Raw genomic sequence first — 51,663 nt, forward strand, 5'->3', positions numbered from 1 at the left:
AGCGTGCTGCGCACCGCGGCGTCGCCGCTGGCGCCCGCCACGGCAGCGCCCGCGGGCATCGGCACGTCGTGCGGGCGCGATGGCGCCAGCGTGCGCAGGTAGCCCGTCACCCAGGCCGTGCGAATGCCCGTGCCCGCATAGCGCTTGAGGTGGGACAGCGTATCTTCGACCAGCACCGCCCGGTGCGGCGCCACCCGCTGCTGCACCAGCAGCCGGCGCAGCATGCGCCGGTCCGGCTTGGGCCGCAGGTGGCCATGCACCCACATGTCCTCTATGGCGACCACCCGCTCGAAACACCGTTGGATGCCAGCGACTTTCATCACCGCGCGCGCGTATTGCTCCGGCGCGTTGGTCACCAGGATCTTGCGCCCGGGCAGGCGGCGCAGGTGGCCGGCCAGGCCGCGCTGCACCCGCACCATCTCCGCCAGTTCGGGGAAATCATGCGCGGCGCGCAGGAAGTCGGCCGGGTCCACGTTGTGGTGGCGGATCATGCCGAGCAGCGTCGCACCGTAGCGCTGCCAGTACTTCACCCGGACCTCGCTGGCGGTGGCCTCGTCGCTGCCCAGCACGCGCGCGACATACGCCGTCATCAACTGGTTGATAGCGGGAAAGATCGCATGCGACGCGTCGTGCAGCGTGTTGTCGAGATCGAACAACCAGACCGTGCGGCCGGAATTGTCGCCCGCGGGGCGGCGTCGGCGCGCACCGCGCAGGCTGCGGCGCAAGGGCGGGGAAATAGATGGCACGCGGGAAAGAATGAAGGGTGGGGCGGCAGCGCGCGCAATGCGCGCAATGGACGCGCTGCCGGGAGATGCGTTCTAGTGCGAACGGATCATGGTACCGAACGCTTGTTCGGTCAGGATTTCAAGCAGCAGCGAGTGTTCGATGCGGCCATCGATGATGTGCACCGAATTCACGCCGCTCTTGGCCGCGTCCAGCGCCGACGAGATCTTGGGCAGCATGCCGCCGGAGATGGTGCCGTCCGCGAACAGTTCCTCGATCTCGCGCGCGGACAGGTCGGTCAGCAGGTTGCCGGCCTTGTCCATCACGCCCGGGATGTTGGTCATCATGACCAGCTTCTCGGCCTTGAGGATCTCGGCCATCTTGCCCGCCACCACATCGGCGTTGATGTTGTAGGCCTGGCCGTCGTCGGAAAAGCCGATCGGCGAGATCACCGGGATGAAGGCGTCGTCCTGCAGGGCCTTGACCACCGCCGGGTTGATGGCCTCGATATCGCCCACGAAGCCGATGTCGATGAAGGCGCCGGGACTCTCGCGGTCCGGCATCTTGAGGCGCTTGGCGCGGATCAGGCCGCCGTCCTTGCCGGTCAGGCCCACGGCCTGGCCGCCGTACTGGTTGATCAGCATGACGATGTCCTGCTGCACTTCGCCGCCCAGCACCCATTCGACCACTTCCATGGTCTCTTCATCGGTGACGCGCATGCCCTGGATAAAAGTGCCGACCTTGCCGACCTTCTTCAGGGCTTCGTCGATCTGCGGGCCACCGCCGTGAACCACGACCGGGTTCATGCCGACCAGCTTGAGCAGGATCACGTCGCGCGCGAAGCCGTGCTTGAGCTTGTCCTCGGTCATCGCGTTTCCGCCGTACTTGACCACAATGGTCTTGCCGTGAAACTTGCGGATATAGGGCAGCGCCTCGGCAAGGATTTCGGCCTTGAGGGCTGGGGCAATTGCGGCCACCGCGGTAGCGGCAGGCCCAGGGGTGTCGGCGTTCATGGCAAGGGACATCCGTGAGATTCAACAGGTATCATGGCAATTCTGACCGGCGGTGAACAACTGGTTACGGGGGTTTTTACCCCGATTAGGCCACCTCCGGCCGCGGCAGGCGCCGATTTTACAAGAAACCGCGGCGCACGCGTGCAGACGGTGGTGCAGCGGGGGTTCAAAACCGGTGCATGCGTACTGCGGCGCACCATGGCGTTCTATCCACGCAACAGTTGGCCAACAGTCGCATCACCACCGAATAGCGGCAACGCAATGAGCCTGCACCCCGACGATCTTAGCGCCCTGCGCCCCCATTTGCTGCGCTTCGCGCGCCTGCAGCTGCGTGACCAGGCACTGGCCGAGGATACCGTCTCCGACACCCTGGTGGCCGCGCTGGAGCACCCGGAGCGCTTTAGCGGCCAGTCCGCGCTGAAGACCTACCTGATCGGCATCCTCAAGCACAAGATCATCGATACGCTGCGCAGCGGCCGGCGCGAAGTGCGCCTGACGCTGGGCGGCGGCGAGGACGATGACGAGGCCCAGTCGGATATCGACGCCTTCGATGCCCTGTTCGCCAAGAATGGCCATTACCATACGCCGCCATCCGACTGGGGCAACCCGGACCGCGCCCTGGAGCGCCGTGAGTTCTTCGAGATCCTGCAACTGTGCGTGGACAAGCTGCCCGCCAAGATCGGCCGGATTTTCATGATGCGGGAATGGCTGGAGCTGGAAACCGAAGAAATCTGTCAGGAACTGGAGATCACGACGACTAATGCTTGGGTCATGCTGTACCGGGCCCGCATGCGCCTGCGCGAGTGCCTGGAGCTGAACTGGTTCGGGCAGAAGGCGTGAGCGCCAGAACCTTGGCCTGAAGCTGGCCCGACCTTGTAAGCAGGCAGCGACAGCCAGGCAAGCTGCCACGGCCCAAAACCGCCTCTCCAACCAAAGGAAGCCATGCCTGATACGCCACCCCGCCGCCGGCTGCTGCCAAACTGCCGGGAGATCCACCACCTGACCATGGAAGGCATGGACCGGCCGCTGAGCTGGATCGAGCGCGTGCGCATGCGCGGGCACATGGCGATTTGCGACGCCTGCACCAATTTTTCGGGCCAGATGCGGCTGATGCGCGCCGCCATGTCCCGGTTGGGCCAGGAAGACGAGCCACCCCGGGGCACGCCGTGAGCGATCCGGCCACGGTGCTGACGGGGCTACTGCGCCCGGTGGAGCATTGCAGCGCATGCGGCGCCGGCTTTGTGTGCGGCTATGCCGCCGGCCTGCCGCACTGCTGGTGCGCCACCCAGCCGCTGCTGCCCGCCCGCCAGATCGTGCCGGGCCAGCACTGCCTCTGTCCCGCCTGCCTGGCGCGCCGCCGCAAGGATGGCGGCAACGCGCAAGCCGAAGGCTGATCAGTTCGCCGCCTGCGCCGGCACCGTGCTGGCCGCGCCCGCCCCGGCGAAATGCATCACCACCACCCCCAGCACCACCAGCGCAGCGCCGGCCAGGCGCCCCGGCGTCACGGCGCGGGCCGCAAAGCCCGCCAGGCCAAACTGGTCCAGCAGCAGCGCGCCCACCATCTGCCCCGCCACCACCGCCGCGATAAAGCCGCCGGCGCCCAGGCGCGGGGCCAACACCAGCGCCACGGTAATGTAGAACACGCCCGCCACGCCGCCCGCCCACATCCAGGCCGGCCCGCCCGCCGCCAGCGAGGGCAGCGGGACCTTCAGCAGCCACGGCAGCGGCAGCACCACCGCCAGGCTGACCAGCAGCGAAACCACGGTGGCCCACAGCGGATGGCCCAGGCTGCGCCCGAGGGTGGCGTTGGCGCCGGCCTGCAAGGGAATCAGCGCCCCGGAAACAATGGCCACCAGGACGGGAACGAGGCCGGCGAGCGCCGGCGAAATGTTGTTGAGACCGGGCACTTAGGCATCTCCTGCAAAAAAATTTGATGCCTCAGTGTGAAATATTGCGCCGCGAATTACCAATTCTCGTTTCATAGCGTTAATATGCGCCGCATGAATGATCTCCGCGGTATCGACCTCAACCTGCTGGTGGTGCTGGAAGCCCTGCTGGCCGAACGACATATTTCACGCGCCGCGCTGCGCCTGCACCTCAGCCAGCCTGCGGTGAGCCATGCCCTGGGCCGCCTGCGCCAGTTGCTGGATGACCCGCTGCTGGTGCGCGGCCAGGGCGGCCTGGTGCCGAGCGCGCGCGCCCACGAACTGGCGGGCCCGCTGGCCGAGGCGCTGGCGCAGGTGCGCATCCTGCTGGGGCCGTCCGGCTTCCAGCCCGCCACGGCGCGCCGCAGCTTCCGCCTGGCCATGTCCGACTACGGCGCGATGGCGCTGCTGCCCGGGCTGCTGCGCGCGGTGCGCAAGATCGCCCCGGGCATCGACCTGGTGGTCAGCCAGGCCAGCCGCGAAGCCATGACCGCCAAGGTCGCCGATGGCGAGATCGACCTGGCGCTGGGCGTGTTCGGGCAGCCTCCGGAAGGCGTGCGCAGCACGGAGCTGTTCGAGGAAACCTATGCCTGCATGGTGGATGCGGCCACGGTGCGCGGCCTGGGCAAGCTTGACCAGGTGGCGTACCTGGCCCGCTCGCATGTGCTGGTGGCAGCCCACAGCGAGCGCGTGGATGCCATCGATGCCGCCGTGGCCAAGGTTGGCGGGCGGCGCAAGATTGCCTGCGTGCTGCCCCACTGGAGCGTGGCGCCAGCGCTGATCGCCGGCACCAACCTGGTCCTGACCACGGCGCGGCGCAGCCTGGCCGCGTTCGAGGAAGATCCGCGCTTCGCGGTGTTCGATCCGCCCTTCCCGCTGCCGGGCTTTGGCTTCAGCCTGATCTGGCACGACCGTACCGACGCCGATCCCGGCCATAGCTGGCTACGCGAGCGCGTGATCGCGGTGGCGGCCGGCGACGAGCCGGACGACGCGATCAGCCTGCGCAGCTAGGCAGCCTGGCTGCCTGCCTTTAGCGCTTCAGTGCTTGTGGTCGCCGTGCGCGCCGGCGACCGGCGCCGTGGCGGTGAGATCACGCACTTCGGCGTCGACCTTCTGCTCGATCACCTTGCCGCCCTGCTCGATCTTGAGCGTCAGCGGCACGGTGTCGCCCTTCTTCAGCGGCACCTTGAGGCCCATCAGCATCACGTGGTAGCCGCCCGGCTTGAGCTCGACGTCCTGCATGCGGGGCAGGTCGAGCGCGCCGATGGCGCGCATGCGCATCACGTTGCCATCCATCTTCATTTCATGCACTTCGGCCGTGGTTGCCGCTGGCGTGCTGACGCCGAGCAGCTTGGCGGGCTCGTGCGCATGCAGGGTCATGAAGACGCCGGTGGCGGTCTGCGCCGGCACGGTGCCGCGCGCCCAGGCGTTGCTGACGTCGACCTGGGCGAAAGCCGCGTTCGAGCACAGCGCGGCGAGCAGGGCGGCGGGCACCGCGGCGAGGAATCTGGCTTGCATCTGGACTAGCTCCACTGAGATTCAAAAGACTGCACGAAAAGAAACATTAAACCATGACGACCCTGCTGGCGTGAGCCGGGCAGCGCAATTCGGGTAGCCGGCCGGGCCGCTAACCTGCAGCGAACCGTTCAGTCTGGCAGCGCCGCTGGCGCCAACCAATGCGGCACGGTGTCGCACGCGACGGGCCGGGCCCCGGTCGTTGTTAAACTCGCGGCATGGATACCATCGCAGCCGTGCCGCCAGACACGGTCCCCTCGCGCCCCGGCTCCGCCACGAGCATCGCCCCGGTCCGCCACAACCTGATGAGCCTGCGCCGCCTGTTCTGGCTGCGCTGGGCGCTGATGGGCGGGCAGTCGGTGCTGCTGGTGTCGTGCGAGTCCGTGGCCGGCGTGATCCTGCCGTACAGCCCGCTGCTGGCGATCCTCTCGCTGCAGGCGGTGTTCAACCTGCTGACCGGCCTGCGCCTGCGCATGCACGCCAGCCGCGGCAGCATGCCGAGCGACGCCGAGCTGATGGGCCAGCTGATGGTCGACCTGACGGCGCTGTCGGCCAACCTGTTCTTCACCGGCGGCGCGACCAACCCCTTTGTCTCGTTCTACCTGCCGGGCCTGGCGATTGCCGCCGCCATCCTGCCGTGGCGCAATGTGATCGCGCTCGCCGTCTACGCGATGGCCTGCTACAGCCTGATGCTGATCGAGTACGTGCCGCTGAACCTGCACAACCCGGACAATGCCATCAACTATCACCTGGCCGGCATGTGGCTCAACTTTGTCGCCAGCGCAACCATGATCGCGGTATTTGTGGCGCGCCTGTCCGGGGTGCTGCGCCAGCGCGACGCGGAGCTCAACCTGGCGCGCGAACAGTTGCTGCGCGACGCGCGCATTGAAGCGCTGAACGACCAGGCCGCCGCGGTCGCCCATGAGATCGGCACGCCGCTGGCCACGCTGGCGGTCATCGCGGGCGAGCTGCGCGCCGATGCCGCGGACCCGCGCCTGGCGGCCACGCAAGTGTCCGCCTACCTGCCGGACCTGCAGACCATGGAGCAGCAGCTCGAGCTGTGCAAATCGATCCTGGCCCGCCTGCGCGACGACCACGAGACCGCGGCGGCGCAGCGCATCGATGCCTGGCTGGACGCTTATGTGGAGCGCTGGCAATTGCGCCACCCCCATGCCCGGCTGGAAGCCAATGCCATCGGCGAAGCCGCCGCCCTGCCGGTGGAAGCCGCGCGCGTGGGGCAGATCCTGACGATCCTGCTGGACAACGCCGCGCGCAGCCAGCTGGCCGCGGGGCACGAACAGATTCCGCTGCGCCTGGCCATCGCGCTGGAGGACAACGGCGCGCTGCCGACGCTGACGTTTCGCGTCACCGACCGCGGCCTGGGCATCCCCAAGTCTCAGCGCGCGCGCCTGGGCGAAGCACCGATGACCAGCATGCATGGCGGCCAGGGCATCGGCGTGTACCTGGCACAAAGCGCAGCCCTGCAGATGGGCGGCCGGCTGGCCTGGCACGACCACCACGAGGGCGGCACCGTGGCCGAGCTGCGCCTGCCCGCGCCCTCCCCGGCAGCCTTGCCGGCCGCTCCACCGTTTGCCTCACCCCTGACAACGACAACGAGCCCGCATGACCGACGCCCACCATGATCCCGCCGCCGACGGCGCACAGCCCGGCGCCAGCGATGCCGCTCCATTCCTGGTCGTCGACGACGATGCCGTGTTCGCCGGCGCCCTGGCGCGCGCGCTGACGCGCCGCGGCTATGCGGTGCAGGTCGCGCACAACCGCCAGCAGGCGCTTGCGCTCGCCGCGCAAACGCCGTTTGCCTACATCACGCTGGACCTGCACCTGAGCGCGCCCCCGGAAGCGGGCAGCACCGCGCCGGCCGAGTCAGGCCTGCAACTGGTCGCGCCGCTGCGCGCGGCATTGCCGGACGCGCGCATCCTGGTGCTGACAGGCTATGCGAGCATCGCCACCGCGGTGGCCGCGGTCAAGCATGGTGCCGATGAGTACCTGGCCAAGCCGGCCAATGTGGATTCGATCCTGACGGCGCTGATGGCCGGGGTATCGGAAGACGCGGCAGAAGCCGCCATGGAAGAGCCGGTGCCGCTATCGGTGGCACGGCTGGAGTGGGAACACATCCAGCGGGTGCTGTCAGAGCACGAAGGCAATATCTCGGCTACCGCGCGCGCGCTCAATATGCATCGGCGCACGCTGCAGCGCAAACTGGGCAAGCGGCCGGTATCGCGGTAGATGGTCCGTGCCTGAGAAACGCTCAGGCGCACCTTCAGAGGCGCAGTTGCACGTAGTCCCAGTCCAGATCGTTCTCCCGGCCGAGGGCTTGCTCGGCAACGCGCAGGGCGTCACTGGCATGGCGATCGGCGCGCGAGCCAAGATCGCCGGCCTGCACGGCCAGCTCCACCGCGGCTTGCGGCGTGGTGCTGGTCGACACGGCGGGCTTCGCCACAACGGGCGCGCTCGCCTGGCGAAGTACGGGCGCGGCCTCCGGGCGCACGCAGAGAAAGACGGTTGCCGCGGCAAGGCCACACAGCACGCCGAACGAGGACAGTAGCTCGCGTTTCATTTCGGTTCTCCTGCCTGGTTGGTGGTTGAGGGTGCGGGTTCGGAAAGCGGGTGCTAACCGGCCGGCTACGAGCTTTCGATCGTGCCGGCCGCCACTTTGGCATTGCATCGCAACACGTACCAGCGTGCTTACGAATGCTTACCTGTCTTACTCTTCTCTTTACCAGCGTGTCTTAGCCGGTGCTTTACCAGCGGGAATCCCGCTCCCACGCCTTCATTTCCTCTTCCACGCGCTCCTTGGTGTAGCCGTAGCGCTCCTGGATCCGGCCGGCAAGCTGGTCGCGCTTGCCCTGGATCCGGGTAAGGTCATCGTCCGTGAGCTTGCCCCACTTTTCCTTGACCTTACCCTTGGCCTGCTCCCACTTTCCTTCGATCTGATCCCAGTTCATGGGCGTTTCCCCTATCGTGGATGGGTGACGTGCTGAGTCGTGCTGAGTCGTGCTAAGTCAACGTGCTAAGTCAACGTGCTGACTCAACGTATCGAGTCTGCGTACGAAGGCAAGTTACTTGGCGTACTTGGTCTTCACGTCGGCCTGGCACTTGCTCTTGGCATCGCCGGACATGGCATCGCACTTTTCCTTGTCAGCCTTGTAGGCGGCGTCCACGGTGTCCTTCTTGGCATCGGCACGCGCTTCGGCTACGTCGGTGCTGGTGCCGGTAGCGGCAGCCTTCTCGACCTTGGCCGAACCCAGGGCTTGCTCATGGGCAACCTTGGCTTCCTTCACGCACACGTCCTTGTCATTGCCCTTCCTGTCGTCGCACTTTTCCTTGGCCACGCTGTAGTCGGCATCGGCCTTGACCTTGTCCGCCTTGGCGCGCGCCTTGGCCGTGCCATCGCGGGTCGCTTCGGCGTTGGCCTTGGCCACGTCCTCGTCGCGCTTGGCTTCCTTCACGCAAACGTCCTTGGCATTGGCCTTGAGGCTGTCACACTGGGCGCGGGCGGCCTTGTAGTTGGCGTTAGCGGTCTTCACGGCCGCGTCGTAGTCAGCCTTGGAACCTGCGGGTGCGGCATGCGCCAGCGTGAAGGCGGCGGGACCGGCAAACATCATCGAACACACTGCTGCGCTCAGCCATTTCTTCATCATGTCGTGCTCCTTTTTCAGTGGCGGAATACTGTGGAGGGCGGTCTCGCTGTTGGGCTCCTGCCCGGTGCGATCCGCGTTTGCCCACACCGTAGGTACAGAGTACGCATGGGCACCTCCTACAATCAGGCGTCACGCTCCGAAAGCCGCGTAAGACAATTCCGACATGATTTGCGGGGCACACCACGCCGTGGCCCTGCGGCCCTGCGCCGCAGGGCCAGCGACGGCCTTCGGCGCTAGACTGGCGCGCTTCCCAGGAGAATCGACATGACCGCATCCCGCCTGCTGCCCGCAATGACCATCGCGCTGGCCTCGCTTGGCGCAAGCTGGACCCCCGCCGCGTTCGCCCACATCGTGTTCGAGCAGAAGACCGCGACAGCCGGCAGCTACGTCAAAGGCGCGCTGATGGTGGGCCATGGCTGCAACGGCAGCGCTACCCGCGCCATCACCGTGACCATCCCGGAAGGCGTGCAAGGCGCCCATCCGCAGCCCAAGGCGGGCTGGCAACTGGAAGTGAAACGCGCGCCACTGGCCAAGCCCTATGCCTCGCACGGCAAGACCGTGAGCGAGGACGTGCGCACGCTGCGCTGGTTTGCCGGCTCGCTGGCCGACGCGCATTTCGATGAATTCGTGATGCTGATGAAGCTGCCGGAGCAGGCCGGCAAGCTGTATTTCCCGGTGGTGCAGGAGTGCGAGGACGGCCGTGCCGAGTGGACGCAGATCCCCGCCGATGGCCAGAGCCTGCGCGAGCTGAAGACGCCGGCGGCGGAGCTGGAACTCACCGCGCCGATGCCAGCGGGGCATGTGCACGCGCACTGAGCGGGCACATGGCAAAACGACAAAGGGCGCACCGAAGTGCGCCCTTTGTCGTTGGATGCCGCCTGACAGACCTATGGCGGGCTAAGGCTTACACGCTTACAGCACGTAGCGCGACAGGTCTTCGTTGCCGGCGAGGTCGCCCAGGCGTTCGTCAACGTAAGCCGCGTCGATGATGACCCTCTCGCCCGATGACTTGGTGGCGTGGAAGGACAGGTCCTCGAGCAGCCGCTCCATCACCGTGTACAAGCGGCGCGCGCCGATGTTCTCGACCTTCTCGTTGACCGAGAAAGCGATCTCGGCCAGCCGGCGGATGCCGTCCGGCGCGAACACCAGCTCGACCTGCTCGGTGCTCAGCAACGCCTGGTACTGCTTGGTCAGGCTGGCATCGGTCTGGGTCAGGATGGCTTCGAAGTCGGAGACCGACAGCGATTCCAGCTCGACCCGAATCGGGAAGCGGCCCTGCAGCTCCGGGATCAGGTCGCTGGGCTTGGACAGGTGGAACGCACCCGAGGCAATGAACAGGATGTGGTCGGTCTTGATCATGCCGTATTTGGTGTTGACCGTGGTGCCCTCGACCAGCGGCAGCAGATCGCGCTGCACGCCCTGGCGCGACACTTCGCCGCCGCCCAGTTCGCTGCGGCTGGCGATCTTGTCGATCTCGTCCAGGAACACGATGCCGTTCTGCTCGACGTTGGCCACTGCCTTGTGCTTGACCTCCTCGTCATTGAGCAGCTTGGCGGCTTCCTCGTCGATCAGCAGCTTGAAGGCTTCGTGCACCTTCATCTTGCGGCGCGCCTTCTTGCCCTGGCCCAGGCCCGCAAACATTGTGCGGATCTGCTCGGTCATGTCTTCCATGCCCGGGGGACCCATGATGTCCATGTTCGGCGAGCCGGCGGCAACCTCGAGCTCGATTTCCTTGTCGTCGAGCTGGCCTTCGCGCAACTTCTTGCGGAACACCTGGCGCGTGTTGGAATCCTTTTCCTCGGGCTGGTTGAAGCCGATATCGCGCGGCGGCGGCAGCAGCACGTCGAGCAGGCGGTCCTCTGCGGCTTCCTCGGCCTTGGTGCGCACCTTCTTCATCTCGGACTCGCGCGCCTGCTTGACCGCCATCTCGGCAAGGTCGCGCACGATGGTGTCCACATCGCGGCCGACGTAGCCCACCTCGGTGAACTTGGTGGCCTCGATCTTGATGAACGGCGCATCGGCCAGCTTGGCCAGGCGGCGCGCGATCTCGGTCTTGCCGACACCGGTCGGCCCGATCATCAGGATGTTCTTGGGCGTGATTTCCTGGCGCAGGGGTTCTTCCACCTGCTGGCGGCGCCAGCGATTGCGCAGCGCAACCGCTACCGCTTTCTTGGCCTTGTTCTGGCCGATGATGTGCTTGTCGAGTTCGGAAACAATTTCCGACGGGGTCATGGTATGCGACATGGTATCCGTTCAGAGGAAGACGACGGACCGGAGCGGTGCGGCATCCGGGCCCAGGCAGCCGCGCGTCAGGCTTTTGCGCGGCCGGCCGACGCTCATTCCAGCGTCTCGATGACGAAATTGGTGTTGGTGTAGATGCAGAGCTCGCCGGCAATGCCCAGCGACTTCTCGACGATGTCCTTGGGCGAAAGCTCGGTGTTCTCCACCAGCGCCTTGGCGGCCGACTGGGCATAAGCGCCGCCCGAGCCGATCGCGGCCACGCCGCCTTCGGGGTCGAGCACATCGCCGTTGCCGGTGATCACCAGCGTGGTGTCGCGGTCGGCGGTGATCAGCATGGCCTCGAGCCGGCGCAGCGCGCGGTCCGAGCGCCAGTCCTTGGCGAGGTCGACGGCGGCGCGGGTCAGGTTGCCCTGGTACTTCTCCAGCTTGGCCTCGAAGCGGTCGAGCAGCGAGAAGGCATCAGCGGTGCTGCCGGCGAAGCCAACCAGTACCTTGCCGTTATAGATGCGGCGCACCTTGCGGGCGGTGCCCTTCATCACAATATTGCCGAGTGTGACCTGGCCGTCACCGCCGACTGCAACCTGGTTGCCGCGCCGGACGCTGACGATGGTAGTGCCGTGATACTGTTCCATGATGGCTTCGCAAGAATATGTCAGGGAGGTAGGTGGCGACGGGTGCGGTGAATTCAAGGGCCACCGTAAGCGGCCCACCGTGCGCATCCCTGCCGGACCGAAGGCAATCAAACCAATATAGACGAGGTGGCTGCCGCCGCGCGCGGGCACCCCCCCTCAAAAAACAAAAAGGCCACGCATTGCGCGTGGCCTTTTCGCCATCCGCGGGCGGGCGCCCGCGGACGAGCCGTTCTTTTGCGTCCGGTCAGTCGGCGTACACGCCGGCCTTCTTGATCACCGGGGTCCACTTGCCGATTTCCCCGGCCAGGAAGACCTTCAGCGATTCCGGCGTGGCGCGCTGCGCGGGCACGGCTTCGGCGCCCAGCTCAGCCATCTTGGCGCGGAAGTTCGGATCCGTCACTGCCTTTTGCAGCGCTGCCGAGAGCTTGTCCACCACCGGCTTGGGCGTGCCCTTGGGCGCGTACATGGCGTGCCAGATCTTCACTTCGACACCCGGCAGGCCTTGCTCGGCGGCCGTCGGGATGTCCTTGAAGGCTTCCACGCGGCGGTTCTGCATGGCCGCATAGGGCTTGAGAGACCCCGCCTTGAGCTGGCCGGCGATATTGGTGGTCTGGTCGCACATCAGGTTGACCTGGCCGCCCAGGATATCGGTCAGCGCCGGCGCCGTGCCCTTGTAGGGCACCGTGGTCAGCTCGGTCTGGATGGCGCTCTGGAACAGCAGGCCGCACAGGTGCGAGGCCGAGCCGATGCCGGCGTTGGCCAGCGACAGCTTGGCGGCATTGGCCTTGATATAGGGGACCAGGTCCTTGAAGTTGGCGGGCGGCAGGTTCTTGTTGCCAACCATCACCATCGGCACGTCGGCGATCTCGCCCACGGTCTCGAAGTCCTTGAGCGGGTCGAAGCCGAGGTTGCGGTACAGGGCCGGCGCCGTCGACATGCCGATATGGTGGATCAGGATGGTGTAGCCGTCGCCCTTGGACTGCGCGACCTTCTTGGCGCCGATGGTGCCACCAGCGCCGCCCAGGTTCTCGATCACCATCGTGGTACCCAGGTGCTTGGACATGATCATGACCAGCTCGCGCGAGACCTTGTCGGTCGGGCCGCCTGCGGCAAACGGCACCACCACCGATACCGGCTTGCTGCCTGGGAATTCCTGTGCCTGCGCGCCCGCATGCACTCCCATTACGCCGACCGTCAGCGCGGCAGCCACAAACTGTGCAACTCGTTTCATGCTATCTCCTGGATACCCTTCTATTCCCGTCCCGACACTGCCCCGGCCGGAGTGGCGCGCCCTGTCGGGCGCTGCCATTCCTGCGCTGCCGGCCCGATCCGGGCGGCAGCGCCGACCATGACGCGGGCACAGCGCATACGGCCGCCGCGGCTTGGGCCGCGCGATCGGAGCGCAATGCTATCAATGTCGAAAAGTGGCAAATATCCGGAATAACCCGCTAAGACATTTCTTCGCAAAAATCACGCCAAATGTATCGAACTCGCCGCAGCCTGCGGGAATCGGGAGGCAACAGGACAGCAACAAGGCAACAACAGGAGACCAGCAGAAGATCAGCAGAAGAAGTCGAGCATTTCCTCCTGCAGTACCTCGGGCGCCTCCTCCGGGATGTAATGCCCGCAAGGCACCGCGCGGCCGCTGACCTCGCTCGCCACCTCCTGCCACAGCGACAGCGGCTCGAAACAGCGGGCCACCACGCCGTGCTCTCCCCACAGCACGCGTAGCGGGCAATCCAGCCTGCGGCCATCGGCGCGGTCCGCGCGGTCATGGTCCAGGTCGATGGTGGCCGCCGCGCGGTAGTCCTCGCACATCGCGTGCACGTGGGCCGGATCGCGCATGGCGGCGGTATATGCGGCCATCGCGTCGGGGGCGAACGGGCTCAGCCCGGCGTGGCGCAGGCCCATCAGCCTGTTGAGGTAGAACTCGGGTTCCGCATTGATCAGCGTTTCCGGGAACGGCGCCGGCTGGATCAGGAAGAACCAGTGCCAGTAGGCGGCGGCAAACGCCATGCTGGTGCGCTCGTACATGGCCAGCGTGGGCGCAATGTCCAGCAGCATGGCACGCGTGACCCGGCCCGGATGGTCCGCGATCAGCCTGTGCGCCACGCGCGCGCCACGGTCGTGGGCGCATAGCGCGAAGCGGTCGAAACCCAGCTGCGCCATCACCGCCACCTGGTCCTGCGCCATTGCGCGCTTGCTGTAGTTCTCGTGGCCGGCGCTGCCCGGCGGCGCGCTGCTGCCGCCGTAGCCGCGCAGGTCGGTGGCGATCACGGTAAAGCGGTCGGCCAGCGCCGGCGCCACCTTGTGCCAGATCAGGTGGCTCTGCGGATGGCCGTGCAGCAATAACAAGGGCGGCCCGGAGCCGCCGCGCACGCCGGCGATCCCCACGTCGCCGATGTGCAGGCGAAAGGACTCGAAATTGGGGAACAGCAGGGCGCTGGCGTCGTTCTGCATGGGGTGTCTCCTCGCGTCTCGGGGGCCTGCTGGCGATGATAGACGCAAAGCGGGAGCGCGACGGGACGCACGCCGCGCACGGCAGCCAGGGCAACGAGTTGACGCAACTGAATTGCATCACCTGGGGCGCTATGGTTAAATCGGTCCATGAGCAGCAGCCCCTCCCCCACCCAGGCCATGCCTGCATCCGCCATGTCCCCCGCGCCGGCTACCCTGGACGCCGCCCACGAACGCCTGCGCGAACTGGGCGCCCGTGTGACCCAGCCGCGCCTTGGCATCCTGGCCTGCCTGATGGAAAGCCATGAACCGCTGACCCACCAAGCCGTGATCGACCGCATGCCGGCCGATGGCGAAGCAATCGACCGCGTGACCGTGTACCGCGTGCTCGACTGGCTGGTCGAGCAAGGGTTGGCCCAGAAACGGGCCGGCCACGACCGCGTCTTCCGCTTCAGCCTGGTCGAGCACGAGGCAGCGCGCGCCCAGGTGCACCGGCAGCACAGCCACTTCCATTGCAATCGCTGCGACCGCACTTTCTGCCTGGACGGCGTCAGCGCGCCGGCGCAAGCCGCGCCCAAGGTGCCAAGCGGCTTCGCCGTGGAGCATGTGGAGCTGACCGTAAACGGCGTTTGCGCCGAATGCGGCGCACGCACCCATGGCAAGCACGGCTGAGCGACGGCCCCGCCCGCGCGCTACATGAACGAACAAGTTATCCAAACACCACTTACCCCGCGTACGACAGGCCAAAGCGGTATCCCTTCCCGGAGAAAACAATGTCCAAACTGATCCCGGTCACGATCCTGACCGGCTTCCTCGGCAGCGGCAAGACCACCCTGCTCAAGCGCATCCTGAGCGAGCAGCACGGCATGAAGATCGCCGTGATCGAAAACGAGTTCGGCGAAGAGAACATCGACAACGAGATCCTGGTGCAGGATGGCCGCGAGCAGATCGTGCAGATGAGCAACGGCTGCATCTGCTGCACCATCCGCGGCGACCTGGTGGCGGCGCTGTCGCAGCTGATGACCCGGCGCGACGCCGGCGAGATCGATTTCGACCGCGTCGTGATCGAAACCACCGGCGTGGCCAACCCCGGCCCCGTGGCCCAGACCTTCTTCATGGACGACGAGATCGCCCAGCGCTACCTGCTGGACGCCGTGATCACCCTGGTGGACGCCAAGCACGCCAACCGGCAGCTCGACAAGCAGGAAGAAGCGCAGCGCCAGGTTGGCTTTGCCGACGCCATCTTCATCACCAAGGCGGACCTGGTGCCGGAGGGCGGGATCAAAGACCTGCGCCACCGCCTGCTGCACATGAACCCGCGCGCGCCCGTGCGCACGGCGCATTTCGGCGAAGCGCCGATAGACACAATCTTTGACCTTCGGGGCTTCAACCTGAACGAAAAGCTGGAAATCGACCCGGATTTCCTGCGTGCCGAGGCCGAGGAGCACGATCACGACCACGCGCACGAACACGCCCATGGCGACCATTGCGAGGATGACTGCGGCCATGACCGGCACGATCACGGCCATGGTCACAAGCACGACCACCACCATCACCACCACCACACCGACCGCATCGGCTCGTTCGTCTTCCGCAGCGAAAAACCCTTCAATTACGCCAAACTGGAGGAATTCCTGTCCGGCATCCTGTCGGTCTACGGGGAACACCTGCTGCGTTACAAAGGCGTACTCTATATGGACGCGGTGGACCGGAAAGTGGTCTTCCAGGGTGTGCATCAGTTGATGGGCAGCGATATCGGCGCCAAATGGGGCGATGAAACCCCCGGCACCAAGATGGTCTTCATTGGCGTGGACCTGCCCAAGGACGCCATCCTGAAGGGCCTCGCCACCTGCCTGGCCTGAAGCCGACGGGCAGCGCCGCCCACCCTGCCACCCCCCTCGTCGGAGGGGGGCTGGGATATCAGGGAAAACTCCCCGCTTTTCTCCCATATCTCCAAATTTTTTGTTCAAGTACAATAGGCTGGATTTAGTGCGGGTAACGTAGCCTTTTGTCCTTTGGCGACGGCGCCCGCAATGCAGGACGGCGGTCGTCGTCAGCATGAGGCGGGCTGCCGGCAGGTGCGGTCGCAGTGCTTCATGCGGAGACCGCCCTCCGCTTGGGGCACCCGTCACGCGCCGTCATCGATCGACGCGAGAGAGAGGTGTCCCATGGTAGCCGCAACGAAAACGAAAGAAAGCCGCAGCAAAAGCAGCAGCGCTGCGGCCGAGACGCTGAAGGCACAGTCCATGGAGGCTGCGCCTGCTCCCCGCGGCAGTACGGCGCACGCCGGTGCGGGCGAGGCCAAGGGAGGCACGCACAGCAGCAAGTCTGCAGCCAGCCAGAGCGAAACCTCCGCGCCGCGCAAGCGGCCGGACACTGCACCCGAGCGGACCAAGACGCCGCCGGTCGCACCAACAAGAGAATCAGCAGCAACCATGAGCAGCAATAAACTTCTGACTGAAGCTGAAATCCTGAAGATGGGCGACAAGGATTACATGAACGAAGCGCAACTCGGCTTCTTCAAACATCGCCTTGAGCAGCTGCGCGACGATATCCTGAAAAACGCCGACCAGACCACCGAGCACCTGCGCGAAACGGTCATCGTGCCGGATCCCGCCGACCGCGCCACCATCGAGGAAGAGCACGCGCTGGAACTGCGCACGCGCGACCGCGAGCGCAAGCTGCTCAAGAAGGTCGAGCAATCGCTGGCCCGCATCGAGTCCGGCGACTACGGCTGGTGCGAGGAAACCGGCGAGCCGATCGGCGTGCCGCGCCTGCTGGCCCGCCCCACCGCCACGCTGTCGCTGGAAGCCCAGCAACGCCGCGAACTGCGCCAGAAGCTGTTCGGCGACTGATTCCGCGACTGCCCGGGGCCGTCGCCCCGCGCGCCAGACGGCCCGGTTCTCCGGGCCGTTTTGTTTGAGCGGCACGCCCCGCCAGGCATCGCGTCCTTTCGTCTTTCGCCTTTGTGGTGTCACAGGCACGGGCCTATCATTAGGAACGGCTGGATTCGTGCGGCCATCGCGCTCCCCGAATTACCGGCTTTCCCCCCTGCTTTCTGATACAGTCGCAACTTTGTTGCAATAACACGCGCCCAACCCCGGCGCGCCTCGATGCCATGGCCGATCGCCTGCCCGTCACCGTGCTGTCCGGATTCCTCGGTGCCGGCAAGACAACCCTGCTCAATCATGTCCTGGCCAACCGCGAAGGCAAGCGGGTGGCTGTGATCGTCAACGACCTGGCGGACGTCAATATCGACGCCCGCCTGCTTGGCGACGGCATGCTGGCGCAGGCTGGCGAGCGCCTGATCGAGCTGACCAATGGCTGCATCTGCTGCACGCTGCGCGAGGACCTGCTGACCGAGATCGGCAAGCTGGCGCGCGAGGGCCGCTTCGATTACCTGCTGGTCGAGTCGACCGGGGTCGCCGAGCCGCTGCCCATCGCGGAGACCTTCACCTTCGAGGATGAGCAAGGCGTGGCGCTGGACGCCATCGCCCGCCTGGACACCATGGTGACGGTGGTCGATGCCGCGCACTTCCTGCAAGACTTCAACGAAGCCGACTTCCTCCAGCACCGCGGCCAGGCGCGCGACGAGGACGACGACCGCACGGTGGTCGACCTGCTGATCGAGCAGGTCGAGTTCTGCGACGTGATCGTGCTCAACAAGCTCGACCTCGTCAGCGAGGCCGAGCGCGAGCGCCTGAGCGGCATCCTGCATTCGCTCAACCCGCGCGCGGCCATCGTGCCGGCCAGCTTTGGCAAGGTTGCGCTGGAGAGCATTCTCGACACCGGCCGTTTCGACTTCGACGCCGCCGCAGCCGCCCCGGGCTGGCTGGCCGAACTGCGCGGCGAGCATGTGCCGGAGAGCGAGGCCTACGGCATCGGCAGCTTCGTCTACCGCCGCCGCCGCCCCTTCCATCCGCAGCGCTTTGCCGACCTGATCCACACCGAGTGGCTGCGCGAGCATGGCAACGTGCTGCGCTCCAAGGGCTTCTTCTGGCTGGCCACGCGCATGCACGCGGCCGGCACCTGGGGCCAGGCCGGCGGCGTGTGCCGCCACGGCGGCGCCGGCGCCTGGTGGGCCGCGCTGGATTCGTCCGAATGGCCGCACGACGAGGCCGGCCGCGCCGAGCTCGAAGCCGATATGACGGTGGACGGCAAACCCGCTCCCTTTGGCGACCGGCGCCAGGAACTGGTGCTGATCGGCCAGGACCTTGACCGCCCCGCGCTCGAAGCGCTGCTGGACGCCTGCCTGCTGACCGACGCGGAAATGGCTGCCGGCCCGGATGCCTGGGCGCAGTACGCCGACCCGTTCCCGAGCTGGGACGACGGCCTGGACGACCACGACCACGAGCACGGCGACGACTGCGGTTGCGATGACCACGACCACGGCGGGCATGGCCACTGACGCCGTCGTGCCCTGGCAACACCTGCAGCGCAGCCGCGCCCGCGGCCTCGGCCTGTGGCCGGCGCTCTGGCTGGCGCTATGCCTGGTACTGGCCCAGCACGCCGGGCTCACGCACCGCATCCACCACGGCGGGCTGCTCAGCCCGGCGCTGCAGGCTGCCGCCAGTACCGCCAATGACGCCAATGACGCCAACGACGCCAATGACGGCGAGCCCGCCCTCACGGCTTTCGGCGCCGACCCCGACCTTCCCCTCTCGCTCAAGCTGGCGGGACATTTCTGCGTCTTGTTCGATGGCGCCACCGTGGCTGCCAGCCATTGCGGCACGCCAGTCATGCCGGCGCTCACGCACCTGCAATCGCCGGTTCCGTTCAGCGTAGGCTGGCGCCGGCCCGACCTGCAGCATCCCCAGCCTTTCCGCTCGCGCGCCCCACCGGCCGTTCACGCTCTCGCCTGAAGCCCGGGCCGCGGCCGCCAAGTCGCCGCCCGCCGCCTGTCGCATCGCGCCACGCTCCCGAACACCCCTGCCCGCCGCCATCCCGCGCATTTTGCGCCAGGCGGCGCGCTGCCGGCGTTCGGCCACTGGCGCCATGCGCTCGATAGCATCCAAGAACAATGCGAGCCATGTCTTTCCGTTTCCAACAAGAAAAAAACCTGCGGCGCACGCCGCTTGCCGCCATTGCGGCCCTGATCGCTTCCGCCTCCGTTTCCACCGGCGCCTTCGCGCAAAGCAACCCGGCGGCCCCGGCCGCAGCCAGCGCGTCCACCCCTGGCACCCCGGCCACACCCGCGGCCACCCTGCGCGAGGTGGTCATCACCGCCAACCCGCTGGGCAGCGAGCTCACCGACCTGGTGGCGCCAGTCTCCACCCTCAGCGGCGATGCCCTTGCCGTGCGCCAGGGCAGCACGCTGGGCGACACCCTGGACAAGCTGCCGGGCGTGTCCTCCAGCTACTTCGGCCCGAATGCCAGCCGCCCGATCATCCGCGGCCTGGACGGCGACCGCATCAAGGTGCTGCAGAACGGCGGCACCACCGTCGACGCCTCCACCTTGTCCAACGACCACGCCGTGCCGATCGATCCGCTGGTGGCCGAGCGCATTGAAGTGGTGCGCGGCCCGGCCGCGCTGATGTACGGCGGCAACGCCATCGGCGGCGTGGTCAACGTCATCGACAACCGCATCCCGAAGGAGCCGTTCCGGGGCGTCGGCGGCGCGGTGGACGCCAGCGCCACAGCCGGCGGCGACAGCGCGCGCAACGCCAGCGGCCTGCTCGAGGCCGGCAATGGCCAGATCGCCATCCACGCCGACGCCTTCGCCCGCAAGACCAGCAACCTGCGCATCCCCGGCTACGCGCGCAGCGCCAGCCTGCGCAACAGCCAGCCGCTGCCGGAAGGCGAAAGCGAGGCCTACGGCCGCCTGCCCAACAGCAACGCGCAGCAGTCGGGCGGCTCGCTGGGCGGCGCCTACACCTGGGCCGACGGCTTCGTCGGCGCCAACTACAGCGAATACCACAACGAATACGGCACCCCCGCCGAAGACACCGTGCGGCTGCAGATGCGCCAGCAGCGCTTCGCGCTCGAAGGCGAGGCGCGCAACCTGGCCGGCAACACCGGCGGCTTCATCGAGTCGGTCAAGGGCAAGTTCAGCTATACCGACTACGAACACAAGGAGATCGACTCCGGCCAGACCGGCACCATCTTCAAGAACAACGGCTGGGACGCACGCTTCGAGGCCAAGCACGCGCGCATCGGCAACATGACGGGCGTGATCGGCACCCAGTTCGGCTCGACCCGCTTCTCGGCGCTTGGCGAGGAAGCCTTCGTGCCGAGCACCGACACCGACAACGCGGCCCTGTTCATCTTCGAGGAAATGCCGCTGACCGCCAGCGGCGACCTCAAGCTCAACCTGGGCGGGCGCATGGACCACACCAGCGTGAAGGCGCAGGCCAACGGCAACGACCGCTTCTCCGACGCCAGCCGCAGCTTCAACGCCGGCAGCGCCTCGGCCGGCCTGCTCTACAAGCTGGCGCCGGCCTGGTCGCTGACCACCAACCTGGCCTACACGGAGCGCGCCCCGACCTTCTACGAGCTGTACGCCAATGGCCCCCACGTGGCTACCGGCTCGTGGGAGCAGGGCGACCCCAACGCCAACAAGGAACGCGCCACCTCGCTGGACCTGGGCGTGCGCTTCAAGTCAGGCCCGCATAGCGCCGGCCTGTCGGGCTACTACAGCCGCTTCGCGAACTACCTGGCGCTCACCAACACCGGCACCGCGCGCGACGCGGAAGGCGATTTTGTCACGCCCGGCAGCGCCGGCGCACTGCCGGTGATGCAATACATGGGCGTGCCCGCCACCCTGTACGGCTTCGAGGCCGAAGGCAAGGCACGTGTGTGGCAGAAGCTGCTGACCGGCAGCGACACGGTGGATCTGGAGGCCCGCGCGGACTACGTGCGCGGCGAGAACCGCAACACCGGCCAACCGCTGCCGCGCCTGTCCCCGCTGCGCCTGGGCGGCGCGGTGGTGTACGGCGCCGGCCCGTGGGGCGCGCGCGCGGATGTGACCTACGCCGCCCGCCAGACGCGCGTGCCGTCCAACGACACGCCCACCGATGCGTACACCTTGCTTGGCGTGTCCGTCACGTACAAGTTCAAGATTGCGGGCACCCAGACGCTGGTCTACCTGCGCGGCGACAACCTGACCAACCAGGACGCCCGCAGCGCCACCTCGATCCTGCGCGACATCGCGCCGCTGGCAGGGCGCAGCGTCAAGCTGGGCGTGCGCACGACGTTCTAAGCAGCACCGCAAAGGCGGGCCCTGCCCGCCACGCGTGGTAACAAACTGGTACCGGTGCCGGCATGATGGCGCACGGGGGATAGAATCCGCATGGTGCGCGCGCGGCACACGGCCGCGCGCCCCTGGATCTTCCCGAGCCCGCCCATGTCCGGTACCGAACCCGCAAACGCTTCAGCGGGGGCAGCCGCCGCTGCCGCTGCCCCCGCCTTCACCCGCCCGCGCTGGCTGCGCGACCTGCTGCGCTTCCTGCCGCTCAAGAGCCAGTTCGTGCTGTCGGGCAACGTACGCGACCTGCAGGCCTGCGAGGTGGCGCCTGGCGTCATCGCGCCGCAGTCCTTCGCGTTGGCCATGCACGGCGCGCAAGCCCTTCTTCAACAGCATCCCGTGGGTGGTCGACAAGGAAAGCGACCTGTCCGACTGGCTGCTGGTGGGCAACCCGCGCCTGCGCCATATCCCGGTGGCCAAGCCCGATCACCACGCCCGCCGCGCGCTGGCGCCGGCGCTGCTGCGCGGCCTGGCTGGCGCGCAGGACGCCGATGCGCAGGCCACCCAGCAGGCGCAGCAGGCTTTCGTCGATGACACCGAGGGCATGCTGCTGCTCGATCTGAACGCCATCGCGCAGCTGGCGCGGGTAGAAGGCGTGCCGCTGTCCCAGGTGGCCGACGCAGTGCGCCGCTACAAGGTGGGCGTAACCGAGGACCCCTGGCTGAAGATCGATCGCAACCGCATCCGCGGCGCGAGCGAATTCATTAGCCGCCGGGTCAAGGGCCAGGGCCACGCGGCCACGCACATGCTCGATATCGTCAAGCGCGCCATGACCGGCGTGGGCGGCGGGCGGCGCGGCGGACGGCCGCGCGGCGTGGCCTTCCTGGCCGGGCCCACCGGCGTGGGCAAGACCGAGCTGGCCAAGACCATCACCAGCCTGCTGTTCGGCGACGAGAGCGCCTACATCCGCTTTGACATGTCCGAGTTCAGCGCCGAGCACGCCGACCAGCGCCTTATGGCGTGGAACTCGGTGGCGCCGGCGACAGCGCGCGGCTGCAAGTGCGCGCCGTGGCCTTCTCCGAGGCACGCGACACCAGCCGCGACCGCAATATCGAGACCATCTGGTGTGGCGAATTCACGCGTTTGCAGGCACTGGCGGCGCAGCGTGGCGCAGGCATCGAGATCGAGCGCGCGCTGCCGGTAGGCGCCGCGCCATTGCGGGTCGCGACGCTGGAGAACGAGCCCGCGACGGCTGCGCCGCTGCAGCGCACGCTGCCACGCGCGTAGCTCCCCATCAGGGAATGCCGTTGCGGCCGTGGCGCACGAAACCCTCCCGGCCGCCAAGCCGCTCGAAATAGGCGGCTACCGCGGGATAGTCCGGATGCGCCAGCGGCGTGGCGTACCAGCGGTTCACCGACAGGCCGATCGGGATATCCGCCAGCGTGAAGCGATCGCCAGCCACATAGCCACCGGTACCTGACAGTTGCCGCTCCAGGATGCCGATATGCCGAGACCAGTTGCCGATGGACGCAGCGAGCGCCGCGGCATCCTGATGCAAAGGCGATTGCCTGACCAGCGCCATGAACGCGTAGCGCCACGCGTTGTTCAGCTCCGTCGCCTGCCAGTCCATCCATTGGTCCACCCGCGCACGCGCTTGCGGGCCAGCCGGGTAGATGGCTTCGCCACCGTAGCGCGACGCAAGGTAGCGGATGATGGTGTTCGACTCCCAAAGCACGAAGCCGTCGTCGTCGAGCACCGGCACCATCGCGTTCGGATTCAGCGCGAGGAATTCCGCCGTATCGGTGGCGCGGTAGCCGGAGCCCCAGTCCTCGCGCACGAACGGCAAGCCGAGTTCGTCGCAGCACCAGAGCACCTTGCGGACGTTGATGGAGGAGGCCTTTCCAAGGATCTTCAGCATGGGCGGGGAGGCGCGCGTGGCGCAAAGAGAATGGCTTCCAATATAAAGCCGGGCTGTCAGGCCGCACAGGCACAGTTGCGCCGGTTTGCGGCCTGACAGTTGACAGTTGACAGTCGGAAGTTTGTGCCGCGCGGCAGGGCAAACACCCCGCAAAACCGCACGCCCGCTGTGCACGGCCGCCTCGCCCCGGTGCATCCGGCGCTGCGGGTCTGCCCGCCTTGACATGGATGTCTGCATCTCCTGACAATGCCTGCACCGCATCTTGCCTACCGGGGACCCATCGATGACGATCATCCGCCGCGCCCTTGGCGCCGCAGCACTTGCCACAAGCTTAGCCTGCGCCGCACTCTCCCCGACCGCCGTGGCCGCCGGCCTCACCATCGGCATGTCCGGGGACATCACCTCGCTGGACCCGCACTATCACAACGTCACGCCCAACGCGAACGTGGCCGAGCATATGTTCGAGGCCCTGATCGCCAAGGACGAGAAGATGCGCTTCAAGCCCGCGCTGGCGCTCTCGTGGAAGCCGGTCGACGACACCACCTGGGAAATCAAGCTGCGCCCCGGCGTGAAGTTCCACGACGGCAGCGAGTTCACCTCGGCGGACGTGGTCTATTCGCTGAACCGCCCCGCCACGGTCAAGAACAGCCCGTCGCCGTACACCATCTACACCAAGGGCTTCAAGGACATCACCGCGGTCGACAAGCTGACCGTGCGCATCACCACCAACGGCCCTTACCCGCTGGTGCCCAATGACCTCTCCACCATCTACATGCTGTCGAAGAAGGTCGCGGAGAACGCCAGCGGCGACGATTTCAACAGCGGCCGCGCCATGGTCGGCACCGGCCCGTACAAGTTCGTCAGCTTCCGCAAGGGCGACCGCATCGAGCTGACCCGCAACGACGGCTACTGGGGCAACAAGCCCGAGTGGGACACCGTGTCGCTGCGCATCCTCACCAACGACGCGCCGCGCGTGGCGGCGCTGCTCGCCGGCGACGTGCAGGTCATCGAGAACGTGCCCACCTCGGATATCCGCAAGCTCTCAAGCGATCCCGCCGTGAGCGTGTTCAAGGTACCGACCTTCCGCATGATGTACCTGCACCTGGACACCAACCGCGACGTCACGCCTTTCGTCACCGACAAGGCCGGCAAGCCGCTCGCCAAGAATCCGCTCAAGGACCCACGCGTGCGCGCCGCCATCTCGCACGCCATCTCGCGCCAGGCCATCGTCGAGCGCGTGATGGAAGGCGCCGCCGAGCCCACCGGGCAGCTCGTCAACTCCACGCTGTTCGGCCATGTGCCGGGCCTCAAGCCCGACACCTTCGACGCCGCCGGCGCCAAGAAGCTGCTGGCCGACGCCGGCTACCCCGACGGCTTCGCGCTCACGCTGCACGCGCCCAACAACCGCTACGTCAACGACGAACAAGTCGCACAGGCGATTGCCTCCATGCTCGCGCGCATCGGCATCCAGACCCGGGTCGAAGCGATGCCGTCCGCCACCTTCTTCACGCGCGCCAACAAGCTGGAGTTCTCCTTCATGCTGGCCGGCTGGGGCGCGGACACGGGCGAGGCCGGCTCGTCGCTGAAGTCGCTCCTGGCAACCTACGATCCGGCCAAGGGCTGGGGCTCATCCAATCGCGGCCGCTACAGCAATCCTGCGCTGGATGCCAAGCTGGCCACGGCGCTGACCACGATCGACGATCGCGCGCGCGAGAAACTGCTGCAGGAAGCGACCGAGATCGGGATCAAGGATTACGGCGTGATCCCGCTGTATTACCAGATCAACGTGTGGGCGGCGAAGAAGGGGTACAAGGTGGTGCCGCGCCAGGACGAGAGGACTTATGCGTTTGCGATCACCAAGTAGTCATCTGGATCTATCGAATGCCGCTGCAGCCATGCAGCGGCATTTAGCGGGGCGCCACTGAATCCCGGCTCTACCCCGCCAGAGAGGGAACTTCCGGATGCCCAACCACGCCCTCGCCATACGCCGCCCATGGCACTTCATGCGAGCGCCAGATATGGATCTCCGGGCTGCGCCCGGGATCCTCGTCCAACGTAGCCACCCGCAGAATCACTGAAGGCTGCCCTGCGCGCTGCGCCACAAGATGCGTCCCACACTGGCTGCAAAACAAGCGATCCTTGTCGGGTGATGAAGCAAACGCGCGCAGGTGTTGCTCGCCCTTGAGCCAGCGAAAGTGTTCGTGCAACACACGCGCCGTGGCGGGAAACGCCGCGCCGTGCGCCTTGCGGCAAGTCCGGCAGGAGCAATTGACGATCGGCCCGTCGAGCTGGTCGATCTCGTATGCAATGGCCTGGCACAGGCAGCTTCCCTTCATCTCACCTCCCCTTGTCTTTGTCCTTATCCTTATCCTTATCCTTGCCCGCATCCCTGGCCGGCCCGGCATTGCCGTACCACGGCGGCACCAGCGAATACATCGCCGCCGAGCACGGCACGCCGTGCAGCACCAGCCGGTTGCGCGCGATGCATTCGAACTGCGCGCCGATCTTCTCCGCGACAGCGCGGCTGACCATATTGTGCTCGGCCGCCACCACTTCCAGGCGCGTCAGCCCGAGGCGGTGAAAGGCATAGCACGCCATCAGCTCGGCCGCGCGCGCGCCCAGTCCCTGCCGCTGCCGGCTCTGGCGGATCCAGTAGCCGAGGTTGCCGAAGTTGTAGTCGCGGTTGATCTGGTTAATGGAAACGCCGCCATACAGCTCCCTGCCGTCCGGGGCGAACACGCCGATGTCGTAGGCCTCGCCAATGGCCATGCTCTCCGTGCACATGTCGACCCAGTTCTCGGCGTCGCGCACGCTATAGCCCGCACGACACCACGGCAGCCACTTGCCCACGGTCTCGAGCGATTCGTGCACGGCGGCCACGAACTGGGGCACGTCGGGATAGCGAAAGGGGCGAAGGAGGAAGCCTTGGCCGTGGAGGGCTTGCATGGTGCGTCCTTGGGACTCGGTCAGCGCAGGAACTTGCCGGCACGGGCATCGTGCGGCGCGACACGCCCGGCCTGCACGCCAGTGTAGCGAGTGTAGTGGCCGCGCAGCCTCATCTCGGCCTCATGGCTTCGCCAATCAGCAGCCTGGCCCGCACGCGCGCATGCAGCAGCGCCATGTCGGCATGACGCAGGCTCGGGTGGCGGCTTAGCGCGGCCATCACCTTGCCGGATTGCTGGATCGAGCCAACGCCGGCCTCGGCGGCGGCGCGGTCGATCAGCACGTCGATCTCCATCTCGGACAAAGGGCGGGCGATGCGGGCGGCCAGGCTCAGTGCCGTGTCGTCGAAGCGGGCGCCGTCGTCGAAATGAATGCGACCCTCGATCCTCACAGGCAGGCCGTACTGGTCGAGCTTGCCGAAGCGCAACTCGCGGATGTCGACCGCGTGGTGGCGGCCGTCGAAGTAGAGCGTGCCGTCGATGTAGCCGGGCTCCGGGTTGAGCGGGAACACGAGGCGCTTGCCGGCCAGTTGTTCAAGGCTGAAGGTAGGCAGGCTCATGCCATCGAGCCGGATCGCCGTGCGCACCGGCGCGCCGCCGAGGACGAACGGCGCCAGCTCGATCTCGAGATCGGCGCCGTGCGCGTGAATGGTGGAGGCAGAGAGATGCGCGACCAGGGGGTGAAGCAGTGCGACGGGAAAGGCAGGCATGGACGGTTTCCTCGCAAAGGGTCAGGGTCGGGGACAGGCTCCACGGCATGGTGGCGCCCGCGTTACCGGTGTTACCGCTCAATCCCGGTTGTACACCTCGCCGCCTTCCAGCGCCAGCGCGCCGGCGGCTGCCAGCGACGCCAGGACCCGGTCGAGGATGGCCGCCATGTCCTGCGCGGGCATGAAGCGCGCGTGGATGCGCTGCATCAGCGGCGCCTGCGCCATCCACGCCAGCAGCGCGTCGCGTGGCATGCGCTGCTGCTCCAGCAGCTTGAATTTCACCAGCACCTTGATGGCATGCGTGGCGTTGCGCCCGGCATCGGCGCTGAGGTAGGCCAGGCGCCCGCCGGCGACGTCGAGCGCGGCCGCCACGTTGGTGAACGGCCGCCCGTGGCCGGGAATCACCACGCGCACATCCAGCGTGGCGATGCGCGCCAGCACGGCCGCCTGCTCGGCGAAGCCGCTCTCGCCTTCGAGTTCCGGGAAGATCACGCCGAAGCCGTTCTCCCACAGCGCATCGCCCGAGATCAGGATGCCTTCCTGCGGGGCGAACAGCATCACGGCATGGGGATCGTGGCCGGGCGCGCCGACTACCTGCCACTCGATCCCGCCCAGGCGCAAGGTATCGCCGTCCTGCACCACGTCGTCGAAGGTGAAGCGGTCGCACTGCTGACCGGTGGCGCGGTAGCTGAGGGCGTCCACGTCCCACGCGCGCACCGCCTCGGCCTGCGCGGCGGGGATCAGCGTGCGCGGCTGCCAGCGGCGCTGCAGCGTGGCGTTTCCGCCGCAGTGGTCGGAGTGCAGGTGCGTGTTGACCAGGCGCCGCAGCACCCGGCCGCCGAGGCCGGCCTCGACCAGGGCCAGCGTCTGTGGCGCATGCGTGACGTAGCCGGAGTCGACCAGCGCGGTGTCATCGCCGTCGGCAAACAGGATGTTGTTGGCGGATAGCCAGCCGCGCTCGAAGACGCGCATGGTGCCAGGCAGGGTGGGAGGCAGGGTGGAAGACGTGAAGGTAGTTGGCATCGGGGTGTCGGCAAATCAGCTGATCAGCGGCCGGCGGCCGCTGGGTTGCCCGCTGGCGCGTCGGCACGCCCCGCGCCAACCGGCAACGCGGCGGCGGCACGGAATGCCTCGGAGGCAAAGAAGGGATCCTGGCCAAGCCGCGCGGCGAGCATGTCAAGCGCATCCAGGCCCCAGAACAACTGCCCCTCGGCATCCTCCTGCAGCGCAGCGGTAGGTACGCCGAACACGCCGCGCGCCAGCGCTTCGTCCCCGTTCTCCCGCAGGCGCGCCTTGACCGCATCCTGTGCCAGCGCAGCGGTAGGTACGCCCAGCGCGCCGCACAGGGCATCGAATTCGGCCTGTTGCTGGGGCACGTGGCCTTGCTGCCAGACGAAGCGGAAAATAGGCGCCAGCGTGGCATGCGAGAGCCGGCCTTCGAGCTCCAGCGCTACCGCCAGGCGCAACAGGGGCAGCGGATTGAACGGGTGCACGGCGGGCATGGCGAGCGGCGTGCCGTCGCGGTGCGCGATCCAGGCAACGTGCTCGAAGGTAAAGCGGCGCTTGGGCGCGATCTCGGCCGGGCCGACATTGCCCCAATGGCGCAGCAGCCCGGCAAACAGCAGCGGCACGTAGCGCACCGTCACATCGACTGGCAACGCCCGGGGCAAGCGCTCGAATGCCAGGTAGGCGAACGGCGAGATCGGGTCGAAGTACCAGTCGATGGCGGTGGTCATGGCCGGGTCACGCTGTGTTGTGGGTGGGATGCATCATGGCGCTGTCCTTGCGGCAAGCGCCGCGGCGCGCTGCGGCAGCAGCAGCCAGATCCTGCGCCGCCCGGCCTCGTCGCTGCCGGACCACGCGGCGATCTCGTCGATCGTGCGCAGGCAGCCTTCGCACAAGCCGCTCGCGGCGTCCATGCGGCACACATTGCGGCACGGCGACGGCACGGGCTGCGCGCGCTGGGCGGCTTGCGCGCCGCGCGCGAGCTCTGCGGCGAGGCGGGTGGCTTGCGACATCGCCTCAGCCCTCGCCCTTGATGCCGGGTGCAAGCAGCGGCTTCATGCGCAATGGCGCTGCGCCACGTCGGCCACCTCGGCTCCGGTCATGCGCTGCAGCTCTTGGGGCGTGAGGTTGAACACAGCGTGCGGATGGCCGGCGGCGGCCCACAGGCTGTCGTAGCGGAACAGGTCGCTGTCGAGCAGCATCACGGGCGCCACCGCGTGGCCGATTGGGCAGACGCCGCCAATGGCGTAGCCCGTCTTCTCGCGCACGAACCTGGCGTCGGCCTTGCCGAGCGGACCCACCACGGCGGCTACCTTGGCTTCGTCGACGCGGTTGCTGCCGCTGGCGATCACCAGCACCGGCGCGTCGTCGGCCACGCGGCGAAAGATGATGGACTTGGCGATCTCGGCCACCGAGCAGCCCAGGCCGGCCGCGGCCTCGGCCGAGGTCTTGCCGGTGGCGGGCAGCATGACCACGGGCTTGTCGTGGCCAAGGCCGGCCAGCAGGCCGGCCACGCGCTGCGCCGCTTCGGGCAACGCGGCAGTGTCGTTAGCGTTGTCGGGAGAGTGAGTGTTCATGTCGATAGGGTTCGGATGGAAGGCCTTATACGCAGGCAGGCGCAGCGTCGGCAGCGGCGCCCCACTTCGTCAGCAGCGCGCGTCCCACGCGCGAGCTGTTGGCGCGGCCGATCGATTGCGAGATGAAGTCGCCCGCGCGCACTACCTGCTCCAGGTCCACGCCGGTGTGGATGCCCATGCCGTGCAGCATGTACAGCACGTCTTCGGTGGCCACGTTGCCGGTGGCGCCCTTGGCATAAGGACAGCCGCCGAGGCCGGCCACCGAGGCGTGGAAGATCGAGATGCCGACCTGCAGGCTTGCCAGGATATTGGACAGCGCCTGCCCGTAGGTGTCGTGGAAATGGCCGGAGAGCCGGTCGATGGGGAATTCGGCGGCAACCGCGTGCATCACCTCCTGCACCCGGCCAGGTGTGCCCACGCCGATGGTGTCGGCGATGTCGATCTCGTCGCAGCCGAGATCGCGCATGCGGCGCACCACGTCCACCACGGCGTGCACCGGCACCTCGCCCTGGTAGGGGCAGCCCAGCGCGCAGGAGATGCTGGCACGCAGGCGCAGGCCTTTTTCCTTGGCGGCGGCGGCCACGGGCGCAAAGCGCTCGATGGACTCGGCGATGGAGCAGTTGATGTTCTTTTGCGAGAACGCCTCGCTGGCGGCTCCGAAGATCACGACCTCGTCGGCGCTGGCCGCCACCGCGCCTTCGAAGCCCTTCATATTGGGCGTGAGCACCGAGTACAGCGTGCCCGGCCGGCGCTGGATGCGCGCCATCACGTCGGCGCCATCAGCCATCTGCGGCACCCATTTGGGCGAGACGAACGATGCGGCTTCGATATTGACGAAGCCGGCGTCGCTGAGGCGGTTGATGAGGTCGACCTTGACCTCGGTGGGCACCAAGGCCTTCTCGTTTTGCAGGCCGTCGCGCGGGCCGACTTCTACGACTTTTACATAGTGGGGCAGGGTCACGATGTCTCCTCGCTGTCTGGTTGCGGCGCACGCGCTTTGCCGCGCGCGCCATTTAACTAATCTACGGACATTGGGCCCGGGCACCCGGCGCAAACGCTCCGCCCCGGCACCCGGCTTGCTCAATAGCCGCGCTGCAGGTCGACCACGCCGGCGATCGGCTGGCCCGCGCCCAGCGCGCGGATCTTGGCCGCGATCTGGGCGACGCTGTCTTCGCGCAGCGTCAGTGCCGCGATATGCGGCGTGATGGTGATGCGCGGCTCGGCCCAGAAGGGATGCTCGGCGGGCAGCGGCTCGGTACGGAACACGTCGAGCGTGGCGCCGGCGATCTGGCCCGACTGCACGGCGGCCAGCAGGTCTTCCTCGACCAGGTGCGGGCCGCGCGCCACGTTGACCAGGTACGCGCCCTTGGCAAGCTTGCCGAGCAGGCCGGCATCGAGGATGTTCTCGGTCTCCGGCGTGAGCGGCAGCACATTGACCAGCACGCGCAGGCCATCCAGGAACGGCGCCTGGCCGGCCTCGCCGGCAAAGCCCCGCACGCCTTCGATATCGCGCGCCGTGCGGCTCCAGCCGCGCACCGGGAAGCCGAAGCCGGCCAGCGCCTGCGCGATCTGCGCGCCGAGCGTGCCCACGCCCATCACGCCCACCGTGAAATCGGCACGGCGATGCGGCTTGAGAAAGCGCCAGGTGCCAGCCTGCTGGGCCAGCGCGTATTCGTCCAGGCGGCGGAAGTAGCGCAGTACCGCGTGCGTCACGTAGTCGATCATCTGCGCGGCCATGCCGGCATCGTCCAGGCGCACGATGGGCACGCCGGCCGGCAACGCATCCGGGGCGGTGTCGCGCAGGCTCAGGATGCCGTCCACGCCGGCGCCCAGGTTGAACACGGCTTTCAGGTCGGTGCGAGCGCGCAGCATCTCGAGCGGCGGGCGCCACACCACGGCGTAGTCGACCTGCTCGTTCTTGCTGTCTTCCCAGGTCAGGCATTGCGCCTCGGGCAGGGCTTCGTTAAAGCCGTCGATCCAGGGCTGGTAACGGCCATCCGGTACATACAACTGCAACTTCATCTCATCTCCACTCTGGTCTTCTTTCTCTTCCATTTTCGCAGAGGATGGGCATGGCCTGCGGTTTTCTTGCTGCAGGCGTACACCAAGGGTGGCAGCTCAGCCGATTCCGGCTTCGAAGGACAGCAACTGAGCGCCTTCGCCAACCTGCTCGCCCACACCGTACAGCACCTCGCCCACCACGCCGTCGGCCGGCGCGCTGATGGTGTGCTCCATCTTCATGGCCTCCATCACCAGCAGCGGCGCGCCTCGCGCGACCCGGCTGCCGGCCTGGACCATCACCGCGATGACCTTGCCGGGCATGGGCGCGGTGAGCTTGCCGCCCTCGCCTTCGCCCTCGGCGGCATGCGCGAGCGGGTCGATCCAGGTGAGGGCTACATGGCGATGGCCGCTGAACACATGGAAGGTATCACCTTCCGCATGGACCTGCCCACGGGCGCGCCGCGTGCCGAGATCGACACGAATGTCGTCCGCCGCGCACTGCGCCCGGAACGGCGCGGCCTGGTCGGCGAAGAACAGCGTGCTGCCGCGCGCATCGGTGGCGAGCGTCACATCAGCGAAATGGCTGCCCGCCGCGCCGGCTACGGAAAAACGCAGGGCGCGCCGCTCCCCGCCATTCAATCGCCATGCGCCCGCATGCTGCCAGGGCGAATGCGCGTCGGCCGGATCGACGCGGCGCGCGCGGGCTTGCGCATCCACCAGCGCCGCTACCGCCAGGGCGATCACCTCCATGCCTACCGGCGCGGGCGGGGGAAACAGCGCCGCCTGGTTGCGCTCGATCAGCCCGGTGTCGAGATCCGCGGTGCGGAACGCCTGCGAGGTCACCAACCGCTGCAGGAAGGCGATATTGGTCGACAGGCCCACCACGTGATACTCGGCCAGCGCCTGCGCCATGCGCGCCAGGGCTTCCTCCCGGTCGCGGCCCCACACGATCAGCTTGGCGATCATGGGGTCGTAGTACGGGCTGATGGTGTCGCCCTCGCGCACGCCGGAGTCGATGCGCACGCCCGCCGGGCCGCTGCCGTCCTGGCCCAGCGTGAACGTCACCGCGGCCGGCGTGCGCAGGTAGCGCAGCGTGCCGGTGGAGGGCAGGAACTGCTTGTCGGGGTTCTCGGCGTAGACGCGGGCTTCCAGCGCGTGGCCGTGGATGTGAAGCTGATCTTGCTTGAGCGGCAACGGTTCGCCGGAAGCCACGCGGAGCTGCCATTCGACCAGGTCCTGCCCGGTGATCATCTCGGTGACGGGATGCTCCACCTGCAGGCGGGTGTTCATCTCCATGAAGTAGAACGAGCCGTCCTGGTTGGCGATGAACTCCACGGTGCCGGCGCCGACGTAGCCCACGGCCTGCGCGGCGGCCACGGCGGCATCGCCCATCGCCCGCCTGCGCGCCTCGCTCATGCCTGGGGCCGGCGCTTCTTCCAGCACCTTCTGGTGGCGGCGCTGCACCGAGCAGTCGCGCTCGAACAGGTAGACGCAGTTGCCGTGCGTGTCGGCAAACACCTGGATTTCGATATGGCGGGGACGGGTCAGGTACTTCTCCACCAGCACGCGGTCGTCGCCGAAGCTGGCGCTGGCCTCGCGCTTGACGGACGCCAGCGCGGCTTCGAAGCCTTCGCTGGCCTCGACCACGCGCATGCCCTTGCCGCCACCGCCGGCGCTGGCCTTGAGCAGCACCGGGTAGCCGATGCGGTCGGCTTCGCGGCGCAGCAGGGCGGGGTCCTGATCCTCGCCGTGGTAGCCCGGCACCAGCGGCACCGCGGCTTGTTCCATCAGGCGCTTGGCGGCGCTCTTGCTGCCCATGGCGCGGATGCTCGATGCCGGCGGACCAATGAAGACGAGGCCGGCTTCGGCGCAGGCCTCGGCGAAGCCATCGTTTTCAGAAAGGAAGCCGTAGCCCGGATGGATGGCCTGCGCACCGGTGGCCTTGGCCATTTCGATGATGTGGTCGCCGCGCAGGTAGCTGTCGCGCGCGGCGGCGCCGCCGATATGCACGGCCTCGTCGCACAGCGCCACGTGGCGGGCATTGGCGTCGGCGTCGGAGTAGACGGCCACCGTGCGGATGCCGAGGCGGCGGCAGGTGGCTGCCACGCGGCAGGCGATTTCGCCGCGATTGGCGATCAGGATCTTGTTGAACATGGCGTCCCCCTGATGGACTTCTGTCCGCAGCCAGCGCGGTTGCGGGGATGGCGGCCGTTGACCATTGGCCGTTGGCCGCCGCCGTTTCCGCCAGCTTACCCTGCGTAGCCCTCGGTGCGGATATCCAGCCGTGCCAGCAATGCGCGATCGCGATCTGCCTGGGGGTTGGCGGTGGTCAGCAAGCGGTCGCCGTAGAAGATGGAATTGGCGCCGGCCATGAAGCACAGGGCCTGCAGCGCGTCGTCCATGGTCTCGCGGCCGGCGGACAAGCGCACCATGGCGCTGGGCATGGTGATGCGCGCCACGGCGATGGTGCGCACGAACTCGAACGGGTCGATCGGCGCGGTGTCGGCCAGCGGCGTGCCCTTGACCGCCACCAGGTTGTTGATGGGCACCGATTCGGGATACGGGTCGAGGTTGGCGAGCTGCGCGATCAGCCCGGCGCGCGCTTCGCGCGATTCGCCCATGCCGACGATGCCGCCGCAGCACACGTTGATGCCGGCCTCGCGCACATGGCCGATGGTGTCCAGGCGGTCCTGGTAGGTGCGGGTGCCGATGATCTCGCCATAGAACTCGGGCGAGGTATCGAGGTTGTGGTTGTAGTAGTCGAGGCCCGCGTCCTTCAGGCGCTGCGCTTGCTCGGCCTCCAGCATGCCGAGCGTGACGCAGGTCTCCAGGCCCATGGCCTTGACCTCCTTCACCATCTCGATCACCGGCTCAAGGTGGCGGTCCTTCGGGCTGCGCCAGGCGGCGCCCATGCAGAAGCGGCCGGCGCCACTGGCCTTGGCGGCACGCGCGGCCTCCAGCACCTCGTCGAGCGCCATCAGCTTGCCCGCGGTGACGCCGGCATCGTGGTGCGCGCTCTGCGGGCAGTAGCCGCAATCCTCTTCGCAGCCACCTGTCTTGATCGACAGCAGCGTGGAGAGCTGCACGGCGTTGGGATCGAAATGCTCGCGGTGCACCTGCTGGGCGCGGAACAGCAGATCGTTGAACGGCAGCGCGTACAGCGCGGCGACCTCGGCCACGGTCCAGTCGCCCGGCTTGGTGGCGGGCGTGGGCTCGGTGAAGCGGCGGGCGGTCTGGCGCAGGGTGTCGGCGGAAATGGTGGCGACGGTCTGGCCGGCGTGGGTGGTTGCGGTCATGGTGGTTTTTTGTCCGGTGATTCGTTCTGTGTTTTCAGTCTTTGTTCGGTGCGCGCTCAGGCAGCAATGCCGGTGCCGGCGGCATTGCAAGCGGCAAAGAGCGGCGCCAGCGCGAGCTGGCTGGCGGCTTCGGCCGGCGCGGTCTGCCACGGCAGCGTGCCGAGCCAGGGCGCGCCCAGCGCCGCGCGCAGCGTGTCGATGTTCTCGTCGGCCAGGTCCATGCCGGGATCGATGCGGTTGGCGATCCAGCCGGCCAGGTGCAGGCCGCGCGCGCGCACGGCTTCGGCAGTGAGCAGCGCGTGGCTGATGCAGCCCAGGCGGATGCCAACCACCAGCACCACCGGCAGGCCGAGCATCACGGCGAGGTCGGCCGTGTCCCAGCCGCCCTGCTCCCGCGGCGCGCCGTCCAGCGGCACGCAAAAGCCGCCGACGCCTTCCACCACCACCGCGTCGGCCTGCGCCTGCAGCGCGGCAAAGGCGGCGCGGATCGGCTCGCGCGTGATGCGCGCGCCTTCGATGGCGGCGGCCAGGTGCGGCGAGGCCGGCGTGCGCAGCAAGAACGGGCACGTCAGCGCTTGCGGCACGGTCACCGAGCTGGCGGCGCGCAGTTGCGCCACGTCATCGTTGTGCCAATGGTCATCGCGCCATTCGCTGCCGCTTGCCACCGGCTTCATGCCGACGGCCCGATGGCCGGCGGCGCGCAGCGCGTGCAGCAAGGTGGCGCTGGCGTGCGTCTTGCCGATGCCGGTGTCGGTGCCCGTGACAAAACAGGCGATCATGACGCCTCCTTGCGCGGCACCACGCTGGCAAGGCTGGCGAGCAGGCGCTCGACATCGGCCACGGTGTGCGAGGCCGACAGCGTGATGCGCAGGCGCGCGGTTCCGACGGGCACGGTGGGCGGGCGAATCGCGCCAACGCGGATGCCATCTGCCTCCAGCGCCGCGGACAGCGCCAGCGCCGCCACGTTGTCGCCCACGATCACGGGCTGGATCGCGGTCGAGCTCTCGCCCAGCCGCCAGCCGGCCGCACGGGACAGGCTGGCCAGGCCGCCACGCAGCGTGCGGATCAGCTCGTTGAGCTGCGCGCGGCGTTGCCGCCCTTCGTCGCCGGCGATCAGCGCCAGGCTGGCGGACAAGGCGTGCGCCACCGCCGGCGGCGCGGCCGTGGTGTAGATGTACTGCCGCGCGGTGTTGACGAGATGATCGATGATGGTCTCGTGCGCGGCCACGAAGGCGCCCGCCACGCCGGCGGCCTTGCCCAGCGTGCCGATATAGATGAAGCGCGGCGACGTCAGCGCGAGATGCTCCAGCACGCCGTGGCCTTGCTCGCCCAGCACGCCGAAGCCATGCGCGTCGTCCAGGATGATCCACGCGTCGTGCCGCTCGGCCAGCGTGAGCAGCTCGGCCAGCGGCGCGAAATCGCCGTCCATGCTGAACACGCTGTCGGTGACGATCAGCTTGAGCGGGCTGGTGCTGGCGCTCAGCAGGCCTTCCAGCTCGGCCACATTGCGATGCGCATAGCGGCGGACTTCGGCACGCGCCAGGCGTGCGCCGTCGATCAGCGAGGCATGGTTGAGCTCTTCGCAAAAGAGCGTGGCGTCGGCGCTGCCAAGTGCAGTCAGCACCGCCATGTTGGCCATATAGCCGGTGCTGAAGTAGAGCGCAGCCGCGTGCGGAATGTTCGGCGCGAACCACTCCGCCAGCTCACCCTCGAGCCGGTGGTGAGCCAGCGAATGGCCGCTCACCAGGTGCGACGCCCCGCTGCCCGCGCCGAACTGGCGCGCGCCCTCGGCCATCGCCGCGATCAGCGCGGGATGGTTGGCAAGGCCCAGGTAGTCGTTGCTGCAGAACGTCAGCAACGAGTGCATCTCTCCGCCGCAGGCATCGCTCACGGCTTGCTGCGGCGCGCAGGCGGAATACGCGGTGCGGCGGCGCCGCGTCAGTGCCTTTTCGTCGCGCTCGGCGGCGGCCAGGGTCAGGTGCTCAAGCAGCATGGCATATCTCCGTGGGTGCGCCGGTACCGTTGCCGGCGCTATCGTTCCGGTCCATGCCGGCGAGCACCGTGTCGAGCGTGGCTTGCAACTGGCCGGCCAGCCATTGCGAAAGCTGCGCATCGAACACGTACGGCGGCATGATGTAAAGCGTGCGGCCGATCGGCCGGATCAGCACGCCGTGCGCGCGCGCGGCGTGATGGAAGCGCGCGGCGAACTCGCCTGCGTTGGCCGCGTATTCCTCGCGCACGTCGGCGGCCCAGATCAGGCCGCGCTGGCGCACGTGGTGCAGCCGCGCATCCGCCGCCAGCCCCGCCATGGCTTGCGTGAGCCACTGCGCGCGCTGGCGGTTCTGCGCCACCACGTCTTGCCTGGCGAACAGGTCCAGCGTGGCCAGCGCGGCGCGGCAGGCCAGCGGATTGCCGGTATAGGAATGCGAGTGCAGGAAGCTGCGGGCGCGGTCCGGGTCGCGCGCTTCGGCCACGAAGGCCTGCTGGATCGCGCTGCGCGACAGCACCAGCGAGAGCGGCAGGTAGCCACCGCTGATGCCCTTGGACAAGCACAGGAAATCCGGCCACAGGTGCGCCGGCAGCGCTGCGCCGGGCTCGCCCGCGCCGCGCGCCTGCTCCCACGCGAAGAAGGTACCGGTGCGCCCGCAGCCCACCGCGATCTCGTCGGCGATCAGGTGCACGCGGTAGCGGTCGCACAACGCGCGCACGCCTTCCAGGTAGACCGGATCGTGCATCGCCATGCCGGCGGCGCACTGCACCAGCGGCTCGATGATGAGCGCAGCGATCTGGCCGCCGCGCGCCTGCAGCAGCGCCTCCAGCGCATCCAGCGCGCGCTGCGCGACATGCGCGGCGCTTTCGCCCGGCGCGGCCTGGCGTGCATCTGGCGACATCACCACATGCGAGCTCATCAGCATCGGATCGTAGGCATCGCGGAAGATCGCCACGTCGGTCACCGCCAGCGCGCCCACGGTCTCGCCGTGATAGCCATGGCGCAGGCAGACGAATTCGCGCTTGCCGCCCAGGCCGGTGTTGCGCCAGTAGTGGAAGCTCATCTTCAGCGCGATCTCGACGGCGGATGCGCCGTCGCTGGCATAGAACACATGGCCGAGCGCGCCGCCGGTGAGCGCCGACAGGCGCTCGGCAAGCTCCACCGCCGGCGCATGCGTGCAGCCGGCCAGCATCACGTGCTCGAGCGTGTCGAGCTGCGCGCGCAGCGCAGCGTTGATGTCGGGGTTGGCGTGGCCGAACAGGTTGACCCACCAGGAACTGGTAGCGTCGAAATAGCGCTGGCCGTCGGTGTCGTGCAGCCAGGGGCCCTCACCACGGGCGATGGCAAGCGGCGGCTCGCCGGCATCGGGCCGCAGCGGCGTGCACGGATGCCATACCGCGCGCAAGCTGCGCTCGCCGAGCGTGGGCTGGGCGGGATGCGCGCTCGGCGCCAGGGACGCGGAATTGGACTGGTCTTCCAAGGAAACCCTCCTTTGTTGACCGCGCGCTAGCCTACCCGGCCGGGCGGAGCCTGGCGTGGCGGCACTTGCGTGCGGGTTGGGGAGAGTCATGGTAGGGAGCTACCTGGTGAATTGGCAAACAGCGCCGGATTTACACGTTGGCAACACGTTGAGCGACAAAGCACGAAGAAGTACGTAACCGCCTCGTATCCTGACGCTTGCGTGCGCCTATCTCCACCTCGCGTCGCCGCATGCGGCGGGCGATTCCATCCACCTATCGAAAAAAATTGCCCATCACGGCTGCGGATCGAACGAAAGCCCGATCTCCTTGAAGAACCGCTCGACCTCCGGCAGCCACACCGGCACGCCCGCCCGTGCGCCGAACAGCGTGTGGGAGTCGCTTGCGAAGGTCCCGAAATCCACCATGCGGGCGTTGGCGGCGGGGCCATGCGCCTGCGCCGTATAGGCCTCGAAGAATTTTGCCGGCAGGGGCTGTGGCCAGTAGCTGTCGTTATCGCCATACAGCCACAGCGAGGGATAGCGCGCCTTCTTGCCGTAGTCGCTGAACGCGTCCACCAGGTTGAATTCCCAGCGGCTGCAGGATTCGTCGCGCAGGCCGCCGGCAAAATTGATCACGCCCAGCACGCCCGGATATGCGATGGTGGCAAAGGCCATGGTGGTCAGCCCGCCATGCGACTGGCCGATCACCACAATGCGCGATTTGTCCACATAGGGCTGCCCGGCCATGTATTCGAGCGTGGCCACCACGTCCTCGGCCTGCACCACGCCGTTGCTCTCGACATTGCAGCCGCCGCCGATATACGCGCCGCCGGATTTGGAAAAGCCCTGGCGCATCGGCAGCGCCACGACGTAGCCGCGCTTAACGAACTCCGCGCTCTGCACGAGGTAGCGTGCACGCGACTGGAAGGCCGGCTTGCCGGCCGCCTTGCCGTGATTGATCACGACCAGCGGAAACGGGCCGTCGCCGGGTGGCTTGAAGACGGTGGTCTCCAGCTCCAGCGAGAACATGATGCCGGGCTTGGGAACCATCGCGATCTGCTCCGAGGCGCCGGGGATGATGGCGGCGATCGTCGCAGGTGCCTGGGCCTGCTTCGTGGATGGAGGCAGGGCCATGGCGCCGGTGAATGGCAGGGTCAACAGCAGGGCCAGGGCCAGCCGATGCATCCATCTCATGATTGCCTGCTCCTTGGTTGCCACCGCCGTGCGCGGCGTCGCTGCCCTGCCCGCTGCCCCTTCAGCCCGTGCGCTTGGGCAACGGATGCCCCGGCAACAGATCGTAAGGATGGCGCCAGCCCGGCAGCGTACGCAGCCGCTCGGTCCAGGCGTGGATATGCGGATACTCCTTGCGCCAATGCACGCCGATCTCGTCGTCGTAGAACACGTACCCTGCCAGCGAAAAATCGGCGATGGTCAAGCGCTCGCCCAGCACGTAGGGACGTCCGGACAAATGCGTGTTGAGCACATTCCACGCGCCCTCGCAGCGCTGGCGCAGGAACTGCAGCACGGCCGGGTCCGGCGCCTTGGCGAAGGCGCGCAGGAAGCGGTAGCTTGCGGTGTAGGACGTGAACTTGTGATTGTCGAACAGCAGCCAGCGCAAGACCTCGGTGCGTTCGGCCTCGCTGGCGGGGCCGTAGATGTCGAGACGCTGCGCGAGCAGGTCCAGGATGGCGCCCGATTGCGACAGGCGGCGGCCATCGAACTCAAGCACCGGCGCCTCGCCCATTTCGTTGATGGCGCGGTACTCCGGCGTGTGCGTCTCGCCGTTGAAGTAGTCGACGAAGCGCGGCGTCCACAGCTTTCGGCCACGCTGCACGCCGACGGTTTCCAGCAGCAATGCCACCTTGTAGGTGTTGCCGGACTGCGCGAAGCCATACAGCAGGTAACCGGTGTCTTGCGCGGTCTCCTGCGCGGTGCCAGCAGCCATCGATTCCGTCATGGTGTCTCCCCCAGCATTTCGCCATCGACATAGAGCCAGCGCGGCGCCTCGCCGGCACTGCGCGGCTCGCGTACAAAGCGGCTGCGCTCGTGCAGCCGCCAGGCGCGCCCGCCCACCTTGTAGCGCGCCACGAATTCCACCTGGGCATGCGTCTCGTCCTGCTGCGCATGCGCCTTGACGGCCAGCCCGAGCCAGCGCGTGTCCGTGTCCGCGGCGAGATCGGCCGGGCAGGTGGATGGATGCCACGTATGACGCAGCCAGTCCACGTCGCCCAGCACATAGGCGCTATAGCGCGAGCGCATCAGTTGCTCGGCGTTGAACGGCAGCGCCTCGCCGCGATGAAAGCGCCCGCAGCAGGTGGCATAGTCGCCCCCGCCGCATGGGCAGCCGCCGGTGCCGGACGCGCGCGCCTTCATCCGATCAGCCCCGGTAGCTCGCGCATATCGGTGAAGGTCGCTACAGCGCCGGCGGCCATCAGCGATTGCGCCGCGTTGCGCGCGGCGTAGCCGAGCACGGTCATGCCCGCGGCAACACCTGCGGTCACGCCCGTCGGGCTATCCTCGATCACCACGCAGCGCGCCGGTTCCACGTTCATGGTGCGCGCCGCCAGCAGGTAGACATCGGGCGCGGGCTTGCTGCGCTCGACCTCGGTGGACGAGAAGATATGCTCGCGCTCGTCCTGCTGGAACAGCTCCACCAGGCCGGTGCGGATCAGCTGCAGTTTGACCTTGATGCGATCCGCGCCCGAGGCCAGGCAGATCGGCAAGCCTGCCGCCACGATCGCGCAGACCGCTTCACGAACATGCGGCACCGCCTGCACTTCCGCCTCAAGGACTGCGTTGCGACGCACAATCCACTCCGACAGCCAGTTTTCCGGCAGCGGCGAGCCGCGCCGGCTGGCGATGTTGTCGAGCTCTTCGCGCACCGCGCGGCCAAGGAACCACTTGGTGGATTCCTCGATCGAGATGCGGATGCCAAGCTCATTGAGCATCTCGTTGAGCACGCGGTTGACGATGGGCTCGCTGTCGACGAGCACGCCGTCGCAATCGAAAATCACGCAATCGAAGCGGGGATGGCGGATCGGCTTGATGCTGGCATTCATGCGGGTTTCTTTTCCTTGCTGCTGTCTGTGCTGCTGTCTGTGTTGCTGTCCTTGCCCGGCACGGCACGCAGTTCCGTGGGGCGCTTGCTCTTGAGGTGTGCCTCGATCTGGTCGAAGCGGTCGAAGCCCCAGAACGGCTCGCCGTCGATGATCACGAAGGGCGAGCCGAACACGCCCTTGGCCATGGCCACGTCGATCTCAGCCTTGAGCTGGTCCTTGATCTGGAAGCTGCTGGCGCCGGCATCCATGGCGTGCGCGTCGATGCCGAGCGGCCCGGCCAGCTTTACCAGCTCGGCCGGCTCGGCGATGTTGATGTCGTCCACGAACAGGGCGTGATAAACCGACTTGGCGAACGCGGTGGCGATATCGTCGCCATGATGGTTCTGCAGCCACAGCACGGCGCGGGCGGCTTGCGTGGTGGGCAGCGGGAAGTGCGTCGGGCGCTCGTACTCGATATTGTGGAAGCGCGCGGTGCGCTCGAAATCGCGCCAGGAATAGTCGCCCTTGAGCGGCACCTGCGGCAGCGGCGAGCTGCCGGTGGTCTTGAACACCACGCCGAGCAGGATCGGATGCCAGGCGACGATGCGCCCGTATTTCTGCGCCAGCTCGTCGATGCGCGTGCTGGCGAAGTAGCCATAGGGCGAGGAGAAATCGAAGTAGAAATCGATGGCAGCAGTCATTGTTGTCTGGGGGCTCCTGGCGTCTGGCCGTTTGGGTTCGATACTTCGGTGATTCGATGATGCGCCAACTGGTTGGTTCCGTGCTGCACGCAAGCCGCCCTCAGGCCAGCGCCCGCGCGATCAGTATCTTCTGGATGTCGCTGGTGCCCTCGTAGATCTGGCACACGCGCACATCCCGGTAGATGCGCTCGACCGGGAAATCGCTGACATAGCCATAGCCGCCGAAGACCTGGATGGCGGCCGAGCAGACCTCCTCGGCCATCTCGCTGGCATACAGCTTGGCCATGGCGGCCTCCTTCAGGCAAGGCCGCCCCGCGTCCTTGAGCGACGCGGCGTGCCACACCATCTGCCGCGCCACCTCGATCTTGGTCGCCATGTCCGCCAGGCGGAACTGCACGGCCTGATGCGCGAACAGCGGCTGGCCGAAGCTCTCGCGTTCCTTGGCATAGGCCAGCGCCGCGTCGAACGCCGCGCGCGCCATGCCGATGCTTTGCGAGGCAATGCCGATGCGTCCGCCTTCCAGGCCGGACAGCGCCATCTTGTAGCCGGCACCCTCCTCGCCCAGCATATTGGCTGCCGGCACGCGGCAATCCTCGAACAGGATCTGCGCGGTGTCCGACGAATGCTGGCCGAGTTTTTCCTCGAGCCGCGCGACGATATAGCCGGGCGTGGCGGTGGGCACCAGGAAGGCGCTGATGCCACGCTTGCCCGCCGCCTTGTCGGTGACTGCGAGCACGATGGCCACGTCGGCGTTCTTGCCGCTGGTGATGAATTGCTTGACGCCGTTGAGCACGTAGTCGTCGCCATCCCTCACCGCGCTGGTGCGCAGCGCGGCGGCATCCGAGCCCACGTGCGGCTCGGTCAGGCAGAAGGCGCCGAGCATTTCGCCGCGCGCCAGCGGCACCAGCCACTGCTGCTTCTGCGCCTCGCTCGCGAAGGCCATCAACATGCTGCAAACCGGGCAGTTGTTGACGCTGATGACGGTGGAGGTGCCGCCGTCGCCGGCGGCAATTTCTTCCAGGATCAGCGCCAGCGAGAGATAGTCGAGTCCGGCCCCGCCGTACTGCTCGGGCACCGCCACGCCGTACGCGCCCAGCGCGGCCAGCTCGCGGTGCACCGCCTGCGGGAAGGTTTTGTCGCGATCCCATGCGGCGGCGTGCGGCGCGATCTCCTGCTGTGCGAACTGGCGCACGGCGTCGCGGATCATTTCCTGTTCTGGCGTGAGCAGCATGTCAGATCACCAAGCGGGTAGCGGCGACGGCCGTGGCAAAGAAAACAACAGAAGCGGTGCTCACCACGGGATCACGCTGCCATCGTAGTTGCGAAAGCCGCCGTTGTCCTGCCGAGTCGCGCCGGCAATCACGCTGCGCATCCCGGATACGCTTTGCTGCGGCGTGAGATCGGCTTCCTTGCCGCCCATCTCGGTCTGTACCCAGCCCGGGTGGAAGGCCAGGCAGGTGGCGTGGCGCGCGTCGAGCGAGGTGGCCTTGAGTGCCGCGTTGGCGGCCGCCTTGCTGACGCGGTAGAGCCAGCTGCGGTTGCTGTCCATGGTGCCGATGCTGCCCATGCGCGAGGCCAGCACCGCCAGGACGCCGCCCTTGCCCGAGCGCCCGGCCTCGACCAGCGGCAGCAGCAACGGCAGCGCCATCATCGGCCCCAGCACGTTGACATGCATGACCTTGTCGAAGTCCTCACGGGTCACCGGCTGCGCGCCTTCGGTGCGCGGGCCGATCACGCCCGCGTTGTAGATCGCCACGTCGATGGACTCGCCGTCCAGCTTCCAGCCCAGCCCGGCGACCTGGCCCGCGTCGGTCAGGTCGGCGCGCAGCGCCTCCGCGCCGAGCGCCTCGATGGCCTTTACGCCATCGTCGCTGCGCGCGACGGCCAGTACCCGCCAGCCGTCGGCGCGGTACTGGCGCACGAATTCGAGACCGATGCCACGCGAGGCACCAAGGATGAGAGCAGTTGGCAAGGCGGTACTCCTTCTTCTATGTTGGTTACGGCCTGGCTGCCGCACGGGGCGGCAGCCGCTCCATGGCTGTCGATGCAGCCGGCGTTGCTAGATCAAACGATCTCCAGCCCCACGGCGGTGGCTTCGCCCCCGCCGATGCACAGGCTGGCCACGCCGCGCTTGCCGCCGGTCTTGCGCAGCGCGCCGATCAGCGTAGCCATGATGCGCGCGCCCGAGGCACCGATCGGGTGGCCCAGCGCGCAGGCGCCGCCGTGGATGTTGACCTTGTCGCGCGGGATCTTGAGGTCGTGCATGGCGGCCATTGGCACCACGGCGAACGCTTCGTTGATCTCGAACAGGTCGACGCTGTCGGTGGTCCAGTCAAGCTTGCGGTACAGCTTGTTCATCGCCTCCACCGGCGCGGTGGTGAACCAGCCGGGCGCCTGCGCATGCGTGGTGTGACCCAGCAAGCGGGCCAGCGGTTCCAGGCCAAGCCGCTTGGCGGTGGATTCGCGCATCATCACCAGCGCGGCCGCGCCATCGTTGATCGACGACGATGAGGCGGCGGTAATGGTGCCGTCCTTGGCAAAGGCGGGCTTGAGCGAAGGGATCTTGTCGACCTTGATGCGGCGCGGGCCTTCATCGGTGTCGATGACGGTGTCGCCGCCGCGCCCCGGCACCGTCACCGGCGCAATCTCCCAGCGGAAGTCACCGCGCTCGGTGGCCTGCTGGGCGCGCCGCACGCTTTCCATGGCGAACGCGTCCTGCGCCTCGCGGGTGAACTTGTACTTGGCCGCGCAGTCCTCGCCGAAGGTGCCCATCGAGCGGCCGCCGCCATTTTCGTCCTTGATGTAGGCATCTTCCAGACCATCCAGCATCATGTGGTCGAAGATCATGCCATGGCCGATGCGGTAGCCGCCGCGGCCCTTGGGCACCAGGTACGGCGCATTGGTCATGCTCTCCATGCCGCCGGCAATGCCGATCTCGAATGCGCCCGCGATCAGCGCGTCATGCACATTCATGGCGGCGCGCATGCCGGAGCCGCACATCTTGTTGACGGTGGTGCATCCCACGCCAAGCGGCAGGCCAGCGCCCAGGGCAGCCTGCCGGGCCGGCGCCTGGCCCAGGCCCGCAGGCAGCACGCAGCCGAACACCACCTCCTCGATCTGCTCCGGCGTCAGGCCGGCGCGCTCAACTGCGGCGCGGATGGCGGTGGCGCCAAGCTGCGGCGCCGTCAGCGCGGCGAACTCGCCCTGGAAAGCCGCCATGGGGGTGCGGGCGGCGGATACGATGACAACGGGATCATGCATGGTATGTCTCCAATGATTGGGGCGCTGACTGGCGGCGATGTTGGCTCTTTCCGGAAATCTCTCTGTGCTTGCTGCCTGGCTGATGACGAACGGCTAGCGGATCGATGCTTGCGGCGGATCGCCGAACTGTCGGTAGGCGGCCTCAAGCTGGGCGTGCAGTTCGTCGTTGCTGCTGGCGGCCATGCCCAGGTCGCGCAGCAGCCCGTCGGACACGCCGTAGACCCAGCCATGCACCGTGACCGCCTGCCCGCGGTCCCACGCGTCCTGCAGCACCGTGGTCTGGCACACGTTGTTGACCTGCTCGATCACGTTGAGCTCGCACAGGCGCGTGTGCGCGTCTTCCTCGCGGGTGATGGTGCCAAGGTAGGCGCCGTGCTTGTCGGCCACGTCGCGCACATGGCGCAGCCAGTTGTCGGCCAGGCCGATGCGCTGGCGCTTGAGCGCCACCTTGACGCCGCCGCAGCCATAGTGGCCCACCACGGTGATGTGGCGCACCTTGAGCACTTCCACCGCGAACTGGATCACGGATAGCGCGTTGAGGTCGCTATGGGCGATGACGTTGGCGATATTGCGGTGGACAAACACCTCGCCAGGCGCCAGCCCGAGAATCTGGTTGGCCGGCACGCGCGAATCGGAGCAGCCGATCCACAGGTACTCGGGCGCCTGCTGGTTGGCCAGGCGCATGAAGAAGCTCGGGTCTTCCGCATTGACGCGGTCCACCCACTCGCGGTTGTTGCGGAATAGCTGTGCGATGGCGTCACTCATGCGACCCTCCTTGCTGGAGCATGTTCGTTGCCGTGCGCGCGCGCTTTGGCGTCGCCGCTGCCGGCGGCATAGCGATGGATAAAGCGTTCAGAAATATCGTAGGCATAGAAGTCATGGATTTGCCCGGCCAGCAGCCGGTCCTTGTGAGCCTGCCACATGGCAGGATCGAAAAAGTCTTCGTGGTGCCGCAGGAAAGCAGCGCGCACGCGCGCGTCGCCGAGCAGGAAGGTGCGATATGTCTCGGGGAAGATATCGTGCCGTCCCACGCTGAACCAGACCTCGCCCGACATTTCCTCCTCCTCGTTGCGCGGCTGCGGCACGTGGCGGACATTGGTGTCCGTCATGTACTCGATCTCGTCGTAGTCGTAGAACACCACGCGCCCGTGGCGCGTCACGCCGAAGTTCTTGTAGAGCATGTCGCCGGGGAAGATATTGGCGGCGATCAGCTCCTTGATGGCGTTGCCGTACTCGACGATGCCGTGCTCGACCTGCGCATCCGAGCCTTCCTGCAGCCAGATGTTCAGCGGCGTCATGCGGCGCTCAATATACACGTGGCGCACGACAATTTCCTCGCCGCCATCCTTGCCGCGCTGGTATTCGATCATCGACGGCGCATGCAGCTCCAGCTCGCGCACCAGCGCATCGTCGAAGCGCGAGAGCGGGAAGGCCACGTCGGAGTACTCCAGCGTATCGGCCATGCGCCCGACGCGGTCGTGCTGCTTGACCAGCTGGTACTTGGACTTGATCAGCTCGCGCGTGGTCTCCTTGGGCGCCGGGTAGTAGTCCTTGATCACCTTGAACACGTAAGGGTACGACGGCAGCGTGAACACCAGCATCACCAGGCCCTTGATGCCGGGCGCGCTGATGAACTTGTCCGAGGAGTGCTGCAGGTGATGCAGGAAGTCCCGGTAGAACAGGTTCTTGCCCTGCTTCTGCAAGCCCAGCGAGGTATAGATTTCAGCGCGCGGCTTGCGCGGCATGATGTCGCGCAGGAAGGTCACGTACGCCGACGGGATCTCCATGTCGACCATGAAGTACGAGTGCGTGAAGGAGAACAGGATCAGCAGCTGCACCTTCTTTAGCAGCACCGTGTCGAGCGACAGCTTGCCACCTGGCGTGTGCACGATGGGAATCGCCAGCGGGTAGGTGCGGTCGGCGTTCAGGATACGGCCGACGATGAAGGCCGACTTGTTGCGGAAGAACAGCGACGACAGCACGTGGATCTGGAAATTCGGCGCAATGCGCAAGTCGCCGAAATACTCGGTGACGGCGCGCACCACATAGCCGATATCGCGCGTGAGATCGTCGAACGGGCGCTCGAGCTGGAAATTGTGGACGATGCGCTCGAAGCACGCCGCCATGCCCTTGCGGCTGCCCGGATAGTAGGCGCGGAAGGTCGGCCGCGTGGGCGACTCCTCGTTCTCGATGTACTCGGTCGAGACGGCCGGGCGCACGAAGATGAAGTCGTTGTTGAAGTACGAGCGGTGCAGGATGCGCGTGCATACCGAGTTGAAGAACGTCTCGGCCAGTTCGGGCTGGTGGTGATTGGTCAGCAGGCCGATGTAGTGCAGCTTGATCTGCTGCCAGATCTCGTCTTCGATATTTTCCGCGTCGTATTCGTCTTCCAGGATCACGCTGGTTTCGCGTACCCGCTCGTTGTAGAAGTCGATGCGGTCGCGCTGCAGTTGCAGCAGGCCATGCCAGTCGGCCGCTTCGAACTTCAGCTTGGCCTGGTGGCTCACCTCGCGGAACAGCCGGTAGTGCTTGTCAAACCCGTCCAGCATGGTCCGGGCCACGTCGTAGGCGATCTGCGAGGACAGCAGCTTGGGGAAGTGGGACATGTCGCAGACCGGTGACTAAAACTAGAGGTGGTTCCGGAGATTGTAAATTGGTTCGGCGGTAGGGCGAGTGCTCTTTCGGTCAATTCGGCGCAGGCGGCAGGGCACTTAGGCTGGCGCTGCCGCCTCGCGCCACCGCGCCCGGCCGCGTGCAGCGCCTGCGTCACATGGTTTGCGAGAACAGCTCGCGCCCGATCAGCATGCGGCGGATTTCCGAGGTGCCGGCGCCGATCTCGTACAGCTTGGCGTCGCGCCACAGGCGGCCCACCGGGTACTCGTTGATATAGCCGTTGCCGCCCAGGATCTGCACGGATTCGCCGGCCATCCAGGTTGCCTTCTCGGCGGTGTACAGGATCACCGCGGCGCAGTCCTTGCGCACCTGGCGCACGTGTTCGGTGCCGAGCGAGTCGAGATTCTTGCCCACCGTGTAGAGGTAGCTGCGTGCCGCCTGCAGCGTGGTGTACATGTCAGCCACCTTGCCCTGGATCAGCTGGAATTCGCCAATGCTCTGGCCGAACTGCTTGCGGTCGTGGATGTACGGCGTGATCACGTCCATGCACGCCTGCATGATGCCTACCGGGCCGCCGGAGAGCACCGCGCGCTCATAGTCCAGCCCGCTCATCAGCACCTTGGCGCCCAGGTTCTCGCCGCCAAGGATGTTCTCCACCGGCACTTCCACGTCCTGGAACACCAGCTCCCCCGTGTGCGAGCCGCGCATGCCGAGCTTGTCCAGCTTCTGCGCCACCGAGAAGCCCTTCATGCCCTTCTCGACGATAAAGGCGGTCATGCCGCGCGCGCCAAGGTCCGGCTCGGTCTTGGCGTAGACCACCAGCACATCGCAGTCCGGGCCGTTGGTGATCCACATCTTTGTGCCATTGAGCACGTAGTGGTCGCCCTTGAAGTCCGCGCGCAGCTTCATGCTCACCACGTCGGAGCCGGCATTGGGCTCGCTCATGGCCAGCGCGCCGATCCAGTCGCCGGAGACCAGCTTGGGCAGGTATTTCGCCTTCTGCGAAGCGGTGCCGTTGCGGTGGATCTGGTTCACGCACAGGTTGGAGTGCGCGCCGTAGGACAGGCCGACCGAGGCCGAGGCGCGGCTGATCTCTTCCATGGCGATCATGTGGGCCAGGTAGCCCATATTGGCGCCGCCGTACTCCTCTGCCACCGTGATGCCGAGCACGCCGAGGTCGCCCATCTTCTTCCAGGCGTCCATCGGGAACTGGTCGGTGCGGTCGATCTCTGCCGCGCGCGGGGCCAGTTCGGCCTGCGCCCAGTTGCGCACGGTGTCGCGCAGCATCTCGATGTCTTCGCCCAAGTCGAACTTCAGGCCTGGCAGGTCGGTCATGGCGGTCTCCTGGTGGAATCGGTCTTCTTGTCTTCTTGTTTTGTAGTTGGCGCTCAGACGTGGCCCAGCGTGCGCACCACGCACAGGGTCATCAGCATGGTGGCCACCGCCTTGCGCACGCCGTCGGTTTCGCTATACACGTCGCCCTGCGCCACGATCAGGGTGCGGCCGGGCTTGAGCACGCGGCCCACCGCCACCAGCCGCTCGCCCTGGGCGGGTGAGAGCAGGTTGATCTTGTATTCGGCGGTCAGCCCGGCCTCCCCGTCCCCCACCATCGACAGCGCGGCGTAGCCGCAGGCGCTGTCGGCCAGCGCGCCCACGGCGCCGCCGTGGAAGAAACCGTGCTGCTGGGTCACGCCCTCGGACCATGGCATGGCGATCTCCACCTCGCCGCGCGTAACCCGCGTCAGCGCCGCGCCGAAGGTGGTCATCAGGCCCTGGCGGGAGAAGCTGGTGGCAATGGCATCCGCGCGCTCGGCGGACAAAGGCGTGGCATCGACAGCTTGGGGCATGGGCTTTCCTCGATTGAGAAACTATTCTATTTACGTTTACGTAAACGTCAATCAAATCCGATACCGAAACCGGATTAATGGTCTATCAGGCGCTTTTTCCCGCCACCGACGGTGATGCTTCGCACGCATGCGTCGCCAGCAACGCCCGGCACTGCCGCTCGTGCTGGTCGATCTCGGCTAGCTGCGCCTGCAGGTCCTCGAGCTGGCGCTCCAGCGTGCCGCGGTGATGCGCCAGCGCGTGCAGGAAGCGCTCCAGTTGCGGCGCGGTGTCGCGCGGCGACTCGTACAGGTCGAGGATCTCGCGGATTTCGTTGAGTGTCAGCCCGAGACGCTTGCCCCGCACCGTGAGCTTCAGGCGCGTGCGCTCGCGCCCGTTATAGACGCGCTTGCGCCCGGTCGGCCCTTCGCGCTCCGGCGACAGCAAGCCTTGGTCCTCGTAGAAACGGATCGCACGCGGCGTCACGTCGAACTCGCGGGCGAGATCGGTGATGGTGTAGGTTGGCGTGGCTGGCGAGTCTGGCATGATGGCCCGGTAAAAAAGTGAACGGTCGTTCGGTATGGAATGAAGTTTTCGCTTAATATTGAAAAAGCCCGCCCCAATTGACGTTAACGTTAGCGTCAAGCAAAGCCGATGGCAACCTTGACGTGCAACAGTGACATGCAACCGTGACGTGCAAGCCGCCATCTTGCGACGGCTACCGTGACAACGAGAAAGCCCGCCTGCGCCCGGCACCGCGCGCACAGGGCTTCAGACCCCGAGAGACTCTTCATGAACGCACTCGAACACCAACTCCAATACCCGTTTGGCGAAACCCTGCCTGAAGGCGGCGCGCGGCAGCAAGTGGCCCCCGGCGTCTACTGGCTGCGCATGCCGCTGCCCTTCGCGCTGGACCATATCAACCTGTGGCTGGTGCGCGACCGCCTCGAAGGCCGCGACGGCTGGACCATCATCGATTGCGGCGTCACCAACGACACCATCAAGGCGCACTGGGAGACCGTGTTCGCCAACGAGCTCGATGGCCTGCCCGTGCTGCGCGTGCTGGCCACCCACTGCCACCCCGACCACATCGGGCTGGCACACTGGCTGTGCAAGCGCTGGGACGCCCGCCTGTGGATGAGCCTGGGCGACTACATGAACGCCCGCGTGATGGGTGGCGGCAGCGGCGTCGGCTCCAACGCCGGCGGCGACTTCGCGGCCAGCCACTTCGCCCGCCACGGCCTGACGGACCCTGACAGCCTGGAAAAACTGCGCGCGCGCAAGAGCTACTACCCGTCGCTGGTGCCGGACCTGCCTACCCAGTACCGCCGCATGATGGACGGCGACATCGTGCATATCGGCACCGACCCGGCCAAGTCGGGCTGGCGAGTGATCACTGGCTTCGGGCACGCGCCCGAGCACGTCGCCCTCTACAACGCCGCCTTGAATGTGCTGATTTCCGGCGACATGGTGCTCCCGCGCATCTCCACCAATGTCAGCGTGTTCGACATGGAGCCGGAAGCCAATCCGCTCAAGCTATACCTGGATTCCCTGGGCAAGTACGAGCCGCTGCCGGAAGACGTGCTGATTCTGCCGTCGCACGGCCGGCCGTTCCGGAACCTGCATATCCGCATCGAGCAGTTGCGCCAGCACCATGTGGAGCGGCTTGCCGAGACGCGGGCGGCCTGCGTGGAGAAGGCCTGCAATGCGCATGACATTGTCGGGGTGATTTTCAACCGGCAGTTTGATATTCACCAGATGACGTTTGCGATGGGCGAGGCGCTGGCGCACTTGCATGTGTTGTGGCATGCGGGGGAAGTCAGGCGGGAGATTGGGGGGGATGGGATTGTGAGGTTTAAGGTTTAGTGGTGGGCATTGGGGTTTAACTGCAACTGCAACTGCAACTGCAACTGCAAAATCAGCTTCAACTTCAACGGCTTAACTTCAAAAGCAACTGCAGTTTCACCTCCCCTTCGG

At 67.0% G+C, this 51,663-nt stretch carries 56 protein-coding genes; 16 read left to right on the forward strand and 40 right to left on the reverse strand.

All coding sequences use genetic code 11. The annotated features are described in order from the left end of the window. Both ACGLHR_RS27550 and argB read right to left on the reverse strand, forming a co-directional pair. The coding region (locus ACGLHR_RS27550; protein ID WP_400097420.1) for a pyrimidine 5'-nucleotidase at window positions 1-746 on the reverse strand (746 nt) is incomplete at its 3' end. 72 nt (window positions 747-818) lie between these two features. Then, window positions 819-1,748, reverse strand: a complete 930-nt coding sequence (gene argB, locus ACGLHR_RS27555; RefSeq protein ID WP_400097422.1) for an acetylglutamate kinase — start codon at window positions 1,746-1,748, stop codon at window positions 819-821. 249 nt (window positions 1,749-1,997) lie between these two features. Between argB and ACGLHR_RS27560 the strand changes: the two genes are divergently transcribed. From ACGLHR_RS27560 to ACGLHR_RS27570, 3 genes are all read left to right on the forward strand, one after another. Further along, window positions 1,998-2,576: a sigma-70 family RNA polymerase sigma factor gene (locus ACGLHR_RS27560; RefSeq protein WP_400097424.1), complete on the forward strand. Its 579-nt coding sequence runs from the start codon at window positions 1,998-2,000 to the stop codon at window positions 2,574-2,576. Window positions 2,577-2,678: 102 nt separating this feature from the next. Beyond that, window positions 2,679-2,906, forward strand: a complete 228-nt coding sequence (locus tag ACGLHR_RS27565; RefSeq protein WP_400097426.1) for a zf-HC2 domain-containing protein — start codon at window positions 2,679-2,681, stop codon at window positions 2,904-2,906. Then, window positions 2,903-3,130, forward strand: coding sequence for a cysteine-rich CWC family protein (locus tag ACGLHR_RS27570; RefSeq protein WP_400097428.1), 228 nt, complete (start codon window positions 2,903-2,905; stop codon window positions 3,128-3,130). Before ACGLHR_RS27565 ends, ACGLHR_RS27570 begins: the two co-directional genes overlap by 4 nt. On the opposite strand, the gene ACGLHR_RS27575 is transcribed toward ACGLHR_RS27570, so the two are convergent. Continuing rightward, a complete protein-coding gene (locus ACGLHR_RS27575; RefSeq protein ID WP_400097430.1) occupies window positions 3,131-3,643 on the reverse strand; it encodes a DMT family transporter in 513 nt (170 codons plus the stop codon). A 93-nt stretch (window positions 3,644-3,736) separates the two neighbouring features. Here ACGLHR_RS27575 and ACGLHR_RS27580 point away from each other — a divergent pair, with 93 nt between their 5' ends. Next, complete coding sequence (locus tag ACGLHR_RS27580) at window positions 3,737-4,672, forward strand: LysR family transcriptional regulator (protein ID WP_318237226.1); 936 nt, start codon at window positions 3,737-3,739, stop codon at window positions 4,670-4,672. A 27-nt stretch (window positions 4,673-4,699) separates the two neighbouring features. Here ACGLHR_RS27580 and ACGLHR_RS27585 read toward each other — a convergent pair whose 3' ends face one another. Beyond that, complete coding sequence (locus ACGLHR_RS27585; RefSeq protein WP_400097432.1) at window positions 4,700-5,179, reverse strand: copper chaperone PCu(A)C; 480 nt, start codon at window positions 5,177-5,179, stop codon at window positions 4,700-4,702. Window positions 5,180-5,394: 215 nt separating this feature from the next. On the opposite strand from ACGLHR_RS27585, the gene ACGLHR_RS27590 reads away from it, so the two are divergent. Further along, complete coding sequence (locus ACGLHR_RS27590) at window positions 5,395-6,819, forward strand: ATP-binding protein (protein WP_400097434.1); 1,425 nt, start codon at window positions 5,395-5,397, stop codon at window positions 6,817-6,819. Continuing rightward, window positions 6,800-7,423, forward strand: coding sequence for a response regulator transcription factor (locus tag ACGLHR_RS27595; protein WP_400097436.1), 624 nt, complete (start codon window positions 6,800-6,802; stop codon window positions 7,421-7,423). The genes ACGLHR_RS27590 and ACGLHR_RS27595 overlap by 20 nt, the downstream gene beginning before the upstream one ends. A 34-nt stretch (window positions 7,424-7,457) precedes the next feature. Here ACGLHR_RS27595 and ACGLHR_RS27600 read toward each other — a convergent pair whose 3' ends face one another. The 3 genes from ACGLHR_RS27600 to ACGLHR_RS27610 all read right to left on the reverse strand — a co-directional run bounded on the left by ACGLHR_RS27600 (window position 7,458) and on the right by ACGLHR_RS27610 (window position 8,838). Then, window positions 7,458-7,754, reverse strand: a complete 297-nt coding sequence (locus ACGLHR_RS27600; protein ID WP_400097438.1) for a hypothetical protein — start codon at window positions 7,752-7,754, stop codon at window positions 7,458-7,460. Between the two features lie 184 nt (window positions 7,755-7,938). Then, complete coding sequence (locus ACGLHR_RS27605; RefSeq protein ID WP_400097440.1) at window positions 7,939-8,142, reverse strand: CsbD family protein; 204 nt, start codon at window positions 8,140-8,142, stop codon at window positions 7,939-7,941. Between the two features lie 114 nt (window positions 8,143-8,256). After that, complete coding sequence (locus ACGLHR_RS27610; protein WP_318237221.1) at window positions 8,257-8,838, reverse strand: hypothetical protein; 582 nt, start codon at window positions 8,836-8,838, stop codon at window positions 8,257-8,259. Between the two features lie 264 nt (window positions 8,839-9,102). On the opposite strand from ACGLHR_RS27610, the gene ACGLHR_RS27615 reads away from it, so the two are divergent. Further along, window positions 9,103-9,654 carry a YcnI family protein gene (locus ACGLHR_RS27615; protein WP_400097442.1) on the forward strand — a complete coding sequence of 184 codons (552 nt, stop codon included), beginning with the start codon at window positions 9,103-9,105 and terminating at the stop codon, window positions 9,652-9,654. A gap of 96 nt (window positions 9,655-9,750) precedes the next feature. On the opposite strand, the gene hslU is transcribed toward ACGLHR_RS27615, so the two are convergent. The 4 genes from hslU to ACGLHR_RS27635 all read right to left on the reverse strand — a co-directional run bounded on the left by hslU (window position 9,751) and on the right by ACGLHR_RS27635 (window position 14,171). After that, the gene (gene hslU / locus ACGLHR_RS27620) at window positions 9,751-11,082 is read right to left on the reverse strand and encodes an ATP-dependent protease ATPase subunit HslU (protein WP_267605217.1); all 1,332 of its coding nucleotides are present in this window, start codon (window positions 11,080-11,082) and stop codon (window positions 9,751-9,753) included. 92 nt (window positions 11,083-11,174) lie between these two features. Next, window positions 11,175-11,711, reverse strand: a complete 537-nt coding sequence (hslV, locus tag ACGLHR_RS27625; protein ID WP_006162714.1) for an ATP-dependent protease subunit HslV — start codon at window positions 11,709-11,711, stop codon at window positions 11,175-11,177. 244 nt (window positions 11,712-11,955) lie between these two features. Next, a complete protein-coding gene (locus ACGLHR_RS27630) occupies window positions 11,956-12,942 on the reverse strand; it encodes a tripartite tricarboxylate transporter substrate-binding protein (protein WP_267605216.1) in 987 nt (328 codons plus the stop codon). Window positions 12,943-13,271: 329 nt separating this feature from the next. Further along, window positions 13,272-14,171 (reverse strand): alpha/beta fold hydrolase, encoded by a 900-nt coding sequence (locus tag ACGLHR_RS27635; protein WP_400097444.1) that lies wholly within the window; start codon window positions 14,169-14,171, stop codon window positions 13,272-13,274. Between the two features lie 147 nt (window positions 14,172-14,318). On the opposite strand from ACGLHR_RS27635, the gene ACGLHR_RS27640 reads away from it, so the two are divergent. From ACGLHR_RS27640 to ACGLHR_RS27665, 6 genes are all read left to right on the forward strand, one after another. Continuing rightward, on the forward strand, window positions 14,319-14,840 hold the full coding sequence (locus ACGLHR_RS27640; RefSeq protein ID WP_267605214.1) for a Fur family transcriptional regulator: 522 nt from the start codon (window positions 14,319-14,321) through the stop codon (window positions 14,838-14,840). A gap of 101 nt (window positions 14,841-14,941) precedes the next feature. Beyond that, the gene (locus ACGLHR_RS27645; RefSeq protein ID WP_400097446.1) at window positions 14,942-16,030 is read left to right on the forward strand and encodes a CobW family GTP-binding protein; all 1,089 of its coding nucleotides are present in this window, start codon (window positions 14,942-14,944) and stop codon (window positions 16,028-16,030) included. A 573-nt stretch (window positions 16,031-16,603) separates the two neighbouring features. Continuing rightward, on the forward strand, window positions 16,604-17,023 hold the full coding sequence (gene dksA, locus ACGLHR_RS27650) for an RNA polymerase-binding protein DksA (RefSeq protein ID WP_006164034.1): 420 nt from the start codon (window positions 16,604-16,606) through the stop codon (window positions 17,021-17,023). 263 nt (window positions 17,024-17,286) lie between these two features. After that, window positions 17,287-18,576, forward strand: a complete 1,290-nt coding sequence (gene zigA, locus ACGLHR_RS27655) for a zinc metallochaperone GTPase ZigA (RefSeq protein ID WP_400097449.1) — start codon at window positions 17,287-17,289, stop codon at window positions 18,574-18,576. Further along, window positions 18,545-19,030 (forward strand): hypothetical protein, encoded by a 486-nt coding sequence (locus tag ACGLHR_RS27660; protein ID WP_400097451.1) that lies wholly within the window; start codon window positions 18,545-18,547, stop codon window positions 19,028-19,030. Before zigA ends, ACGLHR_RS27660 begins: the two co-directional genes overlap by 32 nt. Window positions 19,031-19,197: 167 nt before the next feature. After that, window positions 19,198-21,366, forward strand: coding sequence for a TonB-dependent receptor (locus ACGLHR_RS27665; RefSeq protein ID WP_400097453.1), 2,169 nt, complete (start codon window positions 19,198-19,200; stop codon window positions 21,364-21,366). Window positions 21,367-21,537: 171 nt separating this feature from the next. Here ACGLHR_RS27665 and ACGLHR_RS27670 read toward each other — a convergent pair whose 3' ends face one another. Continuing rightward, entirely contained in the window at window positions 21,538-21,765 is a 228-nt protein-coding gene (locus ACGLHR_RS27670; protein ID WP_400097455.1) for a hypothetical protein, read from the reverse strand. On the opposite strand from ACGLHR_RS27670, the gene ACGLHR_RS27675 reads away from it, so the two are divergent. Further along, a complete protein-coding gene (locus ACGLHR_RS27675; RefSeq protein WP_400097456.1) occupies window positions 21,755-22,555 on the forward strand; it encodes an AAA family ATPase in 801 nt (266 codons plus the stop codon). The two genes, ACGLHR_RS27670 and ACGLHR_RS27675, sit on opposite strands and share 11 nt — an antisense overlap. 90 nt (window positions 22,556-22,645) lie before the next feature. On the opposite strand, the gene ACGLHR_RS27680 is transcribed toward ACGLHR_RS27675, so the two are convergent. Next, on the reverse strand, window positions 22,646-23,269 hold the full coding sequence (locus tag ACGLHR_RS27680) for a glutathione S-transferase (RefSeq protein WP_318237214.1): 624 nt from the start codon (window positions 23,267-23,269) through the stop codon (window positions 22,646-22,648). Window positions 23,270-23,552: 283 nt separating this feature from the next. Between ACGLHR_RS27680 and ACGLHR_RS27685 the strand changes: the two genes are divergently transcribed. Next, window positions 23,553-25,133 (forward strand): ABC transporter substrate-binding protein, encoded by a 1,581-nt coding sequence (locus tag ACGLHR_RS27685; RefSeq protein WP_400097459.1) that lies wholly within the window; start codon window positions 23,553-23,555, stop codon window positions 25,131-25,133. 70 nt (window positions 25,134-25,203) lie between these two features. Here ACGLHR_RS27685 and ACGLHR_RS27690 read toward each other — a convergent pair whose 3' ends face one another. The 27 genes from ACGLHR_RS27690 to ACGLHR_RS27820 all read right to left on the reverse strand — a co-directional run bounded on the left by ACGLHR_RS27690 (window position 25,204) and on the right by ACGLHR_RS27820 (window position 50,232). Next, complete coding sequence (locus ACGLHR_RS27690) at window positions 25,204-25,605, reverse strand: GFA family protein (protein ID WP_400097460.1); 402 nt, start codon at window positions 25,603-25,605, stop codon at window positions 25,204-25,206. A gap of 1 nt (window position 25,606) precedes the next feature. Further along, window positions 25,607-26,215: a GNAT family N-acetyltransferase gene (locus ACGLHR_RS27695; protein WP_400097462.1), complete on the reverse strand. Its 609-nt coding sequence runs from the start codon at window positions 26,213-26,215 to the stop codon at window positions 25,607-25,609. Between the two features lie 109 nt (window positions 26,216-26,324). Next, a complete protein-coding gene (locus ACGLHR_RS27700; RefSeq protein ID WP_267605200.1) occupies window positions 26,325-26,921 on the reverse strand; it encodes a GatB/YqeY domain-containing protein in 597 nt (198 codons plus the stop codon). A 78-nt stretch (window positions 26,922-26,999) separates the two neighbouring features. After that, entirely contained in the window at window positions 27,000-27,944 is a 945-nt protein-coding gene (locus ACGLHR_RS27705) for an MBL fold metallo-hydrolase (protein ID WP_400097464.1), read from the reverse strand. A gap of 23 nt (window positions 27,945-27,967) precedes the next feature. Beyond that, window positions 27,968-28,657 carry a 2-hydroxychromene-2-carboxylate isomerase gene (locus tag ACGLHR_RS27710; RefSeq protein ID WP_400097466.1) on the reverse strand — a complete coding sequence of 230 codons (690 nt, stop codon included), beginning with the start codon at window positions 28,655-28,657 and terminating at the stop codon, window positions 27,968-27,970. A 33-nt stretch (window positions 28,658-28,690) separates the two neighbouring features. Further along, on the reverse strand, window positions 28,691-28,939 hold the full coding sequence (locus tag ACGLHR_RS27715; protein ID WP_267605197.1) for a DUF1289 domain-containing protein: 249 nt from the start codon (window positions 28,937-28,939) through the stop codon (window positions 28,691-28,693). Between the two features lie 42 nt (window positions 28,940-28,981). Beyond that, complete coding sequence (locus ACGLHR_RS27720) at window positions 28,982-29,503, reverse strand: YbaK/EbsC family protein (RefSeq protein WP_400097469.1); 522 nt, start codon at window positions 29,501-29,503, stop codon at window positions 28,982-28,984. Between the two features lie 25 nt (window positions 29,504-29,528). Beyond that, window positions 29,529-30,464, reverse strand: coding sequence for a hydroxymethylglutaryl-CoA lyase (locus ACGLHR_RS27725; protein WP_318238466.1), 936 nt, complete (start codon window positions 30,462-30,464; stop codon window positions 29,529-29,531). Window positions 30,465-30,583: 119 nt separating this feature from the next. Continuing rightward, a complete protein-coding gene (locus ACGLHR_RS27730) occupies window positions 30,584-31,525 on the reverse strand; it encodes a 2-hydroxyacid dehydrogenase (protein WP_400097471.1) in 942 nt (313 codons plus the stop codon). 96 nt (window positions 31,526-31,621) lie between these two features. Then, window positions 31,622-33,658 (reverse strand): acetyl/propionyl/methylcrotonyl-CoA carboxylase subunit alpha, encoded by a 2,037-nt coding sequence (locus ACGLHR_RS27735; RefSeq protein WP_400097473.1) that lies wholly within the window; start codon window positions 33,656-33,658, stop codon window positions 31,622-31,624. 95 nt (window positions 33,659-33,753) lie between these two features. Further along, a complete protein-coding gene (gene bioB, locus ACGLHR_RS27740; RefSeq protein WP_400097475.1) occupies window positions 33,754-34,800 on the reverse strand; it encodes a biotin synthase BioB in 1,047 nt (348 codons plus the stop codon). Window positions 34,801-34,856: 56 nt separating this feature from the next. Next, entirely contained in the window at window positions 34,857-35,579 is a 723-nt protein-coding gene (gene bioD, locus ACGLHR_RS27745; protein ID WP_400097477.1) for a dethiobiotin synthase, read from the reverse strand. Next, the gene (bioF, locus tag ACGLHR_RS27750; RefSeq protein WP_318233958.1) at window positions 35,576-36,793 is read right to left on the reverse strand and encodes an 8-amino-7-oxononanoate synthase; all 1,218 of its coding nucleotides are present in this window, start codon (window positions 36,791-36,793) and stop codon (window positions 35,576-35,578) included. The genes bioD and bioF overlap by 4 nt, the downstream gene beginning before the upstream one ends. Beyond that, window positions 36,783-38,270, reverse strand: a complete 1,488-nt coding sequence (bioA, locus tag ACGLHR_RS27755; protein WP_400097479.1) for an adenosylmethionine--8-amino-7-oxononanoate transaminase — start codon at window positions 38,268-38,270, stop codon at window positions 36,783-36,785. The genes bioF and bioA overlap by 11 nt, the downstream gene beginning before the upstream one ends. Before the next feature lie 273 nt (window positions 38,271-38,543). After that, window positions 38,544-39,443 (reverse strand): prolyl oligopeptidase family serine peptidase, encoded by a 900-nt coding sequence (locus tag ACGLHR_RS27760; protein ID WP_318233956.1) that lies wholly within the window; start codon window positions 39,441-39,443, stop codon window positions 38,544-38,546. 61 nt (window positions 39,444-39,504) lie between these two features. Then, window positions 39,505-40,206 (reverse strand): glutathione S-transferase family protein, encoded by a 702-nt coding sequence (locus ACGLHR_RS27765; protein ID WP_400097481.1) that lies wholly within the window; start codon window positions 40,204-40,206, stop codon window positions 39,505-39,507. Next, window positions 40,203-40,622, reverse strand: a complete 420-nt coding sequence (locus ACGLHR_RS27770; RefSeq protein WP_267605188.1) for a YchJ family metal-binding protein — start codon at window positions 40,620-40,622, stop codon at window positions 40,203-40,205. Before ACGLHR_RS27770 ends, ACGLHR_RS27765 begins: the two co-directional genes overlap by 4 nt. Further along, on the reverse strand, window positions 40,619-41,308 hold the full coding sequence (locus ACGLHR_RS27775; RefSeq protein ID WP_400097483.1) for an HAD family hydrolase: 690 nt from the start codon (window positions 41,306-41,308) through the stop codon (window positions 40,619-40,621). The genes ACGLHR_RS27770 and ACGLHR_RS27775 overlap by 4 nt, the downstream gene beginning before the upstream one ends. Further along, a complete protein-coding gene (locus ACGLHR_RS27780) occupies window positions 41,305-41,988 on the reverse strand; it encodes a 2-hydroxychromene-2-carboxylate isomerase (protein WP_400097485.1) in 684 nt (227 codons plus the stop codon). Before ACGLHR_RS27780 ends, ACGLHR_RS27775 begins: the two co-directional genes overlap by 4 nt. A gap of 100 nt (window positions 41,989-42,088) precedes the next feature. After that, window positions 42,089-43,219, reverse strand: coding sequence for an acyl-CoA dehydrogenase family protein (locus ACGLHR_RS27785; RefSeq protein ID WP_267605185.1), 1,131 nt, complete (start codon window positions 43,217-43,219; stop codon window positions 42,089-42,091). Between the two features lie 60 nt (window positions 43,220-43,279). Beyond that, window positions 43,280-43,960 (reverse strand): SDR family oxidoreductase, encoded by a 681-nt coding sequence (locus tag ACGLHR_RS27790; protein WP_400097487.1) that lies wholly within the window; start codon window positions 43,958-43,960, stop codon window positions 43,280-43,282. Between the two features lie 92 nt (window positions 43,961-44,052). Beyond that, window positions 44,053-45,249: an acetyl-CoA C-acetyltransferase gene (locus ACGLHR_RS27795; protein WP_400097489.1), complete on the reverse strand. Its 1,197-nt coding sequence runs from the start codon at window positions 45,247-45,249 to the stop codon at window positions 44,053-44,055. A gap of 93 nt (window positions 45,250-45,342) precedes the next feature. Further along, window positions 45,343-46,014 carry a carbonate dehydratase gene (gene can / locus ACGLHR_RS27800; protein WP_267605182.1) on the reverse strand — a complete coding sequence of 224 codons (672 nt, stop codon included), beginning with the start codon at window positions 46,012-46,014 and terminating at the stop codon, window positions 45,343-45,345. Next, window positions 46,011-47,855, reverse strand: coding sequence for a bifunctional isocitrate dehydrogenase kinase/phosphatase (gene aceK / locus ACGLHR_RS27805; protein WP_400097491.1), 1,845 nt, complete (start codon window positions 47,853-47,855; stop codon window positions 46,011-46,013). Before aceK ends, can begins: the two co-directional genes overlap by 4 nt. Window positions 47,856-48,015: 160 nt before the next feature. Beyond that, the gene (locus tag ACGLHR_RS27810; RefSeq protein WP_400097493.1) at window positions 48,016-49,197 is read right to left on the reverse strand and encodes an isovaleryl-CoA dehydrogenase; all 1,182 of its coding nucleotides are present in this window, start codon (window positions 49,195-49,197) and stop codon (window positions 48,016-48,018) included. Between the two features lie 53 nt (window positions 49,198-49,250). After that, window positions 49,251-49,709: a PaaI family thioesterase gene (locus tag ACGLHR_RS27815; RefSeq protein WP_267605179.1), complete on the reverse strand. Its 459-nt coding sequence runs from the start codon at window positions 49,707-49,709 to the stop codon at window positions 49,251-49,253. Window positions 49,710-49,794: 85 nt separating this feature from the next. Next, window positions 49,795-50,232 (reverse strand): MerR family DNA-binding transcriptional regulator, encoded by a 438-nt coding sequence (locus tag ACGLHR_RS27820; RefSeq protein ID WP_400097495.1) that lies wholly within the window; start codon window positions 50,230-50,232, stop codon window positions 49,795-49,797. Between the two features lie 246 nt (window positions 50,233-50,478). On the opposite strand from ACGLHR_RS27820, the gene ACGLHR_RS27825 reads away from it, so the two are divergent. Then, window positions 50,479-51,552 carry an MBL fold metallo-hydrolase gene (locus ACGLHR_RS27825; protein WP_400097497.1) on the forward strand — a complete coding sequence of 358 codons (1,074 nt, stop codon included), beginning with the start codon at window positions 50,479-50,481 and terminating at the stop codon, window positions 51,550-51,552. Window positions 51,553-51,663 lie beyond the last annotated feature (111 nt).

It is taken from the genome of Cupriavidus sp. CuC1, from assembly GCF_044627735.1.
In the GTDB taxonomy this organism is placed as follows: Bacteria; Pseudomonadota; Gammaproteobacteria; order Burkholderiales; family Burkholderiaceae; genus Cupriavidus; species Cupriavidus ulmosensis.

Coding starts and splice junctions, on each gene's coding strand:
- argB (WP_400097422.1), bottom strand. CDS start 1,748: ATGTCCCTTGCCATGAACGCCGACACCCCTGGGCCTGCCGCTACCGCG.
- ACGLHR_RS27560 (WP_400097424.1), top strand. CDS start 1,998: ATGAGCCTGCACCCCGACGATCTTAGCGCCCTGCGCCCCCATTTGCTG.
- ACGLHR_RS27565 (WP_400097426.1), top strand. CDS start 2,679: ATGCCTGATACGCCACCCCGCCGCCGGCTGCTGCCAAACTGCCGGGAG.
- ACGLHR_RS27580 (WP_318237226.1), top strand. CDS start 3,737: ATGAATGATCTCCGCGGTATCGACCTCAACCTGCTGGTGGTGCTGGAA.
- ACGLHR_RS27585 (WP_400097432.1), bottom strand. CDS start 5,179: ATGCAAGCCAGATTCCTCGCCGCGGTGCCCGCCGCCCTGCTCGCCGCG.
- ACGLHR_RS27590 (WP_400097434.1), top strand. CDS start 5,395: ATGGATACCATCGCAGCCGTGCCGCCAGACACGGTCCCCTCGCGCCCC.
- ACGLHR_RS27595 (WP_400097436.1), top strand. CDS start 6,800: ATGACCGACGCCCACCATGATCCCGCCGCCGACGGCGCACAGCCCGGC.
- ACGLHR_RS27600 (WP_400097438.1), bottom strand. CDS start 7,754: ATGAAACGCGAGCTACTGTCCTCGTTCGGCGTGCTGTGTGGCCTTGCC.
- ACGLHR_RS27605 (WP_400097440.1), bottom strand. CDS start 8,142: ATGAACTGGGATCAGATCGAAGGAAAGTGGGAGCAGGCCAAGGGTAAG.
- ACGLHR_RS27610 (WP_318237221.1), bottom strand. CDS start 8,838: ATGATGAAGAAATGGCTGAGCGCAGCAGTGTGTTCGATGATGTTTGCC.
- ACGLHR_RS27615 (WP_400097442.1), top strand. CDS start 9,103: ATGACCGCATCCCGCCTGCTGCCCGCAATGACCATCGCGCTGGCCTCG.
- hslU (WP_267605217.1), bottom strand. CDS start 11,082: ATGTCGCATACCATGACCCCGTCGGAAATTGTTTCCGAACTCGACAAG.
- hslV (WP_006162714.1), bottom strand. CDS start 11,711: ATGGAACAGTATCACGGCACTACCATCGTCAGCGTCCGGCGCGGCAAC.
- ACGLHR_RS27630 (WP_267605216.1), bottom strand. CDS start 12,942: ATGAAACGAGTTGCACAGTTTGTGGCTGCCGCGCTGACGGTCGGCGTA.
- ACGLHR_RS27635 (WP_400097444.1), bottom strand. CDS start 14,171: ATGCAGAACGACGCCAGCGCCCTGCTGTTCCCCAATTTCGAGTCCTTT.
- ACGLHR_RS27640 (WP_267605214.1), top strand. CDS start 14,319: ATGAGCAGCAGCCCCTCCCCCACCCAGGCCATGCCTGCATCCGCCATG.
- ACGLHR_RS27645 (WP_400097446.1), top strand. CDS start 14,942: ATGTCCAAACTGATCCCGGTCACGATCCTGACCGGCTTCCTCGGCAGC.
- dksA (WP_006164034.1), top strand. CDS start 16,604: ATGAGCAGCAATAAACTTCTGACTGAAGCTGAAATCCTGAAGATGGGC.
- zigA (WP_400097449.1), top strand. CDS start 17,287: ATGGCCGATCGCCTGCCCGTCACCGTGCTGTCCGGATTCCTCGGTGCC.
- ACGLHR_RS27660 (WP_400097451.1), top strand. CDS start 18,545: ATGACCACGACCACGGCGGGCATGGCCACTGACGCCGTCGTGCCCTGG.
- ACGLHR_RS27665 (WP_400097453.1), top strand. CDS start 19,198: ATGTCTTTCCGTTTCCAACAAGAAAAAAACCTGCGGCGCACGCCGCTT.
- ACGLHR_RS27680 (WP_318237214.1), bottom strand. CDS start 23,269: ATGCTGAAGATCCTTGGAAAGGCCTCCTCCATCAACGTCCGCAAGGTG.
- ACGLHR_RS27685 (WP_400097459.1), top strand. CDS start 23,553: ATGACGATCATCCGCCGCGCCCTTGGCGCCGCAGCACTTGCCACAAGC.
- ACGLHR_RS27690 (WP_400097460.1), bottom strand. CDS start 25,605: ATGAAGGGAAGCTGCCTGTGCCAGGCCATTGCATACGAGATCGACCAG.
- ACGLHR_RS27695 (WP_400097462.1), bottom strand. CDS start 26,215: ATGCAAGCCCTCCACGGCCAAGGCTTCCTCCTTCGCCCCTTTCGCTAT.
- ACGLHR_RS27700 (WP_267605200.1), bottom strand. CDS start 26,921: ATGCCTGCCTTTCCCGTCGCACTGCTTCACCCCCTGGTCGCGCATCTC.
- ACGLHR_RS27705 (WP_400097464.1), bottom strand. CDS start 27,944: ATGCCAACTACCTTCACGTCTTCCACCCTGCCTCCCACCCTGCCTGGC.
- ACGLHR_RS27710 (WP_400097466.1), bottom strand. CDS start 28,657: ATGACCACCGCCATCGACTGGTACTTCGACCCGATCTCGCCGTTCGCC.
- ACGLHR_RS27715 (WP_267605197.1), bottom strand. CDS start 28,939: ATGTCGCAAGCCACCCGCCTCGCCGCAGAGCTCGCGCGCGGCGCGCAA.
- ACGLHR_RS27720 (WP_400097469.1), bottom strand. CDS start 29,503: ATGAACACTCACTCTCCCGACAACGCTAACGACACTGCCGCGTTGCCC.
- ACGLHR_RS27730 (WP_400097471.1), bottom strand. CDS start 31,525: ATGAAGTTGCAGTTGTATGTACCGGATGGCCGTTACCAGCCCTGGATC.
- ACGLHR_RS27735 (WP_400097473.1), bottom strand. CDS start 33,658: ATGTTCAACAAGATCCTGATCGCCAATCGCGGCGAAATCGCCTGCCGC.
- bioB (WP_400097475.1), bottom strand. CDS start 34,800: ATGACCGCAACCACCCACGCCGGCCAGACCGTCGCCACCATTTCCGCC.
- bioD (WP_400097477.1), bottom strand. CDS start 35,579: ATGATCGCCTGTTTTGTCACGGGCACCGACACCGGCATCGGCAAGACG.
- bioF (WP_318233958.1), bottom strand. CDS start 36,793: ATGCTGCTTGAGCACCTGACCCTGGCCGCCGCCGAGCGCGACGAAAAG.
- ACGLHR_RS27760 (WP_318233956.1), bottom strand. CDS start 39,443: ATGAGATGGATGCATCGGCTGGCCCTGGCCCTGCTGTTGACCCTGCCA.
- ACGLHR_RS27765 (WP_400097481.1), bottom strand. CDS start 40,206: ATGACGGAATCGATGGCTGCTGGCACCGCGCAGGAGACCGCGCAAGAC.
- ACGLHR_RS27770 (WP_267605188.1), bottom strand. CDS start 40,622: ATGAAGGCGCGCGCGTCCGGCACCGGCGGCTGCCCATGCGGCGGGGGC.
- ACGLHR_RS27775 (WP_400097483.1), bottom strand. CDS start 41,308: ATGAATGCCAGCATCAAGCCGATCCGCCATCCCCGCTTCGATTGCGTG.
- ACGLHR_RS27780 (WP_400097485.1), bottom strand. CDS start 41,988: ATGACTGCTGCCATCGATTTCTACTTCGATTTCTCCTCGCCCTATGGC.
- ACGLHR_RS27785 (WP_267605185.1), bottom strand. CDS start 43,219: ATGCTGCTCACGCCAGAACAGGAAATGATCCGCGACGCCGTGCGCCAG.
- ACGLHR_RS27795 (WP_400097489.1), bottom strand. CDS start 45,249: ATGCATGATCCCGTTGTCATCGTATCCGCCGCCCGCACCCCCATGGCG.
- can (WP_267605182.1), bottom strand. CDS start 46,014: ATGAGTGACGCCATCGCACAGCTATTCCGCAACAACCGCGAGTGGGTG.
- aceK (WP_400097491.1), bottom strand. CDS start 47,855: ATGTCCCACTTCCCCAAGCTGCTGTCCTCGCAGATCGCCTACGACGTG.
- ACGLHR_RS27810 (WP_400097493.1), bottom strand. CDS start 49,197: ATGACCGACCTGCCAGGCCTGAAGTTCGACTTGGGCGAAGACATCGAG.
- ACGLHR_RS27815 (WP_267605179.1), bottom strand. CDS start 49,709: ATGCCCCAAGCTGTCGATGCCACGCCTTTGTCCGCCGAGCGCGCGGAT.
- ACGLHR_RS27820 (WP_400097495.1), bottom strand. CDS start 50,232: ATGCCAGACTCGCCAGCCACGCCAACCTACACCATCACCGATCTCGCC.
- ACGLHR_RS27825 (WP_400097497.1), top strand. CDS start 50,479: ATGAACGCACTCGAACACCAACTCCAATACCCGTTTGGCGAAACCCTG.